Below are 57,671 nucleotides of genomic sequence, written 5' to 3'. Positions count from 1 at the left end.
CCTCTTCTTGGGCTCTAGCTAACCAATCTTCGTTTATAGGATCGTCTGAGCGAAGCTGAGCATCTGCTGCAATAAACGCAGCAGAGCGAGACTTAAGTGCACTTTGCAAGCGCTCACTAAAAAGCGACAGCGACAACACGGCTGCTACAGATAACACAATAGCCAGCAATATAATGGTAAGTTCGCCGCGCCTAGCCTCATGCTTAAAAAGCCGCCAAGCTAAATTAAAAGACGTCGACATCTAAACCGCCTCTTTCTTATTCATTGTGTTCGCGCCAGTTGTTTCAACTAATTCGCCAGCATTCATAGTGAGTTGCCTGTCACAATGTTCCGCTAGCTCGTTATCATGAGTTACAAGTACGAGAGTTGTGCCTTTTTCTCTATTCATCTCGAACAACAGCGCTTCGATTTTTTCACTATTTTTGGCGTCTAGGTTGCCGGTAGGCTCATCGGCGAAAAGTATTTTGGGAGAGGTAATAAATGCTCGCGCTATGGCAACGCGCTGTTGCTCGCCCCCGGACAACTGATTAGGGAAGTGATGTGCGCGATGCTTTAATCCGACTTGCTCTAGAATATCCAAAGCTAGTGCCTTTGGGTTATCAAGCCCTGCAATTTCTGCCGGTAGCATCACGTTTTCCAAGGCTGTTAAGCTTTGAACTAACATAAAGCTTTGGAAAATGAAGCCTACTTTATTTCCTCTTAAAATTGCGCGCTCTTCTTCATCCATACTGTGAAGTGCCTCACCATCTAAGAAAATTTCCCCTTCTGTAACTTGGTCAAGCCCAGCTAACAAGCCCAAAAGGGTTGACTTACCCGAGCCTGACGCGCCAATAATGGCAACGGACTCACCAGACTTGACTTCAAAAGAAATAGGACGAAGGATCTGCAGTGAACCTTCACTCGTATCCACTACTTTGGTTACAGCATTAGCTTTTATCATAAGAGGTCATCAATTCGTGTTTGTTAAATTTCGTTATTTGTTTGCTTTTTTACTTATTCTTTTAATACCCTTTCAAGCGCTATCAGATCAAGCCAAGCAGAGCGACACAAGCGAAAATGCGGTTTTACTTATCTTAGGTGACAGTTTATCCGCGGCTTATGGATTACAGCAACATGAGGGATGGGTCAGTTTGTTACAAAAGATGTGGCAAGACGACAACATTCCGATTGATATTATAAATGCTGCGGTAAGCGGAGAGACCACTGACGGTGGTTTAGCGCGATTTCCCCGTTTATTAGAGCAACACAACCCTACCCATGTATTGATTGAACTGGGCGGTAATGACGGCCTCCAGGGCCATAATATCGGTAAGATTAGGGATAATTTAGATTCGCTGGTAAGTGTTGCGAAGGAGAGTAATGCCGTCGTGTTTCTGCAAGAAATGCAAATTCCTTCTAATTACGGTAAGCGCTACACCCAAATGTTTACTCAGAACTACAATAAAGTAGCGGAAGCTCAGGACGTTGAAAAGATTCCCTTTTTTCTTGAAGACATAGCGCTAAATAAGGACTTAATGCAAAACGATGGTATTCATCCAAATGCTGAGGCACAGCCGTTGATCGCTAACTTAATGGACAGACACTTAAGAAGTTTAATTCTTAATGCTCAATAAATGTGCTACCTTTAAATGATAATTTGCTTCAATAAGAGGTTTGTTTATGGATATTTCATCTGTTAATTCGACACCTGTTTCCACTATTTTGGAATCGCCTGAGCGACCATCTCAGCAAGCGGAGTCACGTAGTGTGCAAGAAAGTCGCGAGGCTCAGCCTCAAAGTACGCAGCAGACATCAAATACTAATGATGGACGAGTAGGTTCAAGAGTGGATGTATTTGTATAGCTCTCCTAAAAAGGCTCATAAAGGGCAGACACTTGTTTTTGTCCACGTTTAGTTTGCTTGGAAGTTGAATATGAAAGGATAGACACTTGCTAGCCAAAGAGTGTCTGTCCTTTTTCTCACACACTATTAAATTTAAGTGTCTGTCCATAACCATCCTTCTCAACTAATACATAACTTCCGTTCGACAAAATAATCCAGGAAGTCCTTTTTGGAGTCAACTAATCGCTAACACCAACAAAACTGTTCCAAAGACCACTTAAAATTAGCGCTATAAATCTCATAATACTTATAAATAGCTATGGGATACGGATATGCCTTTACCTCGTTACAAACAAATTAACACCGATGTCACCCCTTACTACCATTGTATTTCGCGCTGCGTAAGGCAATCTTATTTGTGTGGTCGTGATTCACGCACAGGCATAAATTACGAACATAGGAGAAAATGGATTCAAGATAGACTTCACAAGCTATCGCAAGCATTTGCCATTGATTTATGCGCTTACGCTGTAATGCATAACCATATTCATGTTGTACTCCATATAGCGAAGGGTAGAGCTGATGGTTGGACTATGGACGAAGTATTGCTTAGATGGAGAATGTTTTACAAATGCCCTCCCCTAGTACAGCGATACCTAGAAAACTTCGATTCAGTAACAGCAGAAGAGCGGGAAGAATTGAAGTCGCTATCTGTCTTATATCGAGAGCGACTTCAAAGCATAAGCTGGTTTATGCGCATGTTAAATGAATACATAGCGCGCAAAGCTAATAAAGAAGATGAGTGTAAAGGCTATTTCTGGGAAAGAAGGTTTAGATCTCAAGCAATATTAGATGAAAAAGCGCTAGCAAGTGTAATGGCGTATGTTGATTTGAACCCCATTAGGGCGAAAATAGCGAAGACACTCAGCAACTCCCATTACACCAGTATTCAATACCGCTTAAATGCTAAGCGCTCGAACAAAATACCTAAGTTTTTGATGCCCTTTAATGACAGTGAGAAAAAGCTAGCTGAGAGTTTGCCTTTTGCTTTTACAGATTACTTGCAGCTTATTACTGATACGTTGAACGTAGAGCGGAATAGCAACGCCTGCAGAGTTCCTAAGCTTCCAAACAAGTTGCTCAATAAACTTGGGATGACAAAAGAAAACTGGCAATTAGTGACCAGTAACTTCGAAACCCTCTTTACCGGCCCTGTTGGCTGCCCAGAAATGATGGAGAATTTTGCTAAGTGTTGTCAAAGAGCATGTCGCCCCAATGTTTCTAATGCTCAGAAATATTTATCTTGAGTCGGTAACGTAACGACATTATTTGGCTAAATATCCGCTTGACGAGCAAGGACGTCGACGATGTCTTGAGAGTTCGTGAGACGTCTTATGTCATTAAACAGTATTTCAGCTTCAGGGTATTGTCTTTTCAGATAGCCGCACCATTGCTTAATTCGGTTGGGGTAATATTTACCCTTGTCCCCAAAAATTTCGTAGCCAGAGTACTGTATCAACAACGCAGCCAGTTCAGACCATGGCATAGGTGCTACGCCCTCTTTAATACTCAGCGCCAAATTAGGCATTGCCAATGCACCTCGTCCTATCATTAGATTGGTACACTCTGATTGGCTTTGACAGCGCTTAGCATCGTCAGCGTTCCAAATTTCGCCATTTGCTACAATGGGAATATCAGTGTGCTGCTTAATTTTCGCTATCCACTCCCAGTAAGCCGGTGGCTTATAGCCTTCCGTTTTTGTTCTTGCATGAACAACGAGCTCAGAGGCTCCTGCTTCAGTAATAGCGATAGCGTTTTCGATAGCTAAAGACTTATCCTCAAAGCCCAGTCTTATTTTGGCTGAAACCGGGATATCAACAGGAACGGCCTCCCTAACCGCTTTCACAATATCGTAAAGGGTTTGCGTCTCTTTCAACAACACAGCCCCGCCCTTACTTTTGTTGACGGTCTTAGCAGGGCAACCGAAGTTCAGATCAACTCCTGGGGAGCCCAGCTCTATTGCAGTTTGTGCATTCTCTGCGAGCCATTGTGGATGTTGCCCTAGCAATTGAACTCTTACTGGTACGCCTGAGGGCGTTTTGCCACCGTTGTGTAGCTCCGGGCAAAGTCTATAAAACGTTTTCTTCGGCAGTTTTTGATCAACAACTCTTACGAACTCAGTAACACACTGGTCGAAGCCACCAACTCGAGTGAGCATATCTCTCATTAAGTGATCGACAACGCCCTCCATAGGGGCAAGCATTACTTTCATTATAAACGTCTCGTGTTACTAGAACATAAAATTGGCGCGGGAGTGTAGCAAAAAGCGTTAATTTCAGCCAGGATTTGGGGCTCAGTTTATCAACTTTGTGACTGTCCGTTTTATTGGACCGTTTTATTGGACTAAGAACACTGTTGAATGGATTGTGCTATTGATGAGTAAGTGTCTATCTACGAAACTATCTAAGTCGTGGGGATTTTCGGCTAAAGTGCTGAGTTAAAGCTTGAGTGTCTGTCCACTAAAAAAAGGGCTGTTATAAAGCGGTTTCTTATTTGAATTACAACGTCAACTTATAGTTTTTCATTATCATACTATTGGGAAGTAGTATCCTTCCTTATGCTCTCTAGACGAGCTATAACGGCCAGCTTTTGGTTATCGGTGTATGTCCGCCATTTTACGATTTCATCAATAGTACGTTTGCATCCAACGCAAATTTCATCTTCATTCAATTTACACAAGGCGATACACGGAGATGTTGAGTTCATAAAGCTTCTGTTTTATCTAAACCTTCATTTTTACTTTGAGCATGCGAAGCAGCAATAGCTGCCATTGTGTTTTCCGACAGTTCTTTATTTGACCATAAACAAACATGGCAACCAAAACGCGATTCAAGGTATGAAGCAAACTCAGTGTCTGTCCCACATTCATATCGCACTAAATTTTGTTTTTTACCGTCATAAATAACCGCAGAATAAGTGAACACAAAAAGCCTCCTTTGAAAGAGGCTTAAATATACATCTAGACGTCTAAACGTTCAAGCGTCCATTTAGAATAATCGAGTGCTGCGCAGATGGCAGCGACCTGAGCGTCGTTACAGTTTTCAGGTGTCGCGTTATCACTATCGGGATAAACTTCCGTTGTTGTAACGTATTTGGCATCTGTCATACCGCCACATAAATACAAAGCCTTTTTGTCATAGCAGACAACACCTTCACTCACTACATCTGCTCCAATAATCTTGCCGCTCTCGTCTGCAGGAGCGATATGCGTCACTTTCTTCACCGCATCGATTACAGCTTTTTGAAACTCTATTTGTGGATTTGGCGTGTTTGCGACCGTATAGAAACCGTCAGGTATATTCCAATTATCATGGGTTACGCCATCCCGTGCGGCCAGCGCAGGTCTGAATTCAGTGTTATCTGTATCGGTAGTTTCGTGTAAATCGATATGAAGCGTTAACGACAACGCTAGATCAGACACTAACTGCATAAGCTGAGCGGATTCTGGTGCCGGAGAGTCGCTGTAAAACGAGCGATTTGGATCTAGTGCCATTGGATTCCATCGATTTATCGTCTCGTAACCCCAAGGGCTTACACATGGCACAACTACAATGTTTATTTGCTCTGCGTACTGAGACAGCTTTGTGTTAATAAACTGAAGTGCACCCTGCACTCCACTCGTTTCATAACCGTGAACTCCACCCGTAACAAGCGCTGTAGGCTTTTTAGTATCAAAGTTATTTGGAACTACTGCATATAACGGATAGCGTTCAGAATCGTATGGGAGAGAACCATACTGCTTTAGTTCAAAGCCTTCAGGAATAATATTGAAAAGTTTATCGAGTACTTCTTCTTGGTAACTTCTTTTCACAGTCTGTTGAGATTTCCACTGCGATTTCTCTTTCTCGTTCCAAGGCTCACCCGGAGTTCCAATTGGATAATTCTGCATATAACACCTCTTTTGTATTTAAAAGATCATAACAGCTCAGCAAGCTAACGTATCTACTCTACAAGAGATTAATCGACAGTTGTGCCATAAGATCTTTACGCTTCGTATCCTAAAAAGTTAGTTGTTCAACTGTATGTTGGCTTAGCTTTGCAAAGGATTAGTTCCCTAGAATAAGCATGAAAGGTTGAGTTAGTTACACTTGGATAGTTATTTGTTAAGGAAGAAAATGTAAGTGACTGTCCATTGGCAATTAAATGCGGCTGGTGGTTGAGGGAGTATAGAAGTGTCTGTCCACAGAGCTTCCGGAGACAAAAACAAAAAAACCAGCCGAATGGCTGGTTTTTTCGATATGGCGTCCCCTAGGGGATTCGAACCCCTGTTACCGCCGTGAAAGGGCGGTGTCCTAGGCCTCTAGACGAAGGGGACTGAAATTTTGCCAGTGAAGACACACTTCACTAAATTTCTGTAAGCTTAAGAATGAAATAAACAATCTTATTCCTTACCGAAACTTTCAGTCAGAAGTTGAAGAGTCAACTCCAGCCTATTTCACAGTTTTAATCGACTGTGACGCGATAAAATGGCGTCCCCTAGGGGATTCGAACCCCTGTTACCGCCGTGAAAGGGCGGTGTCCTAGGCCTCTAGACGAAGGGGACTGAAAATCTTCTGTCGAAAGCACCGCTTTCGAGATTTTCAGTAAGGCAAAGTGAGCTAGCGAACTGAGCGACTTTTCCTTACCGAAACTTTCAGTCAGAAGTTGAATAATCAACTCCAGCCTATTTCACAGTTTTAATCGACTGTGACGCGATAAAATGGCGTCCCCTAGGGGATTCGAACCCCTGTTACCGCCGTGAAAGGGCGGTGTCCTAGGCCTCTAGACGAAGGGGACTGAATTCTTTCTTCGAAACTAAGTTTTCGAATTTTCAGTCCGAAGCTGCGTTAACAACTTCAGCCTATATCAAACCAAATCTCAATGTGACTTGGTGGAGCCAGGCGGGATCGAACCGCCGACCTCCTGCATGCCATGCAGGCGCTCTCCCAGCTGAGCTATGGCCCCATCATGGTACCAGTCATTTTGTGTGACTGTTCCGTGACAGCGGGGCGCATTCTAGGCATCCGCCCCTGTCATGTCAACGCTTTTTTTATGAATTTTCTCTGTTTGCTATAAAAGTAAGCGCTTTGTCGATTCTCTCGCCAATTTTCTCTTTTGAGATAAGATTCAACGTGATATCTAACGACGGTGAATTACCACCACCTGTCACAGCTACACGCAGCGGCATACCTACTTTACCCATGCCCACTTCCAATTCTTCGGCTGTACTGTTTATAGCAGCCTGAATGTTTTCTGGGTTCCACTCTTCAATTGCCATTAATTTATCTTTAGCAAGCTCTAGTGGGCCGCGAGCGACTGGACGAAGATGTTTTTTTGCAGCGTTCGCATCGAAATCTTCATAGTCTTGATAAAAGTAAGTAGAAATCTCAGCCAACTCTTTTAGCGTTTTTACTCTATCAGCCTGAATAGCAATTATAGATTCAAGTGCTGGGCCTGTCGTTAAATCAACATTCAACTCTTCAAAATGCCATTTAGCATGTGAAGCAACTTCACTGGCTGGTAATGTCTTAATGTAGTGTTGATTCAACCAGATTAGCTTTTCTGTGTTAAATGCCGATGCAGATTGCCCAATGGCATCAAGGCTGAATTTCTCAATCATTTCATCAACTGAGAAAATTTCTTGATCACCGTGAGACCACCCCAACCTAACAAGGTAATTAAGCACAGCTTGCGGTAGGAATCCATCATCGCGATATTGCATCACGCTTACAGCGCCATGACGCTTAGATAACTTCTTGCCGTCATCACCCAAAATCATAGAAACGTGAGCATATTCTGGAACAGGTGCACCAAGCGCTTCAAGAATATTGATTTGGCGTGGCGTGTTATTAATATGGTCTTCACCACGAACTACGTGAGTAATACCCATATCCCAATCATCAACAACTACGCAGAAGTTGTAAGTAGGGGTACCGTCAGAGCGCTGAATAATAAGATCGTCTAGCTCAGTATTGCTAATCTCAATTTTTCCACGCACGTGATCATTAATTACCACTTTGCCTTCTAGAGGGTTTTTGAAGCGGATAACAAAAGGCTGACCTTCTGGGTGATCCGTTCTGTCTCTCCACGTACCTGGGTAGCGAGGCTTCTCACCACGTTCTTTTTGCGCTTCACGAATCGCATCTAACTCTTCAGAGCTCATAAAGCATTTATACGCTTTGCCTTCATCCAAAAGCTGCTGAATAAGTTCTTTATATCTATCGAAACGCTCAGTTTGATAAATTGGCCCCGTATCCCACGTTAAACCTAGCCATTGCATTCCGTCTAGAATGGCCTGCTTAGCTTCTTCTGTTGAACGCTCGATATCTGTATCTTCAATGCGAAGAACAAACTCGCCGCCTTTGCTTTTAGCAAGAAGCCAAGAATAAAGCGCAGTTCGTGCGCCGCCAACGTGAAGATAGCCTGTTGGGCTGGGTGCAAATCGTGTAACAACCGACATGGTCACTCTCTATTGTTAATGTATTTCTAAAGTTGGGGGCATTCTACCAGTGTCCGCGCGACTTCAAAAGTAAGATAAGAATAGATGGATAAGAAAGTGGACAGACACTTATTTTCGTTTATTAATTATCCAACAGCTTTTTCAACTGATATGGGCACAACTAATATCCATTTACTACTTGAAAAACAGAAAAGGGACAGACACTTTTTTTGATACTGTGTTTACTTAATGGGTGGGTGTCCAATGAGTAAAGTAGATGTGCTTTGGGGGCACTGACACATTCAGTCCAAAACAAGTTAGTGTGTGTCCAATTTAACTTTCTGAACTTTCTTTATATAAGTGTCTGTCCGGCATGACTTCGTAGATACGAAGAAATAACATAATTACTGGCTGCAGACTTGATCTAGGTAAGGATATCTAGTCCACACTATATTCGAACTAGTGTCTGTCCCTTTACTGTTTTCTTTTCTGTTTTTTTGTGCGCTTCCTTGCATGAGACAAGCGAGTGCCTATTTACTTTGAACTTTGCTAAATTATGAGTGTGTGTCCAATTTAAACTATCCACTTTCACGAATAAGTGTCTGTCCATTTTGAGCATTCACGAATAAGTGTCTGTCCATTTTGAGCATTTTGAGCACTTAAAACGCTGTTCTTTTCATCAATTTAGTTAAGATACGGTCAGAGTGGCTAAATTTCGGGCACACAGTCATTTTTCTTTAATTTTATTGTTGACACTAACGGAACCGACTCTATAATACCGCCCCACTTGCTTAGGCAAGGTTATAGAAAATACGGACGCTTAGCTCAGTTGGGAGAGCATCGCCCTTACAAGGCGAGGGTCACTGGTTCAAGCCCAGTAGCGTCCACCACTTCTTCACGGTGGCTAAATAGTGAAGCAAAAATATGGACGCTTAGCTCAGTTGGGAGAGCATCGCCCTTACAAGGCGAGGGTCACTGGTTCAAGCCCAGTAGCGTCCACCACTTCTTCACCGTGGTTAAACAGTGAAATCATAAAGATGGACGCTTAGCTCAGTTGGGAGAGCATCGCCCTTACAAGGCGAGGGTCACTGGTTCAAGCCCAGTAGCGTCCACCACTTCTTCACCGTGGTTAAACAGTGAAATCATAAAGATGGACGCTTAGCTCAGTTGGGAGAGCATCGCCCTTACAAGGCGAGGGTCACTGGTTCAAGCCCAGTAGCGTCCACCATCCCTTTCAAGTCTTTTTAGAATCAACATCTATATTTTTTATTAACGACAGTTTCACCTTATCTTTATCTCGAAATTTCACAAAGCAACTCATACTCAGTACCAATCAAACCTCTTGAAAAACACGCTACTCAAGCTGCGCGGTTGGTTACTACTTAGCTCTGCCAAGCTTCACTTCCAAAATCGCACCAAGCGCTTAACCACCCTAGTCGCCACGATACTCAAATAGCCATATGGCTACGAATAACCTCAACTGTGCGTTAGCTCGCTGACAAGCTATACTTTAGAGATAATTAACGTGGTATGGTAATGACCATAACGTTCTAAAGGCTATCCTTTAATGAAATTGCACTTAGCTAAAAATACTAAGTTGTTAATTGCTGAAGATCAGGTGCTGGCTAAAAGCCACATGCACTACGCCCTTGAGCAGCTAGGTTTCAGAAACATGGACTATGTTGATAGGCCCTCTAATGCCCTGTCAGCGTTACAAGAACACACTTATGACGCCATCATTTGTTCCTATAATTTACGCTCGGAACAAGGCGGTTATTTTTTACTCGAGCAACTCAATGAGTCTCACTCGCTTCCCCTCACCAGCGCATTTATCTTCACTAGTGCAGACACGTCAGCAGATACTGTTCATGCAATCATTGAACTGCAGCCAGACGAATTCATTGCCAAGCCATTTTCCGTTAACGAATTAGACCGTCGACTTTCTCGCGTTCTAGCGAGAAAAAAAGCCTTCAAAAATGTTTATTCGTTCATGGACAAACAAGACTATGAAAAGGCGCTAGCCGAGGTTGAGTATTTCTTACTGCAACCCGAGAATGCCGAGCACTTTCCTCTTGCAATGAAGATTAAAGGTGATTTGTTTATTATCACAGAGAGATTCCAAGAAGCTATTCCCTTCTTTGAATCAATAATCAACATACAAGATTTTAGCTGGGCAAAAATGGGGATAGCAAAATGTCTGCTTGCACTCGATGAACTGGACGATGCCGAGAGAGAAATCATCCAACTGGCCACACGCCCTGACTCTGCATTAGAAGCATACGACTTACTCACCAAACTTCAGATTAAACAATCATTGTTTGATGATGCTCTTGAATGTACAACACTTGCTTGCAACATTTCTCCTCAGAACATCCCTAGGCATCAGATCGCAATAAACCTTGCGCGTATCACTCACGATTACGAGAGTCAGTTTAACAGTGCGAAGAAAGTCGTGCGCTACGCAAAAAACTCAATCCACGATAAACCAGATATTTATCTAACTGCAGCGAGAGCAGGCGTTGATTTTGCCATGACATCTGAGCCCGAGCACGTAAATAGCATAGTCAAACAAACCAGTGAATTCTTGCGGCAGTTGAAAAGGGCTCATCCTAAAGCGCTATTGAACGATGAACTAACGGTCATCGACGCACGCCTCCACTATTTGAAAGACGATACAGTAAAGGCACAGATGCTCTTGTCAGACTTTCATACCGATCATGCACAACACCACTCTACCGAAGCGCTGCTTGATAGAGCAAAAGCCCTTCACGAAGTGGGGATGAAAAAAGAGTCTCTAGCAATTTTGGACGCCATTTCATCAAGGCACCATGAGGCGAATGACGAACTCAATCTCGTGGCGACCTATTTAAAACAAGAGAAAAAAGAAAAAGAAACCATTTCACTCAGCCCTAAAGTGCTCAATAACACCGCCGTTACACAGTATAAACGAGGTAATTTAGAGCAGTCTTACACAACTTTCGCTCAAGCATTTCAAGTTATGCCCAAAAACCCTTCTATCGCGCTTAATTACCTTCAAGCAATAGTAAGGGCCAGAAAAGCAAACGCGCCTATGCTTCCCAATACTCTCTCGGCCATCAAAAAATGCAGAGAAACACTTGAGTCGGCAGCTTTGTCTGAAGATCAGTATGTTCGCTACGAGAACGTAAAAAGCATTCTAAAAAGCGAATGATAACGTCTGTTATACACTACACTGTTTTACACGATTAATTAATTGCAGTAGACGACAACCGTTTCCTGATAGATTTTGTCTTTATACTCAAGCTCGTGACTAAACGTCATTCCCAGCTTTTTCATAATATTGATAGACGCACTATTTTGCGGGTTTGCAATAGCAGAGAATTTTTCAACACCAATATCATACAGCGCTTCTTTAACAGACTCCGCAGCCTCTGTTGCGTAGCCCTTGCCCCACGTATGGCGCTTAAAACGCCACCCTAATTCCATATTGTCACTTTCAGGGTTTTGTGTGAAAAAACCGAAGGGACGAACTAAAATCCAACCAATGCTTTCTTTTTCAGCTAACGTTTCTACTCGCCACAGTCCCCACCCTAGTGCTTGGTTAGAGTAGGCTTGAAAACGAGGGACAAAAATATCACGGATATCTTCTTTTGAAGACCTCTTACCACCGTTGATAAACTTCATAACAAGCTCGTCTTGGTCGAGCTCCCATAAAAAGTCGGCGTCTTTTTCGGTGATATAGTGGTAGGAAAGGCGCGCACTGTCCTTGATATGCATATACTTCCTTTGTCATTATTATTTTTAATATACTTACATCGCAGAATATAGCTTATTTTTACAACAAACCAAACTTATTCGATGCTTTTTATTCTGGCCTACATCTTCCCTTAACGTAGGAATAGTTTGCTAGCCTCCTAGCATAGCTAGGTGCTTAGTGGCCCCTGTTTTTCCTTCATGTAGATAATGGGTTTCGTGCTTTTGACCCAACACATCTTGTAAAAAAGCGACCACATCATCCACATTACCATTAGCAAGTAGATGTCTCATGTCGATCCCATTTTCGCTAAACAAACATAGATGTAACTTTCCTGGGGCCGAAACACGTAGCCGATTACAGGTTTTACAAAAATCTTTGCTGTAGGGCATGATTAAGCCAATTTTACCAGCATAGTCTGGGTGGTAAAACTCTTGCGCTGGCCCCGCATCTTTCCTACGTAACAAAGGCTGCCAGCCCATTTCTAACAACGTATTCTTTAGCGGCGTACCACTTTGATGTTGCTTATTGAAAAATTGATTTAAATCGCCTGTTTCCATTAACTCAATAAAACGGAGCGTCACAGGCATATCTTTAAGCCAAGCAAGAAACCTATGTAGGCGGCTATCGGAAAAATCATTGAGTAAGACAGAGTTCACTTTCACGTCTAAGCCGGCATCAATTGCTGCATCTAACCCTCGCAGTACAGCTTTAAGCTTGTCTTGTCCTGTTATAGCAGCAAACTGACGGGGATCTAAACTGTCAATACTGACATTTACTTGATGTAACCCAGCTTCTTTCCACTGATGCGCAAACTTTTCCATTCGCGCTCCGTGTGTTGTCATCGCTACACGCTCTATACCCGGTGTATTGCTGGTTAGCTGTAAAATATCAAGAAAGTCTCTTCGCAGCGTTGGTTCGCCGCCTGTTAGACGTACTTTCGACGTACCTAGCTTAGCGAACGCTTGAAGCAAGGTATCAATTTCATTTAATGTCATAAACTGATCGCTTGTTGGGCCTTCATACCCGTCAGGCAAACAGTACTGACAGCGAAAGTTACACGCTTCGGTCACTGACAAACGCAAATAGTGAAACTGTCTACCGAAACTATCTTCTAACAAACCAACTCCTTAATCCTTTGCTGCTTCATGAATCGCTACAGAGATTTTTAGACGTTACAAAACCCAGCAAATTATTGAGTAAATAACAAGGTAACTAAATTAAACTACCTTAGTGTACGCGGGGTGAAATTAAAATTAAACACATTCGTTGCTATAAATAAGACCAATTTAATCTCTAGCCTATTTAAAAACGTATTACAAAAGGCGAGAATAAATAAGCATGGGCAAGCTTGTTCAAATTCTAAAAAAGTGTTTACACCGAATTATTTTCTAAATCTTCCTTCTCTTAATACAGTAAACCAAACAAAAAAGCACATTATAAAATGAGAAAAAACCGCTTTCCTACTAATGTCGACGAACCTGTTAAATGGCACGTTCTCTCACAGCTATGGCCTTATCTTCTCGAGTTTAAGCAACGCGTATTTTTAGCCCTGCTGTGCCTAGTAGCAGCGAAGCTTGCAAGTATTGGCCTGCCCTACGTGCTGAAGTACACTGTTGATAGCTTAAATGGCGATGTAACCACGTTAGCTTTGGCGGTTCCTATTAGTTTGATCGTAGCCTACGGAACGCTGCGCTTGCTGAATGTGTTACTTGGCGAAGTGCGTGATACGCTATTTGGTAGGGTGACTGAGCGTGCCATGCGCCGCCTAGGGCTCAAAGTCTTCAAACATTTGCACAACTTAGACTTGGGCTTTCATTTAAATCGACGCACAGGCGGATTGTCGCGTGATATCGAGCGCGGTACCAACGGCGTTAGTTTTCTCATGCGTTTTATGGTGTTTAATATTGTCCCTACCCTGCTAGAGATCGCCCTTGTAGTCGGCTTGCTCTTATTTCAGTTTGGCGTATCTTTCGCGCTGATAATTGTGCTCAGCGTTGTGGCCTATATTGGTTTTTCGATGAAAGCGACGGATTGGCGCACTCGCTTTGTCACACAAATGAATGAAGCAGATTCAACCACTAACTCCCGAGCTGTAGACAGTCTACTTAATTTTGAAACCGTAAAATACTTTAACAACGAATCGTTTGAAGCCAATCGCTACGACACGGATTTAGCAACATGGGAAAAGGCGCGAAGGAAAAACCGCTTGTCGCTATTTGCACTAAACGGTGGGCAAGCCGCCATCATCGCTATCGCTATGACATCTATGATGGCAAACGCTGCCTTTGGCGTCATGAATGGCGAAATGACCATAGGTGACTTTGTATTGATAAACGCATTCACCATGCAAATTTTTATGCCCTTAAATTTCTTGGGGTTTGTGTACCGTGAAATTCGAGGGAGCCTTGCGAATATCGATAAGTTGTTTGACCTTCTCGCCCAAACTCCGGCCATAAAAGATGCCCACGACGCTACAGAATTAACCTGTGCGAACCCCGCACTGCGATTTAACAATGTTCATTTTGCATACACTGATAATCGACAGATACTTAACGGCTTAAGCTTTAATGTACCGCCAGGCTCAAAAGTAGCGGTAGTGGGTGAAAGCGGCGCGGGAAAATCAACGCTGATGAAACTACTCTTTCGGTTTTATGAGCCTCAACAGGGCAACATCAGCATAGATGGCAAAGACATATCATCGGTTACGCAACAAAGCCTACGTTCACATATCGGTATTGTCCCTCAGGATACAGTACTGTTTAACACTACCTTGCTGGAGAATATTCGCTACGGTAACCCAGATGCCAGCGATGAAGACATTAAACACGTCATCAAACTAGCGCATCTTGAAGCATTTGTAGAAAGCTTACCTGAAAAGCTAGACACAACGGTAGGTGAGCGAGGCCTGAAACTTTCTGGCGGCGAAAAGCAGCGCGTATCTATCGCAAGGGCCTTACTTAAAGGCGCGCCAATCATGATTTTTGATGAAGCCACCAGCTCGTTAGACAGTACGTCAGAACGTGCAATATTAGCGGCCCTTCGCGACGCTGCTAAGGGACACACCAGCTTAGTCATCGCCCATAGACTGTCCACCATTGTAGATGCCGACAAGATCCTTGTACTCAAAAACGGTACCATAGTAGAGGAAGGGACACACACTTATTTACTTGAGCAAGGTGGTGAATACGCAGCACTATGGCAAGCGCAACAGCGTGAAGATGAAGAGCATAACGAAAATACCCAGACCAAAGGTAACCAGTAAATGGATCCAACGCTTATCAAAGCAGCTATTAACCAAGTGATGCCCTTTGGCAAATACGCTGGAAGACGTCTATTTCATTTACCTGAACCTTATTTGGTCTGGTTTCACAAGCAAGGCTTTCCAGAAAACAAGCTTGGTGAACAGCTCGCTTTAATGTATGAAATTAAGCTAAACGGTTTAGAGTCTGTTGTAGAACCCCTGTTAAATGAAGATTGATTTTATTTCGCTTCATGCTCTCAAAACTAGAACTTGATTAACTACCTTTTTCGTTCAAACGACGCCATCTCGCTACATTAAGAGATAGTGTAAAAAAAGTGCGAGAACGTCGCAGATTGCGAAATTACTGTTTCAACAAGCCTATACATTTTATTAATAATAGTAAAAACGCCAGAAGATTTATGTTTGCAAGACCCAGAAAGCAACGTCGACATGACGTGAACCAACGTATTAAAACTATTCACAGTGCGATAGCAGACAAGCTGATGTCTCATCCCGAACTTTTTGAACAAGTTGAACAAACCTTGGAAATGCGTTATCAAAACAAAATGATGCGTTACGGTAGCTACCTGCTTTGGAAGGGGATTATAGAAGCCCGCAATGAGCCTGACGTATTTAAAGCCCTGTTATTAGCCGATGATGAGCGCACCGCTAACTTAAGGCGAGAAACTATTTTCACGGGTATATTGAGCGAGCAAGAAAGAGAACAACTGCTGTAAAAAACGGGCAGCGTTTATTTCGCTGCCCATTTTTGATACCAGTACGATGTGCGTTTAGGGTTTGGTACTATATATTACGCATTACGCAAATGATCAGCCACCAAGAATGCCATTTCAAGTACTTGGTCAGCATTTAAGCGCGGGTCGCATTGCGTTTTGTAGGCTTGCGCTAAGTCTTCATCGCTAATTTTATAAGCACCACCCGTACATTCAGTTACGTGCTGACCGGTCATTTCTAGGTGAATACCACCTGCGTGTGTGCCTTCTGCTTCATGCGCTTGGAAGAACTGTTTAATTTCTTTCAAAATCGCATCGAAATTACGGGTTTTATAACCGCTAGATGCCGAGAACGTGTTGCCGTGCATCGGGTCAGAGCTCCACACTACATGTCTGCCTTCAGCTTTCACTTTACGCAATAAGCGTGGCAAATTGTCGGCTAAATTATCGGCGCCCATACGTGTAATTAGCGTTAAACGACCTGGATCGTTTAGCGGGTTAAGCGCATCAATCAAACGGATAAGCTCGTCTTCTTTCATGCTTGGCCCCACTTTCACACCAATTGGATTGTGAATACCACGGAAAAACTCAACGTGCGCATGGTCAAGTTGACGGGTACGCTCGCCAATCCACACCATGTGAGCCGAACAATCGTAAGGCTTGCCGGTAAGGGTATCGATGCGTGTTAGCGCCTGCTCATAGTTCAACAGCAATGCTTCATGCGACGTAAACAGCGAAGTCTCGTGCAGCGTAGAACTGGTTTGTGCGTTAATACCAATAACATCCATAAACTCAAGGGTATCTTGAATACGGTTGGCCATATCAGAATAACGCTCTTTAAGCGGATTGTTTTCAACGAACGCCATGTTCCAGCGGTTAACTTCATGAAGGTCGGCCAAACCACCTTGTGCGAACGCGCGAAGTAAATTCAGTGTTGATGCACTGCGATGGTAGGCTTCCAACAAACGGTCAGGATCTGGTCGACGGGCCGCTTCGGTAAATTCGAAGTTATTGATGATATCACCACGATAGCTTGGCAAAGTCACGCCACCGCGGGTTTCGAAATCTGATGAGCGCGGCTTGGCGTACTGGCCTGCCATACGGGCAACCTTAGTTACCGGGCAACGACCAGCAAAGGTAAGCACAATGGCCATTTGAAGAATAACTTTAAAGGTATCGCGAATTTTAGGCGCATTAAATTCGTCAAACGACTCAGCACAGTCGCCGCCTTGTAAAAGAAAGCCTTTACCCAAGCTCACTTCACCTAGCTGGCGTCTAAGCTCACGGGCTTCAGCAGCAAATACAAGCGGTGGATAAGAACTTAATGTTTGCTCTACTTCTTTTAAACGTACTTTGTCGTCGTACTCTGGTTGCTGAAGAATAGGTTTATCTCTCCAACTGTCTACTTGCCAATTACTCAACGGTGTTCTCCTGAATAAAAAACGTAGGGCAAACGTTTTACTGAAAATATTTATTGAAGCTAGATGCTTCGAATAAAAAGACTGTAACGCTCTTAACAGTGCGTCTGTAGCGCTTTTTTCTAATCAGTCTAATGTGAAAATGTGAATCTAAAAAAATGCTGGGGGCACTTTACCACATTTATTCTAGGGAAATAGGTGCGCAAACTTGAATTTCTAGAAAGTTATCGTGCTTGCTTATAGCAAAATGGCATTCAAACACACTTTCTAAGTTTGTTTGCGTGGCCACCTCTTGTGGCTTACCGAACGCTACCATGCGACCTTTTTGCATAAGCCATAAACTATCGCAGTAGTTGGCACTAAGCGCGATATCGTGAGACGTCATAAGTAGGGTATTCCCTTTATCGCAAAGGAATTTTACCAAACTAGCCAGTGCATATTGATGCCTTATATCAAGTCCTTGCAATGGTTCGTCTAAAAGCACAACCCCCTCTCCGCGCTCTAACTGCGGCCATATTTGCAAAAGCGAACGACAAATTTCTACTCGCTGACGCTCACCGCCAGAAAGCTGGGTGACAATTTGGTTCAAGAAACCCGATATTTCGAGTGCTTTTTCTAAAACCGGAGGAATTAGTTCATCTTGCTGTGCTGTTGCATAAAAGCTTAGGTATTCTTTTACCGACAAGTGAAAACCACTTTCGCTTTGTTGCGCCAATAAGGTGCGCACACTCGCAAGTGTTGCCAGCGACCAATCGTTCATTGGTTTACCTAGCAGCATGACTGTGCCCTCATCAGCGTCAATAAGGCCCGCAAGAGTAAGCAACAGTGTTGATTTCCCCGCCCCATTTGGCCCTATAATGTGAACGCACTCGCCTTTTTTTGCACGTAAACCTTCCACCGAAAGTCGCGATGCCACTTTTACATTCTGTAAGCTTAAAACGGTATGGCTATCTGCTAGGTTGTGGCTATTCGCTGGGTTGTGGCTATTCGCTGGGCAATTGCTATCAGCATAATCATCTTTACCGCTAACATTTTTCTTAGGGTTAGCGTTGATGGAGTCTTGCTCATCAGCATTTTTTTGTTGATTACTACAAGTACCAGGGCGTTGCTGGGTTCTAAAATTTTTTGTCGTCATTTCATTTGCCCCTCCACTACCCTTTTATTTGACCTTTTGCTAATGCCCAAATTAGTAATGGACCGCCTAAGGTAGCCGTCACCATAGACACCGGAAGCGTTATGGCACGGGTCATTTCAGAGCTTAACGCAACCAGCATCAGCAGACTTGCCCCACTTAATGCACTTAGCGGCAATAAATAGCGATTATTATGCCCGATGATCAAGCGCAAAATATGCGGTACTAATAAACCCACAAAAGCAATAGATCCCGCCATGGAAACCGCAGTGCCTACAGCAATAGCGCAGGCAATGAGTGCGCGCTCAGTGAGTTTTTCCACATCCACACCACTGCTTTTTGCTGCAAGTTCACCGGCATAGAGTTTGTTTAAATCGCCAGCGAAATAAAGCTGTAATGCGACAGCAACAGCGATTAATGGGCCGCCCACTGACAAAATTAACCAGTTAGTTTGGTACAAACTACCCATTAACCAGAAAGTAAGATTGCGCAGGGCATTAGCGTCGCTGAACATGTAAAGCCACGCTATAACGGCGCCGCTAAGAGTAGAGATCGCAATACCAGCTAGAATAACAGCCGTAGAGGAGCCCAGCAGTTTTCTTGCTAAGCGGTAGATAATAAATGTAGATAACAACGCACCAATAAAACATCCCATAGGCAGCAAATAGTGTAGGTACGCTGCAGCCCATTGTGGGGTTAGCAGTAGCAAAAGCGCAGCAACCAAGCTTGCGCCACTCGTAATGCCGATAATTCCCGGGTCTGCCAAAGGGTTTCGCAGCACTACTTGCAAGGTAGCGCCACTTGCAGACAGTGCAGCTCCTACTAAACACGCAGTAAGAATAAGCGGTATTTGAAGCTGAACAATAATATGCTGTTTTAGTTCAGCCGCCGTATCAGACAGCCCTGTCACGCTAACAATACCTACCACACCAATGATGAGTGACAAAAGTACTGTTATTACAACCAAAGTGACGGCGGTGCGTTTAGTTCCTGTCATTGTCAATATGGGTTCTCAACGTGGGCTTTCGAGATGATTTATCAATATGACTTGCGTTTATTGTTGTTGGGTTTGTTTAATATGCGCAATCAAACCGTCCGACGCTTCTTCGATAAGATCCAACACCAGCTCAAAGCCGCGCTTGCCGCCATAATAAGGATCAGGTACTTCCTTATCGTCTGCATTTGCAAAATCAAGAAACAACTTAATTTTATCGTGATATTGGCTTGGCGACATACCGTGCAAATTAGCAAGGTTGCTGTTATCCATGGCAAGAATGAAATCAAATCGTTCAAAGTCGCTTTCATCCACACGTCGGCATTTTAGCCCTTTGAAACTGTAGCCTCGTTCTACGCCTGCGGCTTGCGAACGCTTATCGGGCGGGTTACCAATGTGATAGCCGTGGGTTCCCGCTGAGTCAATTTCAATATTTAATCCGGCTTGTGCAGCCTTGTGTTTGAACACGGCTTCTGCGGTTGGAGAACGACAAATATTACCCAAACACACAAACAACACCGATGTAGATTGTTTCATTCAAATTCCTATTTCAACACAGTGACGGAGCGCGACTAAACTTTCAGCCTAGTTTCACGTATGATACGCCGTCAGAAAAATTGTGGAGTTAGTATGACCGCACATGTACTTATGCTAAGTAGCTCACGCCAAGGCGACGAGGCTTACTTAGAGCACGCTAGAGCACTTATTTTTGCACACTTGGGCGAAATTCGCGACCTTCTATTTGTTCCTTATGCCGCCGTAACTCAAACGTACGATAGCTATGTAGACGCCGTTGCTACCGCCCTGCCAGAGTGCAAGATTACTGGGCTACATTCCGTTGAAGACCCGGTTGCCGCGGTAAATAACGCAAAGAAAAACGGCCAAGCCATTGTTGTAGGCGGTGGAAACACCTTTCACCTGCTTTCTACCCTTTATGCAAACGCGCTTATTGTGCCAATAAAGCACGCCATCGCTGATTGCACGCCTTATATTGGCTGGAGTGCAGGTTCGAATATTTGTGGTCAATCAATTAGAACCACTAACGACATGCCCATTATCGAGCCGCCGAATTTTGATGCACTAGATATCGTGCCGTTTCAGTTGAACCCGCACTATACCGATTATCAGCCGCCGGGTCACAATGGCGAAACCCGCGACCAACGTTTGGCTGAGTTCACCACGCTTAATCCAACCACGCCAGTCGTTGCTATTCGCGAGGGCACAGCGCTGCGCCTTACTAATAATCAACTTACCCTAGTGGGTGAAAAAGACGGCTTTATCTTTCTAGGTGAAGAAAAAACGCCAATTCATTCAGGTGATGATTTAACTTATTTGCTTGATAGCGGCGAATAGCGCCTCATCGCCAGGCGCTATCTGGTAGGGAATTTCTGCCAGTAGCGGCTCGGGTAACATGGCTTTAAGAGAATGAAGATTTTCTTGATATCGCGTCATGTTACCTGTGATGTCGTTCGCAACCCATCCTTTAATGGTAAGTCCATCGGCGCGAATTGCTTCTGCAGTTAATAACGCATGATTTAAGCAACCCAAACGCATGCCTACAACTAAAATCACATCCATTTTGAGTGTTTTCACAACATCAGAAAGATAGTAAGTGGGCGTATACTCATCACCTACCGTTAGCGGTAAACGCCACCCACCTGCACCTTCCATTAACAGAAGATCGGGTTGATAGGCGTGCAGTTCGTCAAGCCCTTTTGCAATCTCGTCAAACGTTAACGCAACACCTTCTTCAAGGGCTGCAATATGTGGTGCAATAGCCGGCTTTAGTGCAATTGGGTTTATTTGATGTAAAGGAAGTGTCTGTCCACTTTCTTCGTTTATTTGATGCAAAGGGAGTGTCTGTCCACTTTCTTCGTTGTTTTCATTTGCGCTTTTTAGCTGGTTATTGTCTGTAATTTTAATGGCTTTATTTGTGCGTATTTTGGAGCACGCTTTCTGAATATTTAGCGCATCTTCGTTAACCCTCTCGCCGTTTATCTGTTCGCATCCGGCTGCAATAGGCTTGTAGCCGATGGCGCTTAACGAGGATTTTTGCGCAGCTTGTAGTAGTTGGCAGGTAACATAGGTTTTACCTACTTCGGTGTCGGTACCGGTAATGAAATACTGCTTCATCGTTTTTCCAATCTAAAATGACTCACGCGGTAGGTAAGCGGTAACTTACTTTCTACACCGCTCATATTGCTGTAAGCCATAGCTAATTTTTTAATATCTCGACGGGTGAGCGGCGGTTGTCTTCGGCCGGTCTCACCTGCCCCAACTCCCTTCACAGAGCGCAGTAGCGACATAATATCGCAGTGAGTATCGACATAGTCCTTAGTAATCACCCGCTGCAAATAGAGGCCCGACTGTTTAAAGCCATTTACCCATTGTGCGGTTGTTGGCATATAGGTTTCAGCCTGTGAAAGCTGCGCTACTTTGCGCGCCGTTTTAAGCTCACTAAATGAACCCGCCACCATAATCGCCAGCTCGGCAATACCACTCTTTTCAAGCACTCGCGCTATCTCATTAGCAACAAGCCCAGTATCGCTAACCCACTGAAGCGCCATAGATGAAAATACGGTTGAAAATTGGTTATCAGAGAAAGGCAAATCAACAGCACTACCTTCTACGAAAATGGGGTCAGAGTACATTTTTCTGGCCTGCGCCAACATACCCTCGGCAATGTCTACGCCAGTTGCAGCTGCACCTTTATTTGCAAGGGTTTGGGTATGAATGCCAGTACCACAGCCGATATCAAGAACCGTACCCTGTAGGTCTATCGGTAAGTTAGCTAATGCCTGCTTGGCAATAATGCACTGAACACCCGCAATACTGTTGTACTGCACAGCCGCTTTTGAAAAACGATGTGCCACGTCCTGCTCGTTAATTGCTGAAGCAGAATCATTGCGTTCAACTTTTGCAGCACCTTTAGTTGTTATAGAGCCTTCAGCTGTAATATAGCTCTCAGTCTTAGCGTTTTCCTCAGCATTCAAATGTGCCGCAGCTTTGGAAGAGCAATCAGAAGGGTAAGCAGTTTTAACTGTGAGAGTCCCTTTAGCGTTGGTCGCTCTCTCAGATTCAAAAGATGTCTCGGACGGAAAAGCCCCGTTTGCCCTAAAAGCCGCCTGCGCCGCGTCGCTCGACAGCTTACCGTCGAAGAGACTTCTCGATTCTGCCGACATAGCAGCTTTTATAGCGGGACTTAATGACATCGTTACATCTCTTTTTTACTTACAGAGTCAGGAGTACTCACAGTGCTGTCTGATTCTTTTTCTACTGAAGTCTCACTTAATAGAAAGTTATTAAGTGAAAGTTCTAGCGCATCAAGCAATACGTCAATATCTTGCGATGTATGATTTGACGTAAGCGTAATACGCAGCCTGTCTTGGTTTTTCGGTACAGTAGGCTGCCTGATAGCCGTTGCCCAGATACCGCGCTGCTTTAGCCCCTCACTTAGTGAAACTGCACGTTCTGGGCTACCAACAATAATGGGCTGAATCGCGCTTTGCGACTGCCCCAAAGTGATTTCAATCGGTGCTTTGTCTTTCTCGCTTGAATTGAGTGTCTGTCCAAAACGTTTTTGAAACAACTCTCTGAAATAGGCGATATTGGTATGTAGCGTTTCGCGGCGGGCAGTATCACTGGCGATATGAGTGAGGGAGTACAAAGTAGCCACCGCTTGTGCTGGCGGCATGGCAGTGGAATACACGTAGTGCTTCGAAAAATTCACCAGATAATCAATTAGGGTTTGGCTTCCCGCAATAAAGGCGCCGGCCGTGCCCACTGCTTTGCCAAATGTTCCCATAACAATAGGCGCTTGTTGCTGGTTTAAGTTTAGTGCTTCTGCTGTGCCGAAGCCGTTTTCACCCAATACACCCATACCATGTGCATCATCTAACATGAACCATGCATTATATTTAGCGGCCAGTTCGGCGATACCTTTGCAAGGCGCTACGTCACCGTCCATACTAAACACACCTTCGCTAGCAATCAGAATGTCTTGCTGGTTTACATCAGAATTACCAACCGCATCGGATAACTGGCTGTGACAAACGTTTGATAGCATGCTCTCTAAATGACTTAGATCGTTATGCTTGAAACGGCGAAGCTTAGCGCTGTCAGATACACACTGTGCCCCCTCTAGAAACGAAGCGTGCATGAGCTTGTCGGTAATAATATGACCAGCACTAGCGCTTTTATTAGGGCGAGACATGTGAGGAAAAAGTGCCATGCACAGTGCCTGATTGGCCGCAAAGCCAGAGTTAAACAACAGCGCAGTTTCTCGGTTTAAACCATCGGCAATGTAGGCTTCTAGCGCTAAATGAGCCTGTGTGTGCCCAGTTACCAAAGGCGATGCACCGCTGCCACCACCAAATTGCGCTAGTCCCTCAACCCAACTTTGCAATACACCCTCATGCTGGCGCATGCCTAAGTAGTCATTGCTTGAAAAGTTAAGATAGTGCTCACCGTTAATACAAATAATGCTGTCTTTTTCGTATTGTTGGCAGTGGCGCTGGCGCAGCAAACCTTGCTCGGCACGCGCGCTCAGCGAATCGTCTAACCAGTGAAAGGCCATTACGCCTCCGTTAAATGCTGTTTCTTTGGCGCTACCTTAGGCTTGGTTGCATCAATAAACAAGTCGTTACTGTCGTCGGCTTGTTCTTGTTGCTGGGCAATTTCTTCTTCTAACACTTGTTGATGTGCTTCGTCTGAGTAATCCCTTGTACGCTCAGTATTAATACCAAGCTTTTTGAACAACATTACGTCTTCATGGGTATCTGGGTTTGACGTGGTTAATAGCTTGCAGCCATAGAAAATGGAATTCGCGCCTGCCATAAAACAAAGGGCCTGCATTTGTTCATTCATGGCTTCACGGCCTGCCGACAAGCGCACATGTGACTTAGGCATCATGATACGAGCAACGGCAATAGTGCGGATAAACTCAAAATAGTCCAAGTCTTCTACACTATCGAGTGGCGTACCTTTTACTTTAACCAGCATGTTAATAGGTACACTTTGAGGCTGCTCAGGAAGGTTTGCTAATTGCACTAACATACTAGCGCGATCGCTCACCGTTTCTCCCATGCCAACAATTCCCCCAGAGCAAACATTCATACCTGCAGCACGCACGTTCTCTAACGTATTCAATCGGTCTTGGTAAGTACGGGTCGTGATAATGTCGCCGTAGTATTCCGGTGATGTATCAAGGTTGTGATTATAATAGTCAAGGCCCGCTTGCTTTAAGGCCACAGCTTGATCGCGGGTTAGCATACCCAGCGTCATGCAGGTTTCTAAGCCTAAGCTTTTCACCTCTTCAACCATTTTTAAAATGTAAGGCATGTCTCTGTCGCGTGGATTTCGCCAAGCAGCCCCCATACAAAAACGGGTTGAGCCCACTTGCTTTGCTTCTTTCGCACGCTGGATGACTTTTTCAATTTCCAGTAATCGTTCTTTTTCAAGGCCCGTATCATACCGAGCACTTTGCGGGCAGTACTTACAGTCTTCAGGGCAAGCACCGGTTTTAATCGACAAAAGCGTGCTGACCTGCACTTCATTCGGATTAAAATGCTGTCTATGCACCACTTGGGCATTAAACAGTAAATCGTTAAATGGCATGGCAAACAAAGCTTCGACTTCGGCTTTGCTCCAATCGTTTCGAATAGTTGTCGTTTGCGCAGAAGGCGCACTAGCCAGCGTCATTGACTGTCCTTTACTAATTATTATTGCTGGCTTAGTCTATGCCCCAATATCGAGTTGTCAACTCTGACCAATTCCAAACATTTACTAACGGTTATTTTGTGAACAATATTGAATTTGATAAACAACACATTTGGCACCCGTATACCTCGGCGGTAACCCCCCTTCCCTGCTATGAAGTAGTTAGTGCAAAAGGTGCTGAGCTTACCTTAGCCACCGGTGAAGTATTAGTCGACGGAATGTCGAGCTGGTGGGCAGCTATACATGGCTACAACCATCCTGTGCTCAACGATGCTGCGCACAAGCAAATTGACGAATTTTCTCACGTTATGTTTGGCGGTATTACCCACCAGCCGGCGGTAGATTTGTGTAAATCGTTACTTAACATGGTGCCGGCAGGTTTAGAGCGAGTATTTTTGGCTGACTCTGGCTCAGTGTCTGTTGAAGTAGCGATAAAGATGGCGATTCAATACTGGGCGTGTCAAGGGCGCTCAGAGAAGTCGCGCATTGTCGCGCCGCGCAATGGCTATCATGGCGACACCTTTGCCGCAATGAGCGTATGCGATCCAGTAAACGGTATGCACAGTTTGTTTGAAGGTGTATTAAGCAAACAAATTTTTGCGCCTGCCCCTCAAACTCGCTTTGGCCAAACGTTTAGCGAAGATGACATTCTTCCACTTGAAGAGATTTTTGAAAAGCATCACCACACGATGGCAGCCCTTATCCTAGAGCCTATTGTTCAAGGCGCGGGAGGCATGCGTATTTATCACCCCGAATACTTAAAGCGCTGCCGACAGCTTTGCGATACCTACGACGTACTTTTAATTTGCGATGAAATTGCTACTGGCTTCGGCCGTACAGGTAAGCTCTTCGCTTGTGAGCATGCGGGCATTTCACCTGACATCATGTGTTTAGGTAAAGCGATCACCGGTGGTTACATGACCCTTGCCGCAACATTGTGTACCGAAGATGTGGCTTTAGGAGTTTGCCAAGGGGAGCCCGGAGTCTTTATGCACGGTCCGACCTACATGGGCAACCCGTTAGCCTGTGCAGTGGCTAATGCTAGTCTATCGCTAATTAACGAAAATCATTGGCAGCAACAAGTCCCTGTCATTGAGAAACAATTACAAACCGAATTGGCAAAATGTGCAGACTTGCCGCGAGTCGCTGACGTAAGGGTGTTAGGTGCTATAGGGGTAGTCGAGACGGTCAATCCCGTCAATGTTGCCGAAATTCAACGCCATTTTGTGAAACATGGCGTGTGGATACGGCCATTTGGGAAACTGGTATACATTATGCCTCCGTACATTATATCTTCCGAGCAGTTAAGTAAGCTAACCCACGCAATTTACACCGCATTGAAATAGAGTGTGAGATTGTTACGCTAACTTTCTTCTTGGGTGAAATATGAGTTTTGGACGACGAGTTGACGTCAGATGGCCCGAGGGTTGATGTGAGTTTTACTATAAAGTGAACATTCAACTTTTAAGCGGGCCATTAGTTAAATCATTAATGCAGAGTGTTTATAGCGAGATTTGAATGATAGTACGTGTTTTAGATAAAGTTGTATTTGCAGTTTTGTTTATCATTACACTACAAGTCCCCATCTTGGCAGATCACTATCGTCAATACCTCAATGGTTATTATGATGCACTGAGAGATGAGGTTTCTAGTTCGTCAGCGCTCGCCAAGCAGCATGGTTTTTCTTCGGTTGAAGCCATGCTTGAAAGCTTACAGAAAAACAGTGAGCCAGTTGTGCGAGAGAATGCCTCGATGAAAGCTACACGTTTCACACAGATCACCACTTTAGAGCAAGGCATGAGGAAGCTAGAGCACGGTCATTACTTCGAAAAGCTTGTGTTTATGGCCTCGCCTTCTCAATATGGTACGCTGAAGCGCGTGTTAGATAATTTCAGCCCATCTGTCCCACTAACGCCTTCGTCAATTGTGTTCAGCTTGGTTACCGCTATCTTACTTAATCTGTTAATTTGGACGCCACACTTCTGCTATTGTCAGGTTAAGAAAATTAAAAATAAACCCAAGCGCTACGCTTATAAATAGTATGTTGTATACATATAGTCTCGAATTGTAGAGACTAAAGTTTAATAGTGACAAAACAAAACTCGTTATAATGTTTTTTAGGTGTTGCAATTTTTTGTCGTTGAACACCGACACGAAATTGTACGTGTAGAATAGGGAACATTATGATTAAGCGCTTTTGGGGTTTATTAGCTTACTGCGGAGTAATTGCAGTGAGTTGTGCTGAGCAGCTTAATGTAGGCGTATCCGTATCAACAAGCGCACAACGAGAAGCCTTCTATACCTTAGCGCACGATTTTGAGTTGCGTTACCCAACTGCCGAAGTGAGATTTACGGCCTTAAGCAGCGAAGAATATAAGCGCGCTTTTCCTAATATGCTGTTAGATGAGAAGCGCTTTGATGTTTTATACTGGCATGCTGGTCAACGCCTGTTTAATTTCATCGAAAAAGACTTAGTGTTACCCATCGATGATTTGTGGCTAGAAAGCAACTTAGACGCCGCATTTGACAAAAACGTAATGCAAAACCTCAGTTACAATGGTCGCTACTTTGCAGTGCCCATTTCCTATTATCAAATCGGCTTTTATTATTCAAAAGACGTGTTCGAGCGCTTATCATTACCCGAACCCACAACGTGGCGGGAGTTTATAAACGCTTGTGAAATTATAAAGGCGAATGGCCTACCTCCCATTTTCATTGGAACCAAAAGTAATTGGCCCGCCACAGCGTGGTTTGACTATTTAAATCTGCGATTGCACGGTCTTGATTTTCAAAAGAAGCTAACAAAAGGAGAGATAGCGTTTAGTGATGAACGTGTTAGAGCCACCCTGAGTTTCTTAAATGATTTAAGAAAAAATGGATACTTCATCGAAGACCACGATACTTTGGAGTGGAGAGTAAGCTTACCTCTGTTATCAAGAGGCTTAGTGGGGATGTCGCTTGTTGGGAATTATGTTATTCAAGAAATAAGGCCAGATATGCGCTCGCGCATCGGCTTTTTTCCTTTCCCTGAAATAAGCCAAACTATCCCTAAATATGAAGAAGCACCCACTGACGTGCTGATTATTCCCAAGCGCGCGGAGAACATTTCATTAGCCAGAAAGTTTCTAGCCTTTGTGGCAAGCCACGAAGTTCAAACCAAGCTCAATGCAAAACTAGGTGTTATATCGCCACATAAATTAGCGCAAGAACAGACTTCTCCACTCACCCAAGAGGCCCATGCAGCACTTTCTTCTGCTGACGGATTTTCACAGTTCTTCGATCGTGATGCTGACGAGGCGTTTGCCGCCGCCATAATGCCTATTATTGATGAATTTATGGTTAGTGGCGATATGTACAACACCATTACAGCGTTAGAGCAGGCTCGCAAAGAGACCTCATTATCTCCTTAGCACATATCGTATTCGCTCTTCTTAATCTCATGTAGTTAAGTGAAAACGCACCTTCATCGTCTTTTCGGTTAAGTTTTGATTACTACTGAAATTCACCTACGTAATAATTTTTTATTTACCCCGCTTTTAGTCATAAATCTTCCAATACCCATCCTCAACTTTTTATTGAACGTGGCATCAATAATGCAACATCTATAGTGAAGTTAAGTGAGAAAGATTCGTTTATTGTATTTTTTTAGAACAAGGAAAGCCAATAAGCCAAAACTATCAAACACTTAAGACAGAGTTATTGAACGGAGATACGACAATGCCTACAGATGCACAATTATTAATCGGGAAAGTGTTGCAAATAAAAGACAAAATTATTGCAAAACGCCATTGTATTCCAAGCGACTTAGAAGCGGAATGGAACACGCTAAATAGGCAAACTGCATGTTTTGAAAGTGAAGCGCTCTATAAGAGTGCAGTGAAAGGCCAAGAAATGAATAAGCATATTGATTATTCAGGTTCGGTGAAAGAGCTGTCTCAATTAGTAAAGCAGCTTAAAACATTAAATAAAAAGGTAAACGTTATACAAGTACACCATTAAGGCCTTAGGCATTGATTTATGCCCTAGGCCCTAACTCAAAACTTGTATTACTTTTTCTTTTTAAGGAGGACTAATGTTCTTACTTTACGCGTGCCATAACTCGCAAGCCTTAGAAAATCTTCGCGAGCGACCGGAATGTGTTGATACTCAACAGGCTGTCCCTCACTCGCATCTGGGTCGTGCAGATAGTAGCAGTGAGGATCGCAGCTAGTTACCGCTACCCAATGGGGTACTTTTTTCTTATCGAACGCGTATGTACTGATTAGACATAGTACTGCTCCACCAGCTTTTAGTGTTTGGTCGATTACGTCAGTCCGCCAGTCAGAAATTTCAACGGAAATGCCTTTTTTCCGTGCTTCTTCCATAAACTGAGATTCAACGTTTTCAACGATCGCTTTCTTATTAGCATCTCTAACGCCATCAACAAAAAGCGGGACGTCTTGGTTAATAACCACTTTCGCCGCATAACCTTCATTTACTGCAGCTAGTGCTAACCCCACCGGGTGACAGCCACCATGCCCTGACATCATGAATATCGTGGTAGCAGTACGCCACAATGATAGTTCTTTTTCCTGTGTCATTTCATAGCGATTGTTCAATGCACACATTGCCATCATTAATGCTGACGGACCGCAGGTAAAATCTGTTGTTTGTTGGTACCACGGGTAAATCTCTGGCTTAACCGACTTGCTCGGCACCAATACTTTCTGCATACGTAATGCGTCAGTGTGATCGTCGTAGTAATCGGTATACATACCGAACTGACTAAACCCTAACTTTTTATATAAAGCAATGGCGCCAGCATTACCTACTGCTACCTCCAGGCGCATAAATCGCTTTCCCCGCAGCAGCGCCCGCTCCCCCAAGCTATGTATAAGCTTTTCAGCAACGCCAAGCCCTCGCGCTTCGGGCAGCACCGCAATAGAATACAGTCTGGTAAGTTGTGTTCCGCGTCGCAGCAGTAACAGTCCGTAGCCTACTATGTTAATTGAACCCGGCTTATTATCGAGCTTCAAGCCTGAATTTAACGGCGCACGCTCGGCCACGATTAGCTCTGCGTGCTGGGCATCTATATAAAACTTGAAACGGCTCTTGCTTAGCCTGTCGGTTGTAAAGCAGGTTTGCTCAATATGCTGAAGCGAAGCAAGGTCGTGTAATGTCGCCACACGCAGCACTACTCTCGACTGCGTTGAAGGCGCATTGGCGCCTTTGGCCGACTTAGTATTCGACGCGCCTTCTGCTAAGCCATATGCACGATTTGCGCTTTCATGTGGACTTGCATTATTCACTTCAATGACTCGCTCAGCCGATGTGATCATCGCCCTCTTTGCTCCAACCTGTCAGCAAATTCCTGCATAATCAGTTCGTACAGTTCTTTGCCTAAATATTTATCTTCGACGCCCGAGTCGATACTTGGGTTGTCGTTCACTTCAATAACATAAACCGCGTTACCGGTTTGCTTAATATCTACACCGTACAAGCCATCACCCACTGCTCTAGCGGCCTTGATAGCGGCTTGTAGCACCGGCTTAGGTACTTCAAACGTTGGCATTGTGGCAAACCCACCCGAAGAGAATCGATCGCCCTGGTGGTTGTATATCTGCCAGTGGTTGCGCACCATAAAGTACTGACAAGCGTAGATCGGTTTGCCACCTAACACACCGATTCGCCAGTCGAACTCAGTGAAGATATACTCCTGAACCAAAACAAGCGCCGATTCAGTTAGCATTTGTTCTAACCGCGTTTTTAACGCCTCTTTATTTTCAGCTTTGTGCACACCGCGAGAAAACGAGCTTTCTGGCAGCTTTAAAACTAGTGGCAAACCAAAATCGGCAATGAGTTTTTCGCATACTTCATCGGATGCACTCGATACAAAGGTCGCTTTTGGCGCAGGTACTTTTTGGTATGCAAACGCATCTTGCAAGTACACCTTGTTACAGCAGCGCAAAATTGACTGCGTGTCGTCCATTACCACAATACCTTCGCGCTCTGCGGCTCGGGCTAAACGATAGGTATGGTGGTCAATTGCTGTCGTTTCACGAATAAACAGTGCGTCATAGTGACCTAGCTCTTCTTGCGACAAGCGACTGACCACATTAGCTCGAAAACCTACTTTTTCAGCCGCTTTTACAAAGTTTTTAATGGCTCGCTCATCACTGGGAGGCGTACTTTCTTCTGGGTTAACCAAAATCGCCATATCCCAGCGCGTGCGCTTGCTCGTTTTACTCGCTTTCCATTGTATTTTTGTCTGTTTCTCAAGTTGCTCAATAAAGCGTGATTGTTGCGCTGCATCTAAGTCTTTAAACGCTTTAGCTTGCAACGTTGCAAAACCTTCAATTTGTACTTTATTCGTAGCTTTGGGCAATTCGTTGGTATCGGTAACCATGAGGCTTAGTACCAATACCGGATACGAATATTTTTCAAACGCTTGGCGGGCCAAGCGCTTAAAGCGCTGATCTTTCACTTCACCGAAAAGTACTAATAAAGGCTCATCGGTAATTTCCGTATTATCGTGAGATACCGACAAGGAAAAAGCGATGCGATCGATACTTTTCTCTTCAGCCATACGCAAATCATTGATGGTATTTACTGAAGGCAACACAGAATGGTTACGAGCCTGAGCCAACAGCGAACAGTAATAGCCCTCGCTTAAATATCGCGTGGTATCGCAAATATTAATAACCCGGGTTTTGGGTTCGTTTAGCTTTGGGAACTCAGCAAGGTATTCTTGAAAAGTAAGTACAGTTAATGAAGAGTTACGAAAAGGGATAACATCGTCAGTAACAATCAAGGTTTTGTGCATTAATGTCGCTTCTAAAAGATGGTAGGTAAGTTAAAACGTAAACTGCGGTGCTCAAATAGCATACACAGTTATTTAGTCGCGAAGTTTACGCCTAACTTCAAATTTGCATAGCACAATCTGCACGGCTTTTTTTCATCGAAATGACAATAAAAACTGATGTACAATTAAATCTATTGATACAGCTTTAGTTTATTAATTTTGTCTATAAATAGAGATAGACAGAACGACACAAACGGTTTGAGGAGTAAGTATGTTATTAGCCAGTGTGGCTATTTTGATCGGGTTACCCGTACTGCTTTGGAGTGCAGGAAAGTTTGTAGGTGGTGCCGCATCAGTCGCTAATCACTATGGTGTATCGCCCCTCCTAATAGGTATGCTTATTATTGGGTTTGGTACGTCCGCTCCTGAAATTATCGTTTCTATTTTCGCCGCGTACCAGGGTAACTCGGGCATTGCGTTAGGTAACGCCTACGGCTCGAATATCGCCAACATTTTGTTAATTTTAGGTTTGACCGCCGTCATTAGCCCTATTGCGGTTAGATCGGAAATTATCAAAAAAGAATTGCCCGTATTACTGGGCATCACCTTTTTTGCTGTGTGGCAGGTATGGGACTTGACGGTTTCCAAAGATGACGCGTTTTCTTTGCTGGGGCTATTTGTACTGTTGATTTCATGGAGTATCTATCACGCAATGAAAGGCGATAAAGACGCCCTTGCCGATGAATACGATGAGGAAATCAATAGTAACGAGGGCACCGTTAAAACCCACGTTATGTGGTTAATTGCAGGTTTACTGTTACTTGTTGCAAGCTCTCGGATGCTGGTTTGGGGCGCGGTTGAATACGCCACCTTCTTTGGTGTAAGCGATACGATAATCGGCCTTACCGTTATCGCTATTGGTACATCACTACCTGAACTCGCGTCGTCATTAATGGCAGTTAAAAAAGGCGAGCATGATTTAGCAATTGGCAATGTTATTGGCTCTAATATGTTTAATACCCTAGCCGTTGTGGGTATTGCAGGGACGATACAGCCTATGACAGTAGGGGCTGAGTTCTTATACCGTGACGCTATGGTTATGTTTGCCTCTACCGTCGCACTCTTTATTTTCTGTATTGGTATTAAACGTCAAGGTCGCCTTAATCGCTTAGAAGGTGGGGCATTTGTGCTTGCTTATGCTGCTTATACCTATTGGCTAATTCAGGCAGCGTTTATATAAGTAGGTGCGACTTTTAAAGTATAAGCAAAATTTGAAGGTAACAACTAAAAGCTTGGCTGTTCTACTGACGTAAGTGCCAAGCTTTTTTTGTTTTTCCCGCCGTTACATCGGTTTCTAGTTTTATTACTGTCCGTTGCTATAAACCCAACGTAGTAGCAAGGGTAATTAAACTAATTGCCGCTATAGCAAACAAAATAATAAGGTTTACGCCGAAAGAGTCTGTGCGTCGACGGTTTCGTCTTGCACGCATGACAATACTAACAAGGCTTACTATTAAGCATACCTGCAGCATAATAGTCATGGCAGACAAATGACTTTCAGACCAAGACGAGTCCCCTTCTATTCCCCAATACTGCTGAACCCCACTAATGAAGTCGGGCCTAGCGTAGTGAAACAATATAAGTACCACCACCATTCCCACCCAGCCGAACACATTGAGGCCAAGCATTACCTTATAAAATGGTGTTTTTGAGCGCGGTGTCGAACGCCGTTCAGCTAGTTGCTCATAAGTCATAGAGCGCCTGTCAATATCGCCTGTTGCAGAAGATTGTGACGCACGTTGCGATTCCCCCTCCGTTTGCTGTGGGCTATGTACCGACGTGCCTGAATCATTTTTATTTCCCATTTGTCACTCTGTTCTCTGGCATCCCGCTTTATGTTGGGTATACTAGCGTGCTATTGGATTGTATTTCATTGGTTATTTTTACACCGCCGAAGCAAATTCCGTTCGGTGTATCTCGTTATTTATACTTTTTTCTATAATTCGTGATACTTAAATGACAGATAGAAGTTAACCACAGCTTCAAATTGCATTTTACCGACATTAAAGACTTATCGGCACAACAATCCAAAACATTGACCATAAAGCAAATTTTAGTGCAATTTTTCATACATAGTTTATTGCACTGGGTTGATACACTCGATGCGTATTCGAGCAACAACATAAGATCAGTAAGACGGAGAAATTAACATGACGCATGCGCCCGTAGTTGACGTACTTAAAGGTAAGTACGCCGTTGGCGAATCGGTAACCGTTAAGGGTTGGGTAAGAACACGCCGCGACTCTAAAGCGGGGTTATCATTTATTGCACTACACGATGGTAGTTGCTTCGATCCTGTACAAGTTATTGCGCTAAATTCTCTGTCAAATTACGCCGATATCCAGCGCCTTACTGCTGGTTGTTCATTGTCGGTAACCGGTACAGTGAAAGAATCGCAAGGCCAAGGGCAATCACTAGAAATTGATGCTACCGAGGTAGAAATCGTAGGTTTGGTTGAAAACCCTGATACCTACCCAATGGCGGCAAAGCGCCATAGTATTGAATACCTTCGTGAATACGCACACCTGCGCCCACGTACCAATGTTATTGGTGCGGTTACTCGTGTACGTAACTGTTTGTCTCAGGCTATACACCGTTTCTTCCACGAAAAGGGTTACTATTGGATTTCTACGCCAATCCTAACGGCTAGCGATACAGAAGGTGCAGGTGAAATGTTCCGCGTATCAACCCTTGATATGATGAACCTTCCGCTAGACGACAAAGGTAATGTTGACTATTCAGAAGATTTCTTCGGAAAAGAAACCTACCTTACGGTATCAGGTCAGCTTAACGTTGAAACTTACTGTACAGCTATGTCTAAGGTGTACACCTTCGGCCCTACGTTCCGTGCAGAGAACTCAAACACATCTCGCCACCTTGCCGAGTTTTGGATGATTGAGCCTGAAGTGGCGTTTGCTGAATTGAAAGACGTTGCACAGCTTGCTGAAGACATGCTGAAGTATGTGTGTAAAGCGGTGCTAGAAGAGCTACCTGATGATATGGCATTCTTCGCTCAGCGCATTAAGAAAGATGCGGTTGAGCGTTTAGAGAAGCTAGTTAGCTCTGACTTTGTTCGCATGGACTACACTGACGCTATCGAAATTCTGCAAAACTGTGGCAAAGAGTTCGAGTTCCCTGTTGAATGGGGTATCGATTTGTCTTCTGAACATGAGCGTTACCTTGCCGAAGAGCACGTTGGTGCGCCAATTATCATGCAGAACTACCCGAAAGATATTAAAGCCTTCTACATGCGCATTAACGACGACGGCAAAACCGTTGCAGCAATGGACGTACTAGCGCCTGGCATCGGTGAAATTATCGGTGGCTCTCAGCGTGAAGAACGATTAGATGTTTTCGATGCTCGTCTTGAAGAAATGGGACTATCGAAAGAAGACTACGCATGGTATCGCGACCTACGCCGCTACGGCACTGTACCTCACTCAGGTTTCGGTCTAGGTTTCGAACGTCTTGTTGCATACGTAACCGGCATGCAAAACGTACGTGACGTTATCCCATTCCCACGTACACCGGGTAACGCTAGCTTCTAGGCAGTGTTGCTGTACTAATGAAATGAAAGCTCGCTACAGTATGCTGTCGCGAGCTTTTTTATGTCACAATATCAGTTAATTGATAGCGACACCTTCGATTTATAAATTAACTATAAATCTGAATCGACCAGACTTCTCTAGACAGTTAATTGCTTTATAATTTTGTGTGATGGGTACAGGTGCGTTGTCTCATTGTTATCACTAAATTTAGGAATACAATGTTTAGCTAATATTTCCAACATAGCATGGTGATTACCATACCTGTCGCCAAAGCTTGAACCAGTCGGAAAAAAAATAAGTTGAGCAATCATGGATGAGAGCAACGCTTCAGCATTGACCGATGATATTAATCCTTGCAATTCTTGCTCAGCTTCTTGTCATTCTTTTATAAGATGATCGAATGGGTTCAAAGATTTTACCTCTCGCTACTTTTTAAAATGGAGTTCAGATGTACAGAAAAATTTTGATTTAATAAATACACAATTACATAAAAGAAAACCAGCTTTCGCTGGTTTTCGTTTGCTTGATTAGTTGCTCTTAACTTAAGTTGAGCGCAATGAAAGACTCAATTGCATATTTTTAAATATTTTTCACTATACCTATCTTCAATAGCCTCTATTTGAGGTGGAGTAAAGTATTGCTGGTTTTTTCTCATGAAGCTTTTCAGGTTATTATACGCTTCACAGTAGCTATCCTGATCTTCATATGAGTCGATATGAGAAAGATGATTTAGTTGGCTATTTAGATGCTGGTTATAAAGGACCCATTTATTACCATTATTTGCATCAATAACTTTCTGAGAGTAGTGTAGCTGTAACTCCTGAAGCGCCTTACCTTTCTTTGCTCTTTGACCACTATCAAGTATTTTATATTGCAACCTAATACCATTTAAAAACTCTGAAAACCCCTCAAGTACACTCATATTATTTAGGAGAAAATTTTGCTCTGATAAATAAAGGCTCCAGTTATTATTTAAAGGATCTATCATAACTTTCCCCTCTGTCTTCTGACTAAGTAAAACAATATATAGCTCCATGGTTTGAAGTCGCAGATTCCAAATTTTATCAGCACAATTCTTTGTTGATGCTAAGTGATTTTCAAGCGAACCTAAATCACCCTGCTCAAAGGAATCTTCAATGTAGAAACTATCTAACAATTGCTCTGAACTTTCATATAGCGGCTGACACTTATCAAAAGAGTCAGTCGCACTAGCTAAATGTGCTATTAGAAATGGGAATAATATTAGCTTTAACATGTCACTATCCACCACAAACCTGCTTGTAAGCAGAATTACAAATATAGTTATCCGTTCTTATTGTTCGCCTTACGTAAGGGTGCCAATCCATAGCCTGCTGTAAGTTAAACTGTCCTGAAAGCTTAACGTAAGGTCCTATCGCTCCTGGAAACTGAACGGTTGCACTCCAGGTAGTCATATGAGATGCGGGGGCATACCCAAATGTTAAAACCCCAGGTGACAAAGCGATTATACTATCCGTTAAAACCCCTTGAAAAGTTTCGGAAAAGCCAACTGGTCCACCTAAGACTGTTACTTTTTGTGAATCATCAACAACAACGGTGACACCTTCGAGTAACTTCCCTCCTGCTGCACCATGAAAACCACCATCTTCATCAACCCCAATATTACCAACTAACTTACCTAATTTCTTTATTGCTTTATTTACTGCAACACCATATTCAGCTTCCATTTTATTCTCTTTAGCTAAACGAGTTTCAGCATTAAACATTTGAATAAAGGCCCCTGTAACTGCTCCGTTTGCAAATTTCCCACCAGATATTACAGATGCTGTACCACCAACAACCGCAGCAGCAGTGATTCGACCAGGTGCATAGCTTGCAGCGCCATCTCCTATCTGATTGATTTGTGGTTTTAGAGATGCAGTAAAGCCTGCGGCAAAGAAGCCATGACCAAATTTACCACCATTTAAGTCTGCTGCAACTCCACCAACTGCTGCATTTGCAATAATATTTTCGGGACTCCCAGCTTTCCCCCATGTTGCACTAGCTCCGATTTGTTGTAGCGCCGCACCTGAGAACGCTCCGACTAATGCGCCTCGTAAACTTCCTGTAGCTATACCTCCAGAAGCAAAACCGACCATCGCAGCATTTATCCATGACTTCATAGCAAATGCTTGCATTCCAGGTATAAACATCATTCCTATAGATGCAATTTGTCGCCAATATTTCTTAATCCCTTTAAAGAGTTTCTTAAAGAAATAGCCACTCGGATCGGTATAACTCAACGGGTTATTCAGCACATAGCTATAACGATTGTAATTCTGGCTATTCATCGGAGCCTGAATATGCGGATCAGCCTGCAAAAATCTACCCAAGGTTGGATCGTAGATCCGACCGTTCATATGGATAATACCTAGTCCATCCATCATATTATGACCAGTGTAACCTCGGTCGGTTGGCTGCATGTAACTAGCATTAGCGAAGACAGACGCCTGATGAATTTGTGTACGCTTTCCAAATGGGTCGAATAATGCCTGCTGTATCACCGTACCATTTTTGTTTGTTACTGTAGTAATAGATCCCTGATGATCTTTATGTAAATAGGAGTACTCCTTTGTGCCGTTACTTCGATGTGAAATTACAATATCTCCACCTACGTAGTACTTGTGTTCAGTTGAAGAGCCACTTCCACCAGTCCTTCTCACTTCTTCATAACTACCTAAGTAGATAGTTTGATATAAGTTTGTTTTTCCGGCTTCTACACGTTTCTCTTTTTTGAAATAAAGTTCACGGTCTACACCGTACTTCATATCTGCGTATAAACTACCTTTGGTGATTCTAGTAGGCTTATCGTACGAGCCGTAATTGAACGTGCGTCCAATTCCGTCACTGCGGATGTTGCCGTTATTGTCGTATGCAAACGAACCAAAACCAGCTGCTGAAGTGAGGCGATGAACACGTTTTGCATCACTGTATCTATAGCTACCAACACCATTTTTCTTTTTTAGATTACCGAAACCGTCATATTGATAATCAATACTATCGTCAAAACTTGAAGGCATGCTAGTGCCCCTATCAATTACACTCACTGAACGGTAGTCAAGACGGTTCAAGTCATCATAACTGTAATTTTCTGTAAAATTTGTGCCTACACCTGGATTGGCACCGTAATCAGTAGTTCGAGTTTTAATGTTACCCATTTCATCGTGTGTAACTCCTGAATAAAAAATTTCCGATGATGCGCGCATAACACGCGTACTTGTATGCCAACCGGTATCTCCTCGATATCCAAAGTATGAGCGAATATTGTTGCCATATAGGATTTCGACGGCTTGGCGGCGTCTGTTGAATTCTTTAACCTCTTTGAGCAAAGCTCCATTAGCATTATTTGTAATCTTGTAAAGAGCCCCAGACGATCTCGTGTAATGCATTTTTACTTGCAGTCGATTACCTTGACTGTCTGCTGGGAAGGTTTTTAAAGAAGGACGGCTATAACCATCAAAAGTAGTATTTTGATAATAAGTCTTTCCGCCTACATAACTGCGTGTTTCAGTAAGGCGCTCTGCACTGTCATATTTGTAGTACTTACGAATTGTTGCCGAAGAGGTTGGAGATGTACCGCAAGACTGGTTTTTACCATCATATTTTGCGGTCGCAAATAGTTTGCCTGCTTTATAAGCATTTCTGTTATCTGTATTGTTTGTTGCATAATACCAACAAAGTGTCCCTTCGTTCGCTTCGTAACTACGAACTTTCCTACCTAGTTTATCGTAATTGAGAGTGAAGGTGTGTCCGCGAGCAGTTTTCTGTTTATATAGCTCCCCGAAAGCATTATATGTATAGGTCCAAGTACCTTTATCAGGGTCGGTCGTCTTTGTTTTGCGGCCATATGAATCGTACCAGCTTTGAACTTTACTACTCTTCCCGTCGGCTTTAGTGATAGTTTCTTTCAGGCTGCCATACGCGTCGTAGACAAAATGCACCTCTCCGCCTAGTGGATCAATGGTTTTAGTTATCTGTCCAAACCCATTAGTGTATTTGAAATAGGAATTTCCACGTTCATCGACCGTAGTTTGCTCCAACCCATTGACGAAGTAGCTTACTGTTTCTCCGTTGGGCTTGGTTACCTGCTCAACCTGCCCCAACTTATTATACGAGTAAGTTGTGCGATAACTACTTGACGATGGTTCCGTAACATAATCTACTTGTCCTAGGTCATCGTAATAGGTGTAAACTTTGTCCCAGTCTTCTTCTGCGCTTCGTACAAACTTAGCAACTTCACGGCCCCACTTATCGTAATATGCCTTAACAGCAGGTTTGCCAGATTCTGTTTTTGACTCGTAATAATATGACCCAGAGACACAATTTAAACACCAGTTACGAGATATTAAGGTAATGCGGCTATCAGGATGGTCAATTTTGTAAGCTCTTCCAAAGTCATCGTAAAATGTCTTAGTTGGCCTTGAATTAACTGAGTATACCGTTGAGTTTTTAATTAGGCCTGTTGCAGAGTTTCCATACACACCGTTATATTGGTAGGTAACGTAGTTACCCATAGCGTCATGTTTACGATGAATAAAACGCCCATTACCTTGATATTCAGTTTTTGAAGTGCGAGTCTCCGAACTTCCTGTATCCGTTGAATACCCCGTAACTGAAACCTGGGTTTTATTACCGTAGGTGTCGTATGAGTAAGTGGTGGTTGTTTTGTATTTGTCGTTACTTGGTGAGACGATTGCCTGATGAAGATAATTGCTACTATTATACGTAAATTTACTGTTACGCGTAATTTTCCCTCCACCATTGAGCGTTTTTTCTACTTTTGTAGTTTCTAACCTACCCCAGCGCCTATCCTTATACGTGTTTACAGTATAAGTTTTCTGGCTGTTACCATATGTTCCGCTGAAATCGTTACTATCTTTGTCGTAGATTGTGACGCTAATATTATCTACGTTACCCCACGTGTCCTTTACGGTTCTAGTATTTGTCTGACTGACAAATTGTGTATCAAAGCCGTCATACACATATTTTTTTTCAAAAGAATCATAAACATATGCATGATAACCTCCCTGCGCAGTCTTCATTGCTTTCAGATTATTTTTAGCCCAAGACAGCACATTATTACCAATAAACTGTGCGGTGATCCGGGGAATTCCTGTCATGACAAAATTAGTATTGCCATGATATTGGTGATTATATGTTTCTGTGACGACTCCGCTCTGTTGGTCAGTGGTTCTAAGTACTTCAAAGCCTAAACTTCCACGACCTTTTCTATGAAGTAAAAGACCACCATACTGGTACTTCACCACGAGATCGTTGCTATTTGTAACATCGGTACGCACTTCAGATACCAGTTTTTGACCGTTTAAGGGTGAAAAGACATTGCTGTGCGTGTTATAGGAAGAGTTTTGGCGGAAATATAGCGCCGTATTTGTCATCGGCGAATATTTGATAGTTGTCTCAACACCAAATCCATTGGTGATCTTATTCACTGTATATTCGTTTTGATTCGCACGTATAGAGTAACGCCGCCAGTCACTCGATGAGCCAATGTATAAATCAAGATTTCCATCTCCATTTCCGTCCCCAAAACGTACTGAGTTTTTCCTGCCAAAACTCCTTGATCTCACATAAGAAAAATTTATTTTGCTAGATGATGTAGTTAAGCTACTTAAGTAAATACTCCATGAAGAGTCGTTTGTCGCGTAAAGCATATCAGCTTTGCCATCATAATTTACATCAACAAAGTGAGAGTAGTTTGCACTGTCACTATCGTAGTGCTGTGGCAGTACTTGTTCGGTGCCGAAAGTTTTTCCATTTGATAAACGATAACGCCATTTGCCGGCATAGGAATAAATAATATCCGTTAAACCATCACCGTTTAAGTCTGCGTAACGTATATCTTTGTAAGATGCGCTGAGCGTTTGTACTTTGCTGAAATAGGGATCATTCGCACCGTTAATTTTGGAGATAAATACCTGTCTATTTGACGTCGAATTCTCATGCCAGGTGCCCCTCAAATCTCCTTCACATTCTCGGCGAGTTTGAGCAAATAAGCGGTCGCCTCGCGAATTTGTACAGTAACCGTCAGTTGAAGTCACCTGTAAAATGACGTCTGATAAACCGTCGCCGTTGATGTCTATGGCACTTGCAGATTTTATTGTAGCGCGATACATCTGAGCATGTCCAAAAAGTGCATCGCCGCTCAACTCTGAACTAAAAGTGAAAAGATGATTATCAGTAAACGATTTGTTACCGGTGTTGAGATAAGCTCGAACTTCCTTTCCTTTCCGGTAAACAATATCCTCATACCCATCACCATTCACATCCATGACGGCCGCGCCCCCTTCGAACCCCCAAGCTCGCAAGTAAGCCCCAGAAGAGCTTTTGATATATCCTTTTTTCAAACTGCGGGTAACGCTATGCCCAGGGCATTTGTTTGTTCCTTCACATCGTGATGGTGCCGACCTATTATTTTCATAGTACACTATGTACCAGTTCTTATTTTCACCATCAGCTACTAATAGGTCGCGCACGCCATCGCCATTATAATCAATGTTCAGTGCATATTGTCGTTGTGAGCTACTATCACCTATATTGGTTAACGTGGTAGTGGAAGCAGATGTAGCTGACTTTAAGCGCCAGTAACCGCTTTTTACATACATAAGGTCAGACTTCCCATCACCAGTTATGTCGAAAACTTGAGCTTCATAGCGATTGTTTTCATCTCCAGTGATGTAAGAATATGAGTTAGTATAATCTACCGCTGTCGAACTATTTGGATGAGTCCAAGTAAAGGAAGTTGGCTTTAAACAGTCAGAAACAGAAGAAGATAATCTTGGACATTCTTGAACAGATGTAAGCATTCTTCGCTTACTTTCACTATAGGCCAGTTTGTATGCACGATATTCAACGTCATCAACTTTAGATACCACGCTACTTAATACCTTGCGACGCATTGAATAGCCTTTGAAGTTAAAGCCCGATGTGTAGAAGTTTTTATTTGTATAGTTGAAATTGATTGAAGCAAAAGGTGATAACCTTTGTCCTATATGGCCTGTATATTCCACCTTACTTATATATACAGAGCCATAATCTTTTAGATAAGAAAAGCGAATGTAGTTACCCTTGCGGTCTCTAATAGCTTTTAGCATCCATGTATTTGCTCTAGCGCTAGTGGCACCTGCTGCGGTAATAAAAGCATCAGTCCCAGGGGTAATACTGCCTACGGTCGAATCGTTTCGCGTATCGCCATAATAGAATAGCTCACCAGATTTTTTCCAAACTACAAACCAACGCGGCCCATTCTCTGTATCGCCCCCTAGAGCTTTGGCGTGACTAAAATCATCGTTTTCCAGGTAGTAGTTAGTGTTTGGCGCCCCGTAAGTACCACTTTTAACTTTCATCTTCTGACCATCAAGGCAGAACCGATCGTTTTTATTTATATTAACACCTTCTATTCTACCGTCTTGAGAAAGGTTTTTAGGACAGCGCGATATTGCAGACAAACCGCTAATATTCCAGCCAACTCCTAAGGGGCCTTCGATTAAGTTAGAAGACGAATAAGATAACTCTATCTGTGGCTTAACACCGGCTCGACCTGCGGGCGCCGCTATTGGTATAGAGAAAGTTGCGGCGCCACTTTCATCTACTCGAAAATTACCGGGCGTAAGACCAACTTTTTCTGCAAAGGTAAAAGTAGAAAATATAGTCAACAATATGGCCAAAAATGACTGTAAAACTTTCATAAAATCTTCCCTTTTTAGTTTTTAATCGAAGGATGTGATTAAATCAGTTGCACAGTCGATATATGGGAGTTCGACTATGAACGAATTATCTTCACTATAGAGGCTGTAGCTTGTGTCATAAATAACATCGTTTTCGTACATAACCTGAATCAAAAGATTTGCATAACGCTCACCTTTAAGGTCGTACTCAATAAATGCAGAGGTGGGGCCACTTATAGCACACTCTTCAGAGTCTTCATTATCTAAAATGGTTACAGAAAGTACTTCAGGAGCCAGGTTATCTGCGGCACAAATAAGCGGCAAAAAAAGTAGTAGGAATGGCAAAGCAGGTTTTATTTTCATAACTAACAAATCCATGTTTTCACTTTTGAAAAGAGGTCCTATACATGTCGTTCATCGACATAATATGCAGACTACCTCACCAAGTGATTAAAAATCAACCACTAGAAAATGAAATATCCAGTTTGGACTAAAGAAAAAGAAAGCCCAGGTGCACTTTTAATTTTGACGAGATAGCGGAGGTAGTAGCGATAGTTAGATGTCGTGGTTAGGTATTTTTACTTCTATGGCTAAGCTTTAAGGCAACGGTGATAAGCCCGTTTGCCATAGACAATGCAAGTTTATAAAGTGTAAATATTGATTCGTTATTCTTAGATTGAGGTACATCCTAATATTGAGCGAAAGAAATTATAGAAAGTATTTATATAAGCTGTTCTATCATTGGATAAAAATATATTTTTAAAGGCTATGATCTCAGTACTGCAATGTACATTTACAGTTGACAAACGTACTATCTTCCTTCTCTAGAGACTAAATTGTCACCTACTGCAACATAGTCGTTACTTTAGCTTTGTTTTCTTTTTCCCACTGCTTTGGCGATAAGCCATACATTCGCTTAAAATCTCGGCTAAATTGGGATGAGCTGATATACCCAACATCCATAGCAGCAACACTTACATTTGTACCTTCTGCTATGCGTTTTGCTGCGTGGTTCAACCGCATCGCTTTAACGAACTGAATAGGCGACATATTAGTGGCTTGCTTAAATTTACGATGAAATACGGCCCGACTCATGCCTACTTTGTTTGCCATATCGTCAATGGTAATACTTTCATTGACGTGAGAAGCCAAGTACTCGATAGCTCGCACAATACCGTTACCCACATAAAAGCTTCGGCGCACGGCCCCACCCGCCTCGCCTTTTAGAACAGCGTAATACACTTCGCGTAATCGATTACTTGCCAACATGGCAATATCTGTTGGTCTGTCAGTTAGCAAAAGTAAGCGATACAAGGCATCATCAAAGTCAGCGCTCCAATGCGCTGAGGCAATACCAGAAACTGCACTTTCTGCTGACGAGGGCTTTAGACTTCCTGCCACACTTTCAAACTCAATCGCTAAGTCAGTCATCATCCTGCTGTTCAAAGAGATATAAACGCCAAGTAACGGATTAGTCTCTGAAGCGTCGGGAATTCCCGCTTCAACCGGCATAGACATAGTGCAACAGGTGTATTTACTTGTACTGAACGTGTGTTTTTCACCGTTTAAGATGGCCTCTTTCCCGCCATAAACAATAGCGGTAAGAGACGGTTCATATACCACGGGGGCGCAATCGATAGGTGCTGTTATTTTAAAAAGCTGAACACCTTCTATTCCGGTGTCGTATAGCCCGCTTTGCGTCACTTTGTCTTCAATAAGTTGCTTAATTAATGATTTACTCATTTCTAAATTAACATCGTCCAGTCAATGTTGGCTTTTAAAAACTGTCGACTTTTCAATACTGCACAGCACAATAAGCCTAGTCAAAGTCAGCTTTTCAAGTTTACTTAAATTAGCACCCAACCTCCTCTTCAACAACAAAGTGATACAAATAGGCAAGTTTTAAAGAGCATTTCGCCTACTTTCACAACTTCATAGTTACTATATTACAAATATAATTTTTTAGTAATTAAAAGGTAAGCGAACATGGCCAACACTAATCAGTTTGGAAAAGACGGCTGGACACCAGCACAAATAGAAAACGCTGAAGGAAAAACGTTTTTAATAACTGGGGCGAATACAGGGGCAGGCTTTGAAGCGTCTCGCATTTTGCTTTCAAAAGGTGCGAAAGTAGTCATGCTTAACCGAAGCCCGAGCAAATCCCATGACGCTATCGCTAAGCTAAAACAAGAGTTTGGCGACGATGCCAATGTCAGCTATATCCGTTTAGATCTTGGCAGCCTTGCTTCTGTGCGACAATCATCTAAAGAAATATTAGCTCACGTTCCGGTGATTGATGCGCTGATTTGTAATGCTGCTATTGCGCAAATTTCGACGCAACAATTTACTGAGGATGGTTTTGAAAGCCAGTTAGGCGTTAACCATTACGGGCACTTTTTGCTTTGTGGACTGTTGTTTGATCGCATTAATGAATCGAAAGGACGCATTGTAGTTGTTGCCAGTGAAGGCCACAAAATGGGCTTAAGGACGATACAGTTCGACGATATGGATTGGGACAAAAACTATCACCCAAATAAAGTATATAGTCAAAGTAAGTTGGCGCAAATGATGTTTGCATACGAACTGCAAGACAAAGTAAAAGCACATAATAAACATGTGAATGTGTTTGTTTGTCACCCCGGTGCGTCGAATACTACCCTTATACGAGAAAGTGCTAGCTTCTTAACCCGTATCTCTTGGTCTTTTATGGTGAAAATTGGGCTAGCCCAGTCTGCAGAAAAAGGCGCTTACCCTGAAGTGATGTGTGCAACGGCAGAAAACCTCAAACAACGTGCCTACTACGGACCAACAGGACTAATGAATTTTGGCGGTCCAGTTGGAGAATGCAAGCTAGAAGACTTTGCAGTAGATAAACAGGTATTGACGAAACTATGGGCGCTGTCAGAAGAAAAAACGGGCTTTTCTTGGCAATTCTGATTAACTGGTTTGGACGTATTGAGAGTGTAATGAAATGAAAAGCGCCTTTTTTATTAGGAATATTAGCAATGTCATCAACGTACGCGAACACGGTTTCCACACACAAAGTTATCGCCACAGGCAACATCGTTGGCGCTTTTACAGACGTAGAAGGTAACCGTTATAAAACTGTTAAGCTCGGTAAGCTTGAATGGTTTGCTGAAAACTTGCGCGCTACGCAGTTTCAAGATGGTAGCCCTGTTAATTCGGGGTTTATTCCAAAAGACGACGAGAAAAACCTACTTAAATACGGCAGGCTTTATCACTGGCAAGACGTAAGTGACGAGCGAAAACTATGCCCTGCTGGGTGGCGCATAGCGACCGATGAAGATTGGCAGGATATGGAACGCGCTATTGGTATAGCTGATAGTGAACTTTCCAAAGAAGGCTGGCGAGGCGAAAACGATATTGCTATTACCCTTAAAGCTGAACAGCCAGGCACCTTGTTCAAAAAATTCGACCAAACTCGCGTTAACCAAAAGCACTTTGGTGCTACCGCAGCAGGTGTAAAAGTAGGTAACTGGTATATAACTCAAGGGATGTATACTGAATTTTGGACCAGTACAAGCGCCACTGATAAAGAGGCTTACGCCCGCACTCTCGCCTATTCATGGTGGAACTCTCACAAAGGCGAAATTAGAAGAGCGAAGCTAAACAAAGACTATATGTTTAGCGTTAGGTGTGTACGAGATGCCAAGTAGCTTTATACGCATGGCAGATATTCTAAAAGCGTCTTCAAGGTATAGTCATTCGTATATTTGATCTAAATCTGCGATGGCCCTGCAAACTATGAAAAAAGCGGGCCTTTTTAATCAAGCCCAATCGCAGCTGAACGACAGGGTTTAACGAAATATGTATAACCTAATTCATCTTCTTCTGACTGAGCTATTTGCAAAATCTCATAGTCGTTGAGTTCAATCACCCGCGTTCCTTCAGGATGGGCACAGCGGGAACGTGAATCTGCCTCAAATTCATAGATAAAACTAGCTAGTGCTTGACGTTGTACCTTTTTATAGCGAATACTTTTTTGCTTAGCATCGGTGAGAAGCGCAGTTAAATCCTCTTCCAGCTCGGAAGTATCTTCCGCTTGTTCCTCAGTAAGTGGTACCTCACTGTTTTCAATCGACGTTTCAGTCTCGTTTTCGATTGTGATCAGCTGACTCGTGTTTTCACCACTAAACTCGGAAAGTAACCCCACCTGCCCCGCTAACACACTAAGCTGGAGCGCTACACCTAATGTCCAAACAAACCGCGCTACAGCGGTAGAAAGTACATAACGATAACCAGGCTTATGCCACAGTCGCTGCACACCAAAAGGCTTGAGTAGCAGTAGAAAAAATAGATAAATAAAGATAACTAGCATTCCGCCAACGAGTGCCATTAGCGTGGTGACGAAGAACCAGCTTGGCACCATAAGTATGAGCGCGAAATTGTGGCTGTAGGGCAACGCACCAGCCGAAACACCGGTTATGCTATTTACTAACCCGCTTGCAGAAGCGAGGGCAAAATTCGCGATAACGGCATAGACAAACAAAATTACCGCTTTACCCGGTAAACTATTCCAAAGCGCCATAAACCTAGGCCAAGTTTCACTAACAATACCACTGAGGGCAAAGCCAAACATGACCGTTTCAAATAAGCCACTTTTAACATCAAAAAAAAGCTGTAATAAAAGCATTGCAGTTGCCAGAAAGTAGCACCGCTGAGCAAAAGTGATACTCCCCCAAAAGCGCAAAAAGCCGATACGCCTTTTTAGCAATAAACGATTCCCTTGTTTTTTAACTTTTCTGTAAGTACCGCGAATTTCGTTTGTTATTTCCATCATTTACTCGTCAATTATTGTTGTTATGTTTCTAAGCACGAATGACTTTACTTCCCGATGTGGCCGCAATACGCTATTCTGTTGGATTCAAAAAACAACGAGTTATTTCATTTGGCTGCTCTCTATCATACATCCAGTGTGTAAAAAGTGGCGCAATAAAACTTTATGGCTGAATCTAATACGTTATCTATAGTTTGTGAGCAATGCCATACTAAGGTTCACATACCGGCGCTAGCGCACAGACAAAGAGCAGTTTGTCCTGTTTGCAGCCACACGTTAGTTTCGTATCGCGTCGGTGCCAGCGAAAAATTACTCGCTTATGCTTTCAGCGCGCTTATTTTTTTATTGCTCTCGTTACCCTTTAACTTCCTGACATTTAAAGCGAGCGGGCAAAAGCACAGTATCGACCTGCCAACGGGCATTACCGTGCTCATTGAAAATGATTACTTATCTCTTGCGATAATAACTAGTTTAGCCACGCTTTTGCTACCCGGAATGGTCCTCGCTGGACTGTTATTGCTTTCATTAGCGCAAATTCAAAACCGTCGCCCTTTTTACTTAGCTAGGCTGTATAAGTTGGTTAAAGCGCTTTTGCCTTGGAGCATGGCTGAAATATTTCTGGTGGGCACCTTGGTAAGTCTTATCAAGATTACAGAGTTAGCCGACGTATCTATAGGGCTGTCGTTTTATGCGTTTGTCGGCTTTTCAGCATTTACAGCCCTTTGTATTTATCAATTCGACACGACAAGTTATGCCTTATGGATGTCACAAGGTCAGCCCCCTCAACCCAAACCGCTATGCGAAAAACAAGCGCAAATTAGTATTCAGCACACGTGGGCATTATTGTTAACCGCTTGTATTTTATATATTCCTGCTAATGTACTGCCAATTATGTATACTGAATTCTTTGGCCAAGAAACACCCAATACCATTATTGGCGGTGTGATATCACTTTGGGAATCTGGCTCGTATCCGGTTGCGATAATCATCTTGGTTGCCAGTGTGGTTGTTCCGGTCGCGAAAATTTTAATTCTTGCTTGGCTTAATTTTTCCGTACAACGAGAGAAAACCACATCAAAACAATTACGTATACGTTATTACCGCGTCACCGAAGCAATAGGACGCTGGTCTATGATAGACGTTTTTGTTGTAGCAGTGTTGGTGTCTCTTATTCAAATGGGCAACACCATGTCTATTTACCCGGGCCAAGCGGCACTTGCCTTTTGTGCCGTAGTATTTGTAACAATGATAGCCGCGATGACGTTTGACTCTAGGCTTATTTGGCAGCAGTGGAAGCAATTACCATGACCACAAACGATCCGAACATTAACGAGGCAAAGGTAAAACCCACCTCATCCATTTCTCGCATTTGGATTATTCCGATCCTCGTTATCATTATTGGCGGATGGATGGTCTATTACCAATGGAAAAACCAAGGCCCACTTATAACGATAGAGATTCAGTCAGCTACAGGTATTGAAGTAAACAAAACCCCGATAAAAGTGCGCGACTTGGATATTGGTCAGGTCAAAAAAATAACCCTAAAGCCAGATCTAAACGGTGTACTGGTTACGGCAAGAATAGACGCTAGTGCAGCTCATTTGCTTAACGAGAACGCAAAGTTTTGGGTGGTAGCCCCTCGTATTAGCTTTTCAGAAGTATCTGGACTCAATACCCTATTATCTGGCAGCTATATAGCCATGTCGGCCGACGACAAAGGAAAAGAACAGCTACATTTCACTGCGCTTGAGCGCCCACCAGTAACGCCACCTGGTACCCCTGGCCTCCACGTCATGCTAAAAAGCGACGACGAATTTGCCTACAAACCTGGCGACCCCATCATTTACAAGGGCTTTAAAGTTGGTGAGTTTGAAGATGCCACGTTCAACATTGAAGAACGTGTAGTGTATTACGATGCCTTCATTGAAGCGCCCTATCACAAGCTAATTACTAACACGACCCGCTTTTGGGACGTCAGTGGCGTAAAGCTTCTACTTGAATCAAATGGGGTCAGTGTAGAAACCGGAAGCTTAGAAACCTTATTAGCCAATGGCATTACCTTTGGCATTCCTGAAGGCGTACCAAAGGGTGAACAAGTATTAGACAACGCCTTTTTCACTATTTATGGCGACAGTACATCTGCCTCAGATGCTCGTTATAAAGTGGCTGCGGAATATTTATTGCTCATCGACGAAAGTGTTAGAGGACTAACTGTCGGCGCTCCTGTCGAGTACCGTGGAATTGAAATTGGAAATGTTACCGCAATTAACTCCTTTCCTGCTATAGAGGGAAACATTCTTGAGCGGGACTATCCTATTCCTGTTCTCATTAACATCTACCCGGGTAAAGCTCGTCAACCCGATACTGAAGAAGGCTTGAGTGCCATTAAGCAGACCATTAGAAATTGGCTGCACCGAGATCTTAGGGCTTCTCTTCGCATGGGTAATATATTGACGGGCGGCCTTTACGTTGATTTACAGCATTTTCCTGATGTAGATGCCAAGAATGAAATTGCTATCATTAACGGATATGAGGTTATTCCTACCGTAAGTAACGAGTTTACCCAGCTAACGCAAAAAGCTGACGCTATCTTAGACAAAATTAATCAGCTACCGTTAAAGGAAATGGTAGAAAATGTACAGTTAGCTGTTGAGGATATGCGCCTTGCAGCTGAATCAGTAGAAACTGCGAGTGACGACTTCGACTTACTTATTGCTGACATTGATGCCAAAGCCCTCAACAGTAACCTTAACCAGGTTCTTGTGAGCCTAGATAGCCTATTGAAGAATTACAGTGAGGGAGGCTTCAATCAATCTGAAATTAAAGAAACCGTCGATGCCTTGCAAGAAACCATGCGCAATATTCAGCCGTTGCTATTGAAATTAAATCAATCTCCGAACAGTTTGATATTTTCCAAAGATGACGAGTCGGATATTCAGCCCAAGGCAAAAAATTGATGTGACTATTTAAGATACGGCCTTACAAAACTGTATAGAAAACATTTAGTTTGGCGCAAAAAATGAATGGTGAGATGAATAGTAAAATGAATAAGTCTGAAGATAGACAAGATATGCCCTAATTCGACTAATTGGGCATATACCCTAAACTTTATTTTTGGAAAGATTGCAAAACCTACCCGATACTCGAGGCAGCGAACCCGTAAATAGGGAAGAAAGGATTAAATTATATGATAATGCAGGCTAAGACTTTTTCTTTCAATAAGGACAACAAATGGCTTAAAATCATTACTTTAGCTGTAGTGTTTTCTTTTTTATCTGCATGCGGAAGCACACCAAACGCGCTGACTTATTACCTTCTCCATTCCACTGATAATGCATCAATGTCGCACCGCGACGCAAAGCAAACGGTGGTTTTAGATAACGTAAACTTACCAGAATACCTAAAGCACAGAGGCTTGGTATATCAAACGAGCGACACAAATCTTCACATTTCTACCAGCCATTTATGGGCAGAGCCTGTAGATGAAGGCCTTATAAAAGCGCTCGGCAGCGCATTAGTGTCACACAATGTTGCACTGGTTCGCCCTGACTATTATGCAAGTGAAGAGTCGTTGCACATATCTCTATATATAAACGACTTAGTCAGTACTTACGAAGGCGAAGTTATATTTTCAGGAGAATATGTAGTAACGGGAACACCTCAAGAAGCCAGTTTCCACCCATTTATGTACAAAGCTCCGCTCAACAACGATGGTTTTGCATCTAGCATAATTGCAATGAGAGCGACTATTGAAACGTTAGCTAAGGACATCAGCAATGCGGTTCACCAGCCGATTTGATTATGATTAGTAGATTCAAGCAATACATTTTTAGTGGTGTAAAAAGCTACCATAAAGACGAAACTAACAGGCGCATTATCGTGGTTAACCTGTTTGCAGCCGTGGGTATGTCTATTACGTTTTTGCTTGGTGCTCGCGCTTTTATTGAGGCGGAATATTCACTCTCTACAACGCTTTTTATAGCAAGTATTGCCTTTGCAGTATCTCAGCAATTGCAAGTACGCTTCGCATCAGCCCTTGCTCGCACCTGGTCTATCACACTGCTGATCAGCTGCTTGATGATACTAACATTACTATTGATTATCACTGGTGGTAAGGATAACACTGGCCCACTTTGGATTTATCTCGTTCCGCCTGTAACCATGTTTTTTGCTGGGTTTATTCGAGGCCTACTGGCGCTCATCGCCTTTACGATTACCTGCGCAATCGTACTCTTTGGGTTTAATGATATAGCCTTTATTGCCAACTACACATATGCGTTTAAAACTCGCTTACTCTACTCATTTCTAACCGTATCTTTTTTATCTGCTTTTTACGAATATAGCAGACAGAAAAGTTACGACACTGCACTTTATCTCAGTGAACAATTTGAGAGACAAGCGAAGCACGACCATTTAACGAGTTTGTTGAATCGACGTGGTGCCCAGCAGTGTTTAGACAGGGAGTACGCAAGAATGCTACGTAGTAAACGAGCGTTCTCTGTTGCCATCGCCGATGTAGATAGATTTAAAAGCATAAACGATACCCTCGGCCATGAAAAAGGTGACGAGGTGCTTCGACAAATCAGTAAGATATTTAGTTCTCGGCTTCGTGGTCAAGATATACTCGCGCGATGGGGTGGTGAAGAATTTATGTTTATCTTTGCCGAAACTAAGGAATCCGATGCGGTGAGGGCATTAGAAAGTGTAAAAGAAGTACTCAGCAAAGATCCGCTAAATATAGACGGTAAAAAGATCCACGTTACCAGTAGCTTTGGCGTAAGTGAGGTCAGCGGTGACACCGATGTTTCAAGTGCTATACGCCTTGCAGATAAGGCGCTCTATTTCGCGAAAGATAATGGGCGCAATCGTATCTGCACCTCTTCTTCTATAATCTCATCACCTACTTCTAACACAACGTCTTTAAAAGTTCAGTAATCAAAAAAAGTTTGTGTCCTTTACACAAAATTGACTCACGTTTAGTTACATTTGCGCTGTATTACTGAAACACTTTAGCGCTACACTATGTTTAGTATTCGCTATAAAAGTAGATCTAGCCATGAAATGGATGAAAGTTGCGTTACCTATTGGTGTCTTACTGGTAGGTTATTTAGGAATGAAAGGAATCGAAGCGTCTGCTTCTGACAACGCTATAACAGAGGAAGTTGATACTCGCCCAACCGTCACTATTGAAGCGTTATCGCCCGAAGATGTGCGTGTTCAACTCACTTCCTACGGCGAAATCAAGCCTCTTGAAACCACAAATCTTGCTGCGCAAGTATCGGGTGAAGTTGAGAGGTGGAACCCTAAATTTGTAAGCGGTGGCTTAATAAGGCGTGGCGAAGTCCTTTTTGAAATAGAAGCTGATGCGTATGAGGCAGCGCTTCTATTGGCAGAAGCAAACTTAGCTAGTGCACAAGCTCAGTTAATCCAAGAAGAAGCGCAAGCAGATGTGGCGGCAAAGGAAGCGAAAACAATGCCTAATGCACGGGTTACCGATTTGTACCTGCGCAAACCACAAGTAATGAGCGCAAAGGCAGCGCTTAAATCTGCAGAAGCTCAACTTAAAATAGCAAAGCGCGATTTAGATAACTGTAAAGTAAAAGCCCCATACGATGCGCTTATTGTCTCAAGAGACATCAGCACAGGTGACTATGTGACTCAGGGTTCACCTGTCGCAGTCCTTAATAACATAGAGTATGCCGAAGTCACTTTCCCTATTGCCGGGTTCGACCGCGTTTTTCTTTCAGATAGTACAATAGGAAGTGAAATTGCCATCGAAGTCGATGACATTCAGGGCGCTACGGTAAAAGGCACCATCCACCGAGATACCGGCGTTGTGGACAACACCACGCGCATGAGTTATTTCGTGGCACGCATTGAAGACCCCTATGCAATTAACTCGTCAAAACCTATCGTTAAATTTGGCTCTTACAGCACGATAGCTTTTGAAGGTAAAACGTTAAGTGACGTGTACCGAGTACCTCAGGAGTTGGTAACTAACCGCTTGCTGTGGACCCTTGACGGTGAAGACAGATTGAAATCTCAGAAAGTGAAAGTGGTGCGTGAGGAAAATGGCGACTTCCTCATTCAGGGCGACTTCAATGCGAATAAAGTAGTGATGAGTCTTCCTGAATACCCGCAAAACGGCATGCCGGTAAAAGTTATTGAGACTACGGCTGAAATCGTGACAGCACAAGCTAACTAAGGAGCTGTCATGGAAAATCACAACGATACACAAAGCGGCATTATTTCTTGGTTTGCAAGAAACTCTGTAGCGGCTAACCTTTTAATGTTTTTCATTATTGTCATGGGTATTGCCAGCTATTTTACTATTCAGCGCCAGATGTTTCCTAACATCGAAATTAATTACATTACTGTTGAAGCCAACTACCCCGGCGCGTCTCCACAAGAGATTGAAGAAAGTATCTTCATCAAAGTTGAAGAAGCGGTAAAAGACATCACTGAAATTAAGCGCACCGTATCCAGAGCATTTCGCGGTGGCGGTGCAGTCACCTTAGAAATTGATACTAAAGCTGAACTGACTGACGTTCTAGACAAGGTCAAACTTCGCGTAGACAGCATTGCTACTTTTCCTGCGGGTATGGAGCCTGTCAACGTTTCGCAAGTAGAGTTTCAGCAGCAAGTTATCGAAATGCCTATTGTTGGCGACTTGCCTTTATCAGAGCTAAAAGTGCTGGCTAAAGAAATAGAAGATGAACTACTTCAGCTTGGCTCCATTTCTCTGGTGGAAGCCAATACACCCGATGATGAAATTGCTATTGAAATTAAGCCCGATACGCTAAGAAAATACGGTTTAACCATTGCCGATGTTACTCAAGCTATTAATAGTTATTCAGCAAATATTTCGGCCGGCCAGCTAAGAACTAATTCAGGGATAGTGTCAGTTCGCGTTGAAAATCAATACTACAGCGGCGACGAGTTCAAACAAATACCAATTAAAATTGGCACTGGTGGCGCGAAAGTAACGTTAGGTGATGTTGCCTATATCAATGATGGATTTGTTGAGGGCGAACGTTACTTTAAGTACAACGGCATGAACGCCATCTACATTGCTGTAAAAGCCACTAAAACCCAAAACACCATTCCTGTAGCTGAAACTGTAAAAGCCTATATCGACCAGAGAAATGAGACCCTTCCTCAGGGCGTCAGTCTAGAAGTTTTGGTGGATATGACCTACTACCTTAATGCACGCCTAGACATGATGTTATCGAATCTTGTTCAAGGGTCTGTACTCGTCGCGTTTATGCTTACCCTTTTCTTGCGCTTTCGTTTGGCGCTATGGGTTATGGTCGGCTTACCGGTGTGTTTCTTAGGTGCAATGATGCTTATGCCGGTTTTCGGGGTGAGCATTAATATTCTCTCGCTCTTCGCGTTTATCATGGTACTGGGCATTGTAGTTGACGACGCCATTGTTATTGGAGAAAGCGCCTATACCGAAATTGAAAGCAAGGGCGGCGGCGTTGACAACGTGGTTCGCGGCGCTAAACGCGTGGCAACTCCTGCTACCTTTGGTGTATTAACTACTATCGCGGTATTTGCTCCATTTACACTGAGCAGCGGCCCTGAAGGTGCATTTTTCTATAACATCGCTGTAGTAGTTATTTTGTGTTTGGCGTTTAGTTTAATTGAGTCAAAATTAATCTTACCCGCGCATTTAGCCCACACCAAGTTCTCTCCGGTGCGACAGGACAGCTGGCGTGCACGCTTTAACCGAGGATTCTTTGCGTTCGTAAATGGCCCTTACAAGCGTACTGTTACAAAAGCGATTGAATGGCGCTGGGCAGTACTTATGATGTTCGTGGCTATGCTAATGCTAAGCATGGGCCTGATTGGCGCAAACTATGTACGCATGGTGCCAAATCCTAAAGTGCCACACGACTTTCCTAGCGTAAAAATAGAGATGAACGAAAACGTCTCTGATATGGCTACTATTAATGCGCTTAAAGTGGTGGAACAAACGATTCTGGACGTTGAAGAGCAGATCATAGATGAATTTGGCCAGGGCATGATACGCGATCGTCTTGCTTTTAACGAAGATAGAACTGAAGGGCGCATACTCACACCACTGGTTAATGAAGAAGATCGCCCTATCGACACCTTTGAGCTTGCACGACGCTGGCGCGAAGCCATTCCAGAAATTACCGGTATGAAGTCTTTTACCGTGGTTGATGATGTAAACGGTGACGGTGACGACGGTGAGTTCGGTTATCTACTTTTTGGCCCAGACATTGACACCTTAAACGCGGCTGGCCTTAAGTTCATTGAAATGCTGCAGCAGCAAGAAGGCCTGTTTGACGTAAGCTCAACTATTGACCCGCCGAGCAAAGAAGTGCAAATGACGTTACTTCCAGTTGCCTACGATCTAGGGCTTACCCTTTCTAATATCGCCTCTCAGGTTGGCGCGGGCTTTTACGGCGGCGAAGCACAGCGTGTTATCCGCAACGGTGAAGAAGTTAGGGTCATGGTTCGCTACCCTGAACTCACCCGTGAACGCTTTGCTGACTTGAAGTACTCTTTAATCAAAACACTTAACGGCCAAGAAGTGATGCTTGGTGATGTGGTTGCATTAGAAGAGAAGCCAGGTATTAGCTACATTCGCCGAGAAGGTGGTTACCGCAGTGTTTATATCTGGGGCAACATTGATGAAGAAAAAGTTGAACCTAATGAGGTCGTTACTGAAATTCAGGACAAGCTACTGCCTCAACTTAAAGAGTCATTTCCTTCGGTAATGACAGAGCTTGGCGGTGATATTGAAGAGCAGCAAGCACAACAAAACGAGCAAATACTCTTCTTCTTAGCGGCCATGATCATGGTGTATATCCTTTTAGCTGTTCCGCTAAAAAGTTATGGACAGCCACTTATCATCATGTCGGTTATTCCATTTAGCTTTACAGGTGCAGTGTTCGGCCACTTTGTATTAGGCCTAGACCTTTCTATGATGTCTAACTTTGGCCTTATTGCAGCAGCTGGGGTTGTTATCAACGACTCGCTAGTTATGACGGACTTTGTTAACCAGCGCCGTGCACAAGGTTACAGCATTAAAGAAGCCGTGACTGAGGCCGGCACTGCGCGCTTTAGGGCAATTACGTTAACTTCAATTACTACGTTTGTGGGCGTACTGCCAATTATGTTTGAAACCAGCCTGCAAGCAGCGTTTGTGGTGCCTATGGCGGCGGCGCTCGGCTTTGCAGTGCTTTATGCCACTTTGGTGACTTTAATCTTAGTACCTTGTTTGTACCTGATATTGCTCGATTTACGAGGCCCTTTCTCGTACATTAAAAGTTTGATTACACGCAAAAAGTCAAGCAACGGCGTGGTAAGTAGCGGTGTGAATGAAGCATATACGACTGACCCTTCGGGCTCGGCTGAATAGCGGCTAGCATTGTCAATGTAGCCATTCTCAAGTACGCCTTATAAGCGCATTTAACTTTTAAAAATGAGCCTTCGAGGCTCATTTTTTTCAAGCCTATTGAAAGGAAAACACGATG

General features: G+C 43.3%; 48 protein-coding genes and 8 tRNA genes (2 of these 56 running past the window's edge). 27 read left to right on the top strand and 29 right to left on the bottom strand.

Features of this window, described 5'->3' with window-relative positions; genetic code table 11:
* Together ACXAFM_RS15860 and ACXAFM_RS15855 are read right to left on the bottom strand one after the other, a co-directional pair.
* Window positions 1-241, bottom strand: the 5' end (the start) of a protein-coding gene (locus ACXAFM_RS15860) for an ABC transporter permease (RefSeq protein WP_474830766.1). The gene continues 2,282 nt to the left of window position 1, outside the view; only the first 241 of its 2,523 coding nucleotides appear in the window; the start codon lies at window positions 239-241; the stop codon falls past the left edge of the window.
* A complete protein-coding gene (locus ACXAFM_RS15855) occupies window positions 242-940 on the bottom strand; it encodes an ABC transporter ATP-binding protein (RefSeq protein WP_474830764.1) in 699 nt (232 codons plus the stop codon). It lies immediately after the preceding gene.
* Between the two features lie 16 nt (window positions 941-956).
* Between ACXAFM_RS15855 and ACXAFM_RS15850 the strand changes: the two genes are divergently transcribed.
* The 3 genes from ACXAFM_RS15850 (at window position 957) to ACXAFM_RS15840 (ending at window position 3,128) form a co-directional block, all read left to right on the top strand.
* The gene (locus tag ACXAFM_RS15850; RefSeq protein WP_474830761.1) at window positions 957-1,613 is read left to right on the top strand and encodes an arylesterase; all 657 of its coding nucleotides are present in this window, start codon (window positions 957-959) and stop codon (window positions 1,611-1,613) included.
* Between the two features lie 46 nt (window positions 1,614-1,659).
* Window positions 1,660-1,842 (top strand): hypothetical protein, encoded by a 183-nt coding sequence (locus ACXAFM_RS15845; RefSeq protein ID WP_474830759.1) that lies wholly within the window; start codon window positions 1,660-1,662, stop codon window positions 1,840-1,842.
* Window positions 1,843-2,153: 311 nt separating this feature from the next.
* Window positions 2,154-3,128, top strand: coding sequence for a transposase (locus tag ACXAFM_RS15840; protein ID WP_474830757.1), 975 nt, complete (start codon window positions 2,154-2,156; stop codon window positions 3,126-3,128).
* Between the two features lie 26 nt (window positions 3,129-3,154).
* On the opposite strand, the gene dusC is transcribed toward ACXAFM_RS15840, so the two are convergent.
* The 9 genes from dusC to gltX form a co-directional block, all read right to left on the bottom strand.
* Window positions 3,155-4,093 (bottom strand): tRNA dihydrouridine(16) synthase DusC, encoded by a 939-nt coding sequence (gene dusC / locus ACXAFM_RS15835; RefSeq protein WP_474830755.1) that lies wholly within the window; start codon window positions 4,091-4,093, stop codon window positions 3,155-3,157.
* A 320-nt stretch (window positions 4,094-4,413) separates the two neighbouring features.
* A complete protein-coding gene (locus ACXAFM_RS15830) occupies window positions 4,414-4,587 on the bottom strand; it encodes a DUF1289 domain-containing protein (protein ID WP_474830753.1) in 174 nt (57 codons plus the stop codon).
* Window positions 4,584-4,805: a hypothetical protein gene (locus tag ACXAFM_RS15825; RefSeq protein WP_025254684.1), complete on the bottom strand. Its 222-nt coding sequence runs from the start codon at window positions 4,803-4,805 to the stop codon at window positions 4,584-4,586. Before ACXAFM_RS15825 ends, ACXAFM_RS15830 begins: the two co-directional genes overlap by 4 nt.
* A gap of 35 nt (window positions 4,806-4,840) precedes the next feature.
* Window positions 4,841-5,770, bottom strand: a complete 930-nt coding sequence (locus ACXAFM_RS15820) for a M14 family metallopeptidase (protein ID WP_474830751.1) — start codon at window positions 5,768-5,770, stop codon at window positions 4,841-4,843.
* 350 nt (window positions 5,771-6,120) lie between these two features.
* Window positions 6,121-6,196, bottom strand: a tRNA-Glu gene (locus ACXAFM_RS15815).
* Between the two features lie 152 nt (window positions 6,197-6,348).
* A tRNA-Glu gene (locus ACXAFM_RS15810) sits at window positions 6,349-6,424 on the bottom strand.
* A gap of 157 nt (window positions 6,425-6,581) precedes the next feature.
* Window positions 6,582-6,657 (bottom strand) — tRNA-Glu (locus ACXAFM_RS15805).
* A gap of 92 nt (window positions 6,658-6,749) precedes the next feature.
* Window positions 6,750-6,825 (bottom strand) — tRNA-Ala (locus tag ACXAFM_RS15800).
* A gap of 85 nt (window positions 6,826-6,910) precedes the next feature.
* Window positions 6,911-8,320 carry a glutamate--tRNA ligase gene (gene gltX, locus ACXAFM_RS15795; protein WP_014948924.1) on the bottom strand — a complete coding sequence of 470 codons (1,410 nt, stop codon included), beginning with the start codon at window positions 8,318-8,320 and terminating at the stop codon, window positions 6,911-6,913.
* A 793-nt stretch (window positions 8,321-9,113) separates the two neighbouring features.
* Between gltX and ACXAFM_RS15790 the strand changes: the two genes are divergently transcribed.
* From ACXAFM_RS15790 to ACXAFM_RS15770, 5 genes are all read left to right on the top strand, one after another.
* Window positions 9,114-9,189 (top strand) — tRNA-Val (locus ACXAFM_RS15790).
* A gap of 36 nt (window positions 9,190-9,225) precedes the next feature.
* Window positions 9,226-9,301: transfer RNA gene (locus ACXAFM_RS15785), tRNA-Val, on the top strand.
* A 37-nt stretch (window positions 9,302-9,338) separates the two neighbouring features.
* A tRNA-Val gene (locus tag ACXAFM_RS15780) sits at window positions 9,339-9,414 on the top strand.
* A 37-nt stretch (window positions 9,415-9,451) separates the two neighbouring features.
* A tRNA-Val gene (locus ACXAFM_RS15775) sits at window positions 9,452-9,527 on the top strand.
* A 339-nt stretch (window positions 9,528-9,866) separates the two neighbouring features.
* Entirely contained in the window at window positions 9,867-11,489 is a 1,623-nt protein-coding gene (locus tag ACXAFM_RS15770; RefSeq protein ID WP_474835184.1) for a response regulator, read from the top strand.
* A gap of 38 nt (window positions 11,490-11,527) precedes the next feature.
* On the opposite strand, the gene ACXAFM_RS15765 is transcribed toward ACXAFM_RS15770, so the two are convergent.
* Entirely contained in the window at window positions 11,528-12,055 is a 528-nt protein-coding gene (locus ACXAFM_RS15765) for a GNAT family N-acetyltransferase (protein ID WP_474835182.1), read from the bottom strand.
* 129 nt (window positions 12,056-12,184) lie between these two features.
* Window positions 12,185-13,153, bottom strand: a complete 969-nt coding sequence (gene moaA, locus ACXAFM_RS15760) for a GTP 3',8-cyclase MoaA (RefSeq protein ID WP_474830745.1) — start codon at window positions 13,151-13,153, stop codon at window positions 12,185-12,187.
* Window positions 13,154-13,476: 323 nt separating this feature from the next.
* Here moaA and ACXAFM_RS15755 point away from each other — a divergent pair, with 323 nt between their 5' ends.
* The 3 genes from ACXAFM_RS15755 to ACXAFM_RS15745 all read left to right on the top strand — a co-directional run bounded on the left by ACXAFM_RS15755 (window position 13,477) and on the right by ACXAFM_RS15745 (window position 16,013).
* The gene (locus ACXAFM_RS15755; RefSeq protein ID WP_474835180.1) at window positions 13,477-15,297 is read left to right on the top strand and encodes an ABCB family ABC transporter ATP-binding protein/permease; all 1,821 of its coding nucleotides are present in this window, start codon (window positions 13,477-13,479) and stop codon (window positions 15,295-15,297) included.
* Complete coding sequence (locus ACXAFM_RS15750) at window positions 15,298-15,513, top strand: DUF3820 family protein (RefSeq protein ID WP_136781007.1); 216 nt, start codon at window positions 15,298-15,300, stop codon at window positions 15,511-15,513. It begins immediately after the preceding gene.
* Between the two features lie 182 nt (window positions 15,514-15,695).
* Complete coding sequence (locus ACXAFM_RS15745; RefSeq protein ID WP_474835178.1) at window positions 15,696-16,013, top strand: hypothetical protein; 318 nt, start codon at window positions 15,696-15,698, stop codon at window positions 16,011-16,013.
* Between the two features lie 74 nt (window positions 16,014-16,087).
* Here the strand turns inward: ACXAFM_RS15745 and ACXAFM_RS15740 are convergent, their stop codons facing one another.
* The 4 genes from ACXAFM_RS15740 to ACXAFM_RS15725 form a co-directional block, all read right to left on the bottom strand.
* Window positions 16,088-17,431, bottom strand: coding sequence for a class II 3-deoxy-7-phosphoheptulonate synthase (locus tag ACXAFM_RS15740; protein ID WP_474835177.1), 1,344 nt, complete (start codon window positions 17,429-17,431; stop codon window positions 16,088-16,090).
* A 178-nt stretch (window positions 17,432-17,609) separates the two neighbouring features.
* Window positions 17,610-18,563: an ATP-binding cassette domain-containing protein gene (locus ACXAFM_RS15735; RefSeq protein ID WP_474835175.1), complete on the bottom strand. Its 954-nt coding sequence runs from the start codon at window positions 18,561-18,563 to the stop codon at window positions 17,610-17,612.
* A 16-nt stretch (window positions 18,564-18,579) separates the two neighbouring features.
* Window positions 18,580-19,557, bottom strand: coding sequence for a FecCD family ABC transporter permease (locus ACXAFM_RS15730; protein WP_474830735.1), 978 nt, complete (start codon window positions 19,555-19,557; stop codon window positions 18,580-18,582).
* A 57-nt stretch (window positions 19,558-19,614) separates the two neighbouring features.
* Window positions 19,615-20,091, bottom strand: coding sequence for a low molecular weight protein-tyrosine-phosphatase (locus ACXAFM_RS15725; protein WP_014948910.1), 477 nt, complete (start codon window positions 20,089-20,091; stop codon window positions 19,615-19,617).
* 93 nt (window positions 20,092-20,184) lie between these two features.
* On the opposite strand from ACXAFM_RS15725, the gene pepE reads away from it, so the two are divergent.
* Window positions 20,185-20,907, top strand: a complete 723-nt coding sequence (pepE, locus tag ACXAFM_RS15720) for a dipeptidase PepE (protein WP_474835174.1) — start codon at window positions 20,185-20,187, stop codon at window positions 20,905-20,907.
* Here the strand turns inward: pepE and bioD are convergent.
* Genes bioD through bioB form a run of 4 tightly spaced genes read right to left on the bottom strand, consistent with a single transcriptional unit; the run spans window position 20,878 to window position 25,254 of the window.
* Window positions 20,878-21,687, bottom strand: a complete 810-nt coding sequence (gene bioD / locus ACXAFM_RS15715; RefSeq protein WP_474835172.1) for a dethiobiotin synthase — start codon at window positions 21,685-21,687, stop codon at window positions 20,878-20,880. The two genes, pepE and bioD, sit on opposite strands and share 30 nt — an antisense overlap.
* Window positions 21,684-22,766, bottom strand: coding sequence for a methyltransferase domain-containing protein (locus ACXAFM_RS15710; RefSeq protein ID WP_474835170.1), 1,083 nt, complete (start codon window positions 22,764-22,766; stop codon window positions 21,684-21,686). Before ACXAFM_RS15710 ends, bioD begins: the two co-directional genes overlap by 4 nt.
* A 2-nt stretch (window positions 22,767-22,768) precedes the next feature.
* Entirely contained in the window at window positions 22,769-24,130 is a 1,362-nt protein-coding gene (locus tag ACXAFM_RS15705) for an aminotransferase class I/II-fold pyridoxal phosphate-dependent enzyme (RefSeq protein ID WP_474835168.1), read from the bottom strand.
* Window positions 24,130-25,254 carry a biotin synthase BioB gene (gene bioB, locus ACXAFM_RS15700; protein WP_474830725.1) on the bottom strand — a complete coding sequence of 375 codons (1,125 nt, stop codon included), beginning with the start codon at window positions 25,252-25,254 and terminating at the stop codon, window positions 24,130-24,132. Before bioB ends, ACXAFM_RS15705 begins: the two co-directional genes overlap by 1 nt.
* 98 nt (window positions 25,255-25,352) lie before the next feature.
* Here bioB and bioA point away from each other — a divergent pair, with 98 nt between their 5' ends.
* The 4 genes from bioA to ACXAFM_RS15680 all read left to right on the top strand — a co-directional run bounded on the left by bioA (window position 25,353) and on the right by ACXAFM_RS15680 (window position 29,271).
* Window positions 25,353-26,618, top strand: coding sequence for an adenosylmethionine--8-amino-7-oxononanoate transaminase (gene bioA, locus ACXAFM_RS15695; RefSeq protein ID WP_474835562.1), 1,266 nt, complete (start codon window positions 25,353-25,355; stop codon window positions 26,616-26,618).
* Window positions 26,619-26,790: 172 nt separating this feature from the next.
* Window positions 26,791-27,312 carry a DUF2937 family protein gene (locus ACXAFM_RS15690; protein ID WP_474835166.1) on the top strand — a complete coding sequence of 174 codons (522 nt, stop codon included), beginning with the start codon at window positions 26,791-26,793 and terminating at the stop codon, window positions 27,310-27,312.
* A gap of 143 nt (window positions 27,313-27,455) precedes the next feature.
* Window positions 27,456-28,682, top strand: coding sequence for an ABC transporter substrate-binding protein (locus ACXAFM_RS15685; RefSeq protein ID WP_474835164.1), 1,227 nt, complete (start codon window positions 27,456-27,458; stop codon window positions 28,680-28,682).
* Between the two features lie 307 nt (window positions 28,683-28,989).
* Entirely contained in the window at window positions 28,990-29,271 is a 282-nt protein-coding gene (locus tag ACXAFM_RS15680) for a hypothetical protein (RefSeq protein WP_474830719.1), read from the top strand.
* A 47-nt stretch (window positions 29,272-29,318) separates the two neighbouring features.
* Here ACXAFM_RS15680 and ACXAFM_RS15675 read toward each other — a convergent pair whose 3' ends face one another.
* Window positions 29,319-30,590, bottom strand: a complete 1,272-nt coding sequence (locus ACXAFM_RS15675) for a GNAT family N-acetyltransferase/peptidase C39 family protein (protein ID WP_474830717.1) — start codon at window positions 30,588-30,590, stop codon at window positions 29,319-29,321.
* Window positions 30,587-32,074 carry a RimK family protein gene (locus ACXAFM_RS15670; protein ID WP_474830715.1) on the bottom strand — a complete coding sequence of 496 codons (1,488 nt, stop codon included), beginning with the start codon at window positions 32,072-32,074 and terminating at the stop codon, window positions 30,587-30,589. Before ACXAFM_RS15670 ends, ACXAFM_RS15675 begins: the two co-directional genes overlap by 4 nt.
* A 250-nt stretch (window positions 32,075-32,324) precedes the next feature.
* On the opposite strand from ACXAFM_RS15670, the gene ACXAFM_RS15665 reads away from it, so the two are divergent.
* On the top strand, window positions 32,325-33,293 hold the full coding sequence (locus tag ACXAFM_RS15665; RefSeq protein ID WP_474830713.1) for a calcium/sodium antiporter: 969 nt from the start codon (window positions 32,325-32,327) through the stop codon (window positions 33,291-33,293).
* A gap of 136 nt (window positions 33,294-33,429) precedes the next feature.
* On the opposite strand, the gene ACXAFM_RS15660 is transcribed toward ACXAFM_RS15665, so the two are convergent.
* Window positions 33,430-33,807, bottom strand: coding sequence for a hypothetical protein (locus tag ACXAFM_RS15660; protein ID WP_474809298.1), 378 nt, complete (start codon window positions 33,805-33,807; stop codon window positions 33,430-33,432).
* Window positions 33,808-34,263: 456 nt separating this feature from the next.
* Here ACXAFM_RS15660 and asnS point away from each other — a divergent pair, with 456 nt between their 5' ends.
* Window positions 34,264-35,661 carry an asparagine--tRNA ligase gene (asnS, locus tag ACXAFM_RS15655; RefSeq protein ID WP_474807805.1) on the top strand — a complete coding sequence of 466 codons (1,398 nt, stop codon included), beginning with the start codon at window positions 34,264-34,266 and terminating at the stop codon, window positions 35,659-35,661.
* 565 nt (window positions 35,662-36,226) lie between these two features.
* Here the strand turns inward: asnS and ACXAFM_RS15650 are convergent.
* From ACXAFM_RS15650 to ACXAFM_RS15635, 4 genes are all read right to left on the bottom strand, one after another.
* Window positions 36,227-36,916 (bottom strand): hypothetical protein, encoded by a 690-nt coding sequence (locus ACXAFM_RS15650; RefSeq protein ID WP_474830710.1) that lies wholly within the window; start codon window positions 36,914-36,916, stop codon window positions 36,227-36,229.
* A 4-nt stretch (window positions 36,917-36,920) separates the two neighbouring features.
* Window positions 36,921-43,385, bottom strand: a complete 6,465-nt coding sequence (locus ACXAFM_RS15645) for an FG-GAP-like repeat-containing protein (protein ID WP_474830708.1) — start codon at window positions 43,383-43,385, stop codon at window positions 36,921-36,923.
* Between the two features lie 21 nt (window positions 43,386-43,406).
* On the bottom strand, window positions 43,407-43,742 hold the full coding sequence (locus ACXAFM_RS15640) for a hypothetical protein (RefSeq protein WP_474830706.1): 336 nt from the start codon (window positions 43,740-43,742) through the stop codon (window positions 43,407-43,409).
* 465 nt (window positions 43,743-44,207) lie between these two features.
* Window positions 44,208-45,107 carry an AraC family transcriptional regulator gene (locus ACXAFM_RS15635; protein WP_474835162.1) on the bottom strand — a complete coding sequence of 300 codons (900 nt, stop codon included), beginning with the start codon at window positions 45,105-45,107 and terminating at the stop codon, window positions 44,208-44,210.
* Window positions 45,108-45,350: 243 nt separating this feature from the next.
* On the opposite strand from ACXAFM_RS15635, the gene ACXAFM_RS15630 reads away from it, so the two are divergent.
* Window positions 45,351-46,301, top strand: a complete 951-nt coding sequence (locus ACXAFM_RS15630; protein ID WP_474835160.1) for an SDR family oxidoreductase — start codon at window positions 45,351-45,353, stop codon at window positions 46,299-46,301.
* A 68-nt stretch (window positions 46,302-46,369) separates the two neighbouring features.
* On the top strand, window positions 46,370-47,041 hold the full coding sequence (locus ACXAFM_RS15625; protein ID WP_474835158.1) for a fibrobacter succinogenes major paralogous domain-containing protein: 672 nt from the start codon (window positions 46,370-46,372) through the stop codon (window positions 47,039-47,041).
* 107 nt (window positions 47,042-47,148) lie between these two features.
* Here the strand turns inward: ACXAFM_RS15625 and ACXAFM_RS15620 are convergent, their stop codons facing one another.
* A complete protein-coding gene (locus tag ACXAFM_RS15620) occupies window positions 47,149-48,162 on the bottom strand; it encodes a hypothetical protein (protein ID WP_474835156.1) in 1,014 nt (337 codons plus the stop codon).
* A 165-nt stretch (window positions 48,163-48,327) separates the two neighbouring features.
* On the opposite strand from ACXAFM_RS15620, the gene ACXAFM_RS15615 reads away from it, so the two are divergent.
* The 7 genes from ACXAFM_RS15615 to ACXAFM_RS15585 all read left to right on the top strand — a co-directional run.
* A complete protein-coding gene (locus ACXAFM_RS15615) occupies window positions 48,328-49,470 on the top strand; it encodes a paraquat-inducible protein A (RefSeq protein WP_474835154.1) in 1,143 nt (380 codons plus the stop codon).
* Window positions 49,467-51,119: an intermembrane transport protein PqiB gene (gene pqiB, locus ACXAFM_RS15610; RefSeq protein ID WP_474830694.1), complete on the top strand. Its 1,653-nt coding sequence runs from the start codon at window positions 49,467-49,469 to the stop codon at window positions 51,117-51,119. Before ACXAFM_RS15615 ends, pqiB begins: the two co-directional genes overlap by 4 nt.
* A gap of 236 nt (window positions 51,120-51,355) precedes the next feature.
* The gene (locus ACXAFM_RS15605) at window positions 51,356-51,961 is read left to right on the top strand and encodes a PqiC family protein (protein WP_474830692.1); all 606 of its coding nucleotides are present in this window, start codon (window positions 51,356-51,358) and stop codon (window positions 51,959-51,961) included.
* A 2-nt stretch (window positions 51,962-51,963) separates the two neighbouring features.
* Window positions 51,964-53,097: a GGDEF domain-containing protein gene (locus tag ACXAFM_RS15600; RefSeq protein ID WP_474830690.1), complete on the top strand. Its 1,134-nt coding sequence runs from the start codon at window positions 51,964-51,966 to the stop codon at window positions 53,095-53,097.
* A 121-nt stretch (window positions 53,098-53,218) separates the two neighbouring features.
* On the top strand, window positions 53,219-54,367 hold the full coding sequence (locus ACXAFM_RS15595; RefSeq protein ID WP_474830688.1) for an efflux RND transporter periplasmic adaptor subunit: 1,149 nt from the start codon (window positions 53,219-53,221) through the stop codon (window positions 54,365-54,367).
* A 9-nt stretch (window positions 54,368-54,376) separates the two neighbouring features.
* On the top strand, window positions 54,377-57,556 hold the full coding sequence (locus tag ACXAFM_RS15590) for an efflux RND transporter permease subunit (protein ID WP_474835152.1): 3,180 nt from the start codon (window positions 54,377-54,379) through the stop codon (window positions 57,554-57,556).
* A 112-nt stretch (window positions 57,557-57,668) separates the two neighbouring features.
* Window positions 57,669-57,671: the 5' portion of an N-acetyltransferase family protein gene (locus ACXAFM_RS15585; protein ID WP_474835150.1), read on the top strand. 486 nt of this gene lie beyond the right edge of the window; 3 of the gene's 489 nt are visible here — the first part of the coding sequence; the start codon lies at window positions 57,669-57,671; the stop codon falls past the right edge of the window.

Source organism: Alteromonas sp. ABD4_190 (assembly GCF_056160105.1).
This window is presented reverse-complemented; position numbering and strand designations above follow the sequence as displayed.

Excerpts from the sequence above, each read along its gene's own strand:
- ACXAFM_RS15620 (WP_474835156.1), bottom strand. The coding sequence starts at position 48,162 with ATGGAAATAACAAACGAAATTCGCGGTACTTACAGAAAAGTTAAAAAA.
- ACXAFM_RS15645 (WP_474830708.1), bottom strand. The coding sequence starts at position 43,385 with ATGAAAGTTTTACAGTCATTTTTGGCCATATTGTTGACTATATTTTCT.
- ACXAFM_RS15735 (WP_474835175.1), bottom strand. The coding sequence starts at position 18,563 with ATGACGACAAAAAATTTTAGAACCCAGCAACGCCCTGGTACTTGTAGT.
- ACXAFM_RS15675 (WP_474830717.1), bottom strand. The coding sequence starts at position 30,590 with ATGATCACATCGGCTGAGCGAGTCATTGAAGTGAATAATGCAAGTCCA.
- ACXAFM_RS15600 (WP_474830690.1), top strand. The coding sequence starts at position 51,964 with ATGATTAGTAGATTCAAGCAATACATTTTTAGTGGTGTAAAAAGCTAC.
- ACXAFM_RS15765 (WP_474835182.1), bottom strand. The coding sequence starts at position 12,055 with ATGCATATCAAGGACAGTGCGCGCCTTTCCTACCACTATATCACCGAA.
- ACXAFM_RS15665 (WP_474830713.1), top strand. The coding sequence starts at position 32,325 with ATGTTATTAGCCAGTGTGGCTATTTTGATCGGGTTACCCGTACTGCTT.
- ACXAFM_RS15685 (WP_474835164.1), top strand. The coding sequence starts at position 27,456 with ATGATTAAGCGCTTTTGGGGTTTATTAGCTTACTGCGGAGTAATTGCA.
- ACXAFM_RS15630 (WP_474835160.1), top strand. The coding sequence starts at position 45,351 with ATGGCCAACACTAATCAGTTTGGAAAAGACGGCTGGACACCAGCACAA.
- ACXAFM_RS15840 (WP_474830757.1), top strand. The coding sequence starts at position 2,154 with ATGCCTTTACCTCGTTACAAACAAATTAACACCGATGTCACCCCTTAC.
- ACXAFM_RS15660 (WP_474809298.1), bottom strand. The coding sequence starts at position 33,807 with ATGACTTATGAGCAACTAGCTGAACGGCGTTCGACACCGCGCTCAAAA.
- dusC (WP_474830755.1), bottom strand. The coding sequence starts at position 4,093 with ATGAAAGTAATGCTTGCCCCTATGGAGGGCGTTGTCGATCACTTAATG.
- ACXAFM_RS15670 (WP_474830715.1), bottom strand. The coding sequence starts at position 32,074 with ATGCACAAAACCTTGATTGTTACTGACGATGTTATCCCTTTTCGTAAC.
- ACXAFM_RS15820 (WP_474830751.1), bottom strand. The coding sequence starts at position 5,770 with ATGCAGAATTATCCAATTGGAACTCCGGGTGAGCCTTGGAACGAGAAA.
- ACXAFM_RS15755 (WP_474835180.1), top strand. The coding sequence starts at position 13,477 with ATGAGAAAAAACCGCTTTCCTACTAATGTCGACGAACCTGTTAAATGG.
- ACXAFM_RS15680 (WP_474830719.1), top strand. The coding sequence starts at position 28,990 with ATGCCTACAGATGCACAATTATTAATCGGGAAAGTGTTGCAAATAAAA.
- ACXAFM_RS15650 (WP_474830710.1), bottom strand. The coding sequence starts at position 36,916 with ATGTTAAAGCTAATATTATTCCCATTTCTAATAGCACATTTAGCTAGT.
- bioB (WP_474830725.1), bottom strand. The coding sequence starts at position 25,254 with ATGACGCTGGCTAGTGCGCCTTCTGCGCAAACGACAACTATTCGAAAC.
- ACXAFM_RS15710 (WP_474835170.1), bottom strand. The coding sequence starts at position 22,766 with ATGTCATTAAGTCCCGCTATAAAAGCTGCTATGTCGGCAGAATCGAGA.
- asnS (WP_474807805.1), top strand. The coding sequence starts at position 34,264 with ATGACGCATGCGCCCGTAGTTGACGTACTTAAAGGTAAGTACGCCGTT.
- ACXAFM_RS15640 (WP_474830706.1), bottom strand. The coding sequence starts at position 43,742 with ATGGATTTGTTAGTTATGAAAATAAAACCTGCTTTGCCATTCCTACTA.
- ACXAFM_RS15605 (WP_474830692.1), top strand. The coding sequence starts at position 51,356 with ATGCAGGCTAAGACTTTTTCTTTCAATAAGGACAACAAATGGCTTAAA.
- ACXAFM_RS15830 (WP_474830753.1), bottom strand. The coding sequence starts at position 4,587 with ATGAACTCAACATCTCCGTGTATCGCCTTGTGTAAATTGAATGAAGAT.
- ACXAFM_RS15615 (WP_474835154.1), top strand. The coding sequence starts at position 48,328 with ATGGCTGAATCTAATACGTTATCTATAGTTTGTGAGCAATGCCATACT.
- ACXAFM_RS15625 (WP_474835158.1), top strand. The coding sequence starts at position 46,370 with ATGTCATCAACGTACGCGAACACGGTTTCCACACACAAAGTTATCGCC.
- ACXAFM_RS15590 (WP_474835152.1), top strand. The coding sequence starts at position 54,377 with ATGGAAAATCACAACGATACACAAAGCGGCATTATTTCTTGGTTTGCA.
- ACXAFM_RS15770 (WP_474835184.1), top strand. The coding sequence starts at position 9,867 with ATGAAATTGCACTTAGCTAAAAATACTAAGTTGTTAATTGCTGAAGAT.
- ACXAFM_RS15595 (WP_474830688.1), top strand. The coding sequence starts at position 53,219 with ATGAAATGGATGAAAGTTGCGTTACCTATTGGTGTCTTACTGGTAGGT.
- gltX (WP_014948924.1), bottom strand. The coding sequence starts at position 8,320 with ATGTCGGTTGTTACACGATTTGCACCCAGCCCAACAGGCTATCTTCAC.
- bioD (WP_474835172.1), bottom strand. The coding sequence starts at position 21,687 with ATGAAGCAGTATTTCATTACCGGTACCGACACCGAAGTAGGTAAAACC.
- ACXAFM_RS15745 (WP_474835178.1), top strand. The coding sequence starts at position 15,696 with ATGTTTGCAAGACCCAGAAAGCAACGTCGACATGACGTGAACCAACGT.
- ACXAFM_RS15855 (WP_474830764.1), bottom strand. The coding sequence starts at position 940 with ATGATAAAAGCTAATGCTGTAACCAAAGTAGTGGATACGAGTGAAGGT.
- ACXAFM_RS15750 (WP_136781007.1), top strand. The coding sequence starts at position 15,298 with ATGGATCCAACGCTTATCAAAGCAGCTATTAACCAAGTGATGCCCTTT.
- ACXAFM_RS15690 (WP_474835166.1), top strand. The coding sequence starts at position 26,791 with ATGATAGTACGTGTTTTAGATAAAGTTGTATTTGCAGTTTTGTTTATC.
- ACXAFM_RS15725 (WP_014948910.1), bottom strand. The coding sequence starts at position 20,091 with ATGAAACAATCTACATCGGTGTTGTTTGTGTGTTTGGGTAATATTTGT.
- pqiB (WP_474830694.1), top strand. The coding sequence starts at position 49,467 with ATGACCACAAACGATCCGAACATTAACGAGGCAAAGGTAAAACCCACC.
- ACXAFM_RS15705 (WP_474835168.1), bottom strand. The coding sequence starts at position 24,130 with ATGGCCTTTCACTGGTTAGACGATTCGCTGAGCGCGCGTGCCGAGCAA.
- pepE (WP_474835174.1), top strand. The coding sequence starts at position 20,185 with ATGACCGCACATGTACTTATGCTAAGTAGCTCACGCCAAGGCGACGAG.
- ACXAFM_RS15730 (WP_474830735.1), bottom strand. The coding sequence starts at position 19,557 with ATGACAGGAACTAAACGCACCGCCGTCACTTTGGTTGTAATAACAGTA.
- ACXAFM_RS15635 (WP_474835162.1), bottom strand. The coding sequence starts at position 45,107 with ATGAGTAAATCATTAATTAAGCAACTTATTGAAGACAAAGTGACGCAA.
- ACXAFM_RS15845 (WP_474830759.1), top strand. The coding sequence starts at position 1,660 with ATGGATATTTCATCTGTTAATTCGACACCTGTTTCCACTATTTTGGAA.